The 55,504-nt window shown below is 71.0% G+C and carries 58 protein-coding genes (1 of these 58 running past the window's edge); 24 read left to right on the forward strand and 34 right to left on the reverse strand.

Features of this window, described 5'->3' with window-relative positions:
- Positions 1–87: the 3' portion of a PP2C family protein-serine/threonine phosphatase gene (locus ACFYW9_RS10570; protein ID WP_389147404.1), read on the forward strand. The gene continues 1,242 nt to the left of window position 1, outside the view; only the last 87 of its 1,329 coding nucleotides appear in the window; its start codon lies off the left edge, out of view; the stop codon is at positions 85–87.
- Positions 88–195: 108 nt separating this feature from the next.
- On the opposite strand, the gene ACFYW9_RS10575 is transcribed toward ACFYW9_RS10570, so the two are convergent.
- The 3 genes from ACFYW9_RS10575 to ACFYW9_RS10585 form a co-directional block, all read right to left on the reverse strand.
- On the reverse strand, positions 196–534 hold the full coding sequence (locus ACFYW9_RS10575; protein WP_389147621.1) for a DUF2516 family protein: 339 nt from the start codon (positions 532–534) through the stop codon (positions 196–198).
- Between the two features lie 116 nt (positions 535–650).
- A complete protein-coding gene (locus tag ACFYW9_RS10580; RefSeq protein ID WP_351860240.1) occupies positions 651–1,241 on the reverse strand; it encodes a hypothetical protein in 591 nt (196 codons plus the stop codon).
- Between the two features lie 55 nt (positions 1,242–1,296).
- Positions 1,297–1,827, reverse strand: coding sequence for a helix-turn-helix transcriptional regulator (locus ACFYW9_RS10585; RefSeq protein ID WP_351860242.1), 531 nt, complete (start codon positions 1,825–1,827; stop codon positions 1,297–1,299).
- A 198-nt stretch (positions 1,828–2,025) separates the two neighbouring features.
- Between ACFYW9_RS10585 and ACFYW9_RS10590 the strand changes: the two genes are divergently transcribed.
- Entirely contained in the window at positions 2,026–3,315 is a 1,290-nt protein-coding gene (locus ACFYW9_RS10590) for a hypothetical protein (protein WP_389147409.1), read from the forward strand.
- Between the two features lie 98 nt (positions 3,316–3,413).
- Here the strand turns inward: ACFYW9_RS10590 and ACFYW9_RS10595 are convergent, their stop codons facing one another.
- The 5 genes from ACFYW9_RS10595 to ACFYW9_RS10615 form a co-directional block, all read right to left on the reverse strand.
- Positions 3,414–5,543: a HelD family protein gene (locus ACFYW9_RS10595; RefSeq protein WP_389147412.1), complete on the reverse strand. Its 2,130-nt coding sequence runs from the start codon at positions 5,541–5,543 to the stop codon at positions 3,414–3,416.
- 161 nt (positions 5,544–5,704) lie between these two features.
- Positions 5,705–6,334 carry a TetR/AcrR family transcriptional regulator gene (locus ACFYW9_RS10600; protein WP_389147415.1) on the reverse strand — a complete coding sequence of 210 codons (630 nt, stop codon included), beginning with the start codon at positions 6,332–6,334 and terminating at the stop codon, positions 5,705–5,707.
- Between the two features lie 10 nt (positions 6,335–6,344).
- On the reverse strand, positions 6,345–7,433 hold the full coding sequence (locus ACFYW9_RS10605; protein ID WP_389147418.1) for a phosphotransferase family protein: 1,089 nt from the start codon (positions 7,431–7,433) through the stop codon (positions 6,345–6,347).
- Positions 7,434–7,712: 279 nt separating this feature from the next.
- Positions 7,713–8,450: an HAD family hydrolase gene (locus ACFYW9_RS10610; protein ID WP_389147421.1), complete on the reverse strand. Its 738-nt coding sequence runs from the start codon at positions 8,448–8,450 to the stop codon at positions 7,713–7,715.
- Positions 8,450–9,334, reverse strand: a complete 885-nt coding sequence (locus ACFYW9_RS10615) for a GntR family transcriptional regulator (protein ID WP_389147423.1) — start codon at positions 9,332–9,334, stop codon at positions 8,450–8,452. Before ACFYW9_RS10615 ends, ACFYW9_RS10610 begins: the two co-directional genes overlap by 1 nt.
- Before the next feature lie 189 nt (positions 9,335–9,523).
- Here ACFYW9_RS10615 and ACFYW9_RS10620 point away from each other — a divergent pair, with 189 nt between their 5' ends.
- A complete protein-coding gene (locus ACFYW9_RS10620) occupies positions 9,524–9,718 on the forward strand; it encodes a hypothetical protein (protein ID WP_261702068.1) in 195 nt (64 codons plus the stop codon).
- Here the strand turns inward: ACFYW9_RS10620 and ACFYW9_RS10625 are convergent.
- On the reverse strand, positions 9,708–10,541 hold the full coding sequence (locus ACFYW9_RS10625; RefSeq protein WP_351860255.1) for a GntR family transcriptional regulator: 834 nt from the start codon (positions 10,539–10,541) through the stop codon (positions 9,708–9,710). The two genes, ACFYW9_RS10620 and ACFYW9_RS10625, sit on opposite strands and share 11 nt — an antisense overlap.
- Positions 10,542–10,832: 291 nt before the next feature.
- Here ACFYW9_RS10625 and ACFYW9_RS10630 point away from each other — a divergent pair, with 291 nt between their 5' ends.
- Positions 10,833–11,018, forward strand: a complete 186-nt coding sequence (locus ACFYW9_RS10630; protein ID WP_389147427.1) for a hypothetical protein — start codon at positions 10,833–10,835, stop codon at positions 11,016–11,018.
- 178 nt (positions 11,019–11,196) lie between these two features.
- Here the strand turns inward: ACFYW9_RS10630 and ACFYW9_RS10635 are convergent, their stop codons facing one another.
- The 3 genes from ACFYW9_RS10635 to ACFYW9_RS10645 form a co-directional block, all read right to left on the reverse strand.
- A complete protein-coding gene (locus tag ACFYW9_RS10635) occupies positions 11,197–12,492 on the reverse strand; it encodes a GNAT family N-acetyltransferase (protein ID WP_389147430.1) in 1,296 nt (431 codons plus the stop codon).
- 235 nt (positions 12,493–12,727) lie between these two features.
- Positions 12,728–13,702 (reverse strand): asparaginase, encoded by a 975-nt coding sequence (locus ACFYW9_RS10640; protein ID WP_389147433.1) that lies wholly within the window; start codon positions 13,700–13,702, stop codon positions 12,728–12,730.
- A gap of 274 nt (positions 13,703–13,976) precedes the next feature.
- Positions 13,977–14,630 (reverse strand): AmfC protein, encoded by a 654-nt coding sequence (locus tag ACFYW9_RS10645; RefSeq protein ID WP_389147436.1) that lies wholly within the window; start codon positions 14,628–14,630, stop codon positions 13,977–13,979.
- Between the two features lie 194 nt (positions 14,631–14,824).
- Between ACFYW9_RS10645 and dtd the strand changes: the two genes are divergently transcribed.
- Positions 14,825–15,250 carry a D-aminoacyl-tRNA deacylase gene (dtd, locus tag ACFYW9_RS10650; RefSeq protein WP_328450948.1) on the forward strand — a complete coding sequence of 142 codons (426 nt, stop codon included), beginning with the start codon at positions 14,825–14,827 and terminating at the stop codon, positions 15,248–15,250.
- 3 nt (positions 15,251–15,253) lie between these two features.
- Here dtd and ACFYW9_RS10655 read toward each other — a convergent pair whose 3' ends face one another.
- From ACFYW9_RS10655 to ACFYW9_RS10680, 6 genes are all read right to left on the reverse strand, one after another.
- Positions 15,254–16,219, reverse strand: coding sequence for a YgfZ/GcvT domain-containing protein (locus ACFYW9_RS10655; protein ID WP_389147441.1), 966 nt, complete (start codon positions 16,217–16,219; stop codon positions 15,254–15,256).
- Between the two features lie 124 nt (positions 16,220–16,343).
- Positions 16,344–16,778 (reverse strand): transcriptional repressor, encoded by a 435-nt coding sequence (locus ACFYW9_RS10660; protein ID WP_351860266.1) that lies wholly within the window; start codon positions 16,776–16,778, stop codon positions 16,344–16,346.
- 76 nt (positions 16,779–16,854) lie between these two features.
- Positions 16,855–17,430, reverse strand: a complete 576-nt coding sequence (locus ACFYW9_RS10665) for an FABP family protein (RefSeq protein WP_389147445.1) — start codon at positions 17,428–17,430, stop codon at positions 16,855–16,857.
- A gap of 262 nt (positions 17,431–17,692) precedes the next feature.
- Positions 17,693–18,706, reverse strand: a complete 1,014-nt coding sequence (locus ACFYW9_RS10670; RefSeq protein WP_389147448.1) for a hypothetical protein — start codon at positions 18,704–18,706, stop codon at positions 17,693–17,695.
- A complete protein-coding gene (locus ACFYW9_RS10675; protein ID WP_389147451.1) occupies positions 18,703–19,656 on the reverse strand; it encodes a hypothetical protein in 954 nt (317 codons plus the stop codon). Before ACFYW9_RS10675 ends, ACFYW9_RS10670 begins: the two co-directional genes overlap by 4 nt.
- Positions 19,653–20,462 (reverse strand): hypothetical protein, encoded by an 810-nt coding sequence (locus ACFYW9_RS10680; protein WP_389147454.1) that lies wholly within the window; start codon positions 20,460–20,462, stop codon positions 19,653–19,655. Before ACFYW9_RS10680 ends, ACFYW9_RS10675 begins: the two co-directional genes overlap by 4 nt.
- A 125-nt stretch (positions 20,463–20,587) precedes the next feature.
- Between ACFYW9_RS10680 and ACFYW9_RS10685 the strand changes: the two genes are divergently transcribed.
- The gene (locus tag ACFYW9_RS10685) at positions 20,588–20,950 is read left to right on the forward strand and encodes a DsrE family protein (protein WP_326786978.1); all 363 of its coding nucleotides are present in this window, start codon (positions 20,588–20,590) and stop codon (positions 20,948–20,950) included.
- 51 nt (positions 20,951–21,001) lie between these two features.
- On the opposite strand, the gene ACFYW9_RS10690 is transcribed toward ACFYW9_RS10685, so the two are convergent.
- The 9 genes from ACFYW9_RS10690 to ACFYW9_RS10730 form a co-directional block, all read right to left on the reverse strand.
- Positions 21,002–21,397, reverse strand: coding sequence for a VOC family protein (locus ACFYW9_RS10690; RefSeq protein WP_389147458.1), 396 nt, complete (start codon positions 21,395–21,397; stop codon positions 21,002–21,004).
- Positions 21,398–21,412: 15 nt separating this feature from the next.
- A complete protein-coding gene (locus ACFYW9_RS10695) occupies positions 21,413–21,676 on the reverse strand; it encodes a DUF3099 domain-containing protein (protein ID WP_328450930.1) in 264 nt (87 codons plus the stop codon).
- Between the two features lie 220 nt (positions 21,677–21,896).
- Entirely contained in the window at positions 21,897–22,184 is a 288-nt protein-coding gene (locus tag ACFYW9_RS10700; protein WP_054232391.1) for a DUF1416 domain-containing protein, read from the reverse strand.
- Positions 22,185–22,214: 30 nt separating this feature from the next.
- On the reverse strand, positions 22,215–23,060 hold the full coding sequence (locus tag ACFYW9_RS10705; RefSeq protein ID WP_351860277.1) for a sulfurtransferase: 846 nt from the start codon (positions 23,058–23,060) through the stop codon (positions 22,215–22,217).
- 148 nt (positions 23,061–23,208) lie between these two features.
- Positions 23,209–23,289, reverse strand: coding sequence for a putative leader peptide (locus tag ACFYW9_RS10710; RefSeq protein ID WP_350310325.1), 81 nt, complete (start codon positions 23,287–23,289; stop codon positions 23,209–23,211).
- A 419-nt stretch (positions 23,290–23,708) separates the two neighbouring features.
- Positions 23,709–24,452, reverse strand: a complete 744-nt coding sequence (locus ACFYW9_RS10715) for a DUF2993 domain-containing protein (RefSeq protein WP_389147464.1) — start codon at positions 24,450–24,452, stop codon at positions 23,709–23,711.
- Positions 24,453–24,621: 169 nt separating this feature from the next.
- Positions 24,622–25,797 (reverse strand): hypothetical protein, encoded by a 1,176-nt coding sequence (locus ACFYW9_RS10720; protein WP_389147467.1) that lies wholly within the window; start codon positions 25,795–25,797, stop codon positions 24,622–24,624.
- Positions 25,798–25,805: 8 nt separating this feature from the next.
- Positions 25,806–26,060, reverse strand: coding sequence for a MoaD/ThiS family protein (locus ACFYW9_RS10725; protein ID WP_355759864.1), 255 nt, complete (start codon positions 26,058–26,060; stop codon positions 25,806–25,808).
- A gap of 88 nt (positions 26,061–26,148) precedes the next feature.
- Positions 26,149–27,027 carry an alpha/beta hydrolase family protein gene (locus tag ACFYW9_RS10730; RefSeq protein WP_389147471.1) on the reverse strand — a complete coding sequence of 293 codons (879 nt, stop codon included), beginning with the start codon at positions 27,025–27,027 and terminating at the stop codon, positions 26,149–26,151.
- Positions 27,028–27,279: 252 nt separating this feature from the next.
- Here ACFYW9_RS10730 and ACFYW9_RS10735 point away from each other — a divergent pair, with 252 nt between their 5' ends.
- Together ACFYW9_RS10735 and ACFYW9_RS10740 are read left to right on the forward strand one after the other, a co-directional pair.
- Positions 27,280–28,098, forward strand: a complete 819-nt coding sequence (locus ACFYW9_RS10735) for a response regulator transcription factor (protein WP_351860286.1) — start codon at positions 27,280–27,282, stop codon at positions 28,096–28,098.
- A 23-nt stretch (positions 28,099–28,121) separates the two neighbouring features.
- Complete coding sequence (locus ACFYW9_RS10740) at positions 28,122–29,144, forward strand: LacI family DNA-binding transcriptional regulator (RefSeq protein ID WP_328450918.1); 1,023 nt, start codon at positions 28,122–28,124, stop codon at positions 29,142–29,144.
- A 143-nt stretch (positions 29,145–29,287) separates the two neighbouring features.
- Here the strand turns inward: ACFYW9_RS10740 and ACFYW9_RS10745 are convergent, their stop codons facing one another.
- Positions 29,288–31,045, reverse strand: coding sequence for a trypsin-like serine protease (locus ACFYW9_RS10745; RefSeq protein ID WP_389147476.1), 1,758 nt, complete (start codon positions 31,043–31,045; stop codon positions 29,288–29,290).
- Positions 31,046–31,511: 466 nt separating this feature from the next.
- Here ACFYW9_RS10745 and ACFYW9_RS10750 point away from each other — a divergent pair, with 466 nt between their 5' ends.
- The 4 genes from ACFYW9_RS10750 (at position 31,512) to ACFYW9_RS10765 (ending at position 35,161) form a co-directional block, all read left to right on the forward strand.
- Complete coding sequence (locus ACFYW9_RS10750; RefSeq protein ID WP_389147479.1) at positions 31,512–32,726, forward strand: S1C family serine protease; 1,215 nt, start codon at positions 31,512–31,514, stop codon at positions 32,724–32,726.
- 14 nt (positions 32,727–32,740) lie between these two features.
- Positions 32,741–32,920 carry a hypothetical protein gene (locus tag ACFYW9_RS10755; protein ID WP_389147482.1) on the forward strand — a complete coding sequence of 60 codons (180 nt, stop codon included), beginning with the start codon at positions 32,741–32,743 and terminating at the stop codon, positions 32,918–32,920.
- Positions 32,921–32,999: 79 nt separating this feature from the next.
- On the forward strand, positions 33,000–33,731 hold the full coding sequence (locus ACFYW9_RS10760; protein WP_037622391.1) for a response regulator transcription factor: 732 nt from the start codon (positions 33,000–33,002) through the stop codon (positions 33,729–33,731).
- Positions 33,731–35,161 carry an ATP-binding protein gene (locus tag ACFYW9_RS10765; RefSeq protein WP_389147486.1) on the forward strand — a complete coding sequence of 477 codons (1,431 nt, stop codon included), beginning with the start codon at positions 33,731–33,733 and terminating at the stop codon, positions 35,159–35,161. Before ACFYW9_RS10760 ends, ACFYW9_RS10765 begins: the two co-directional genes overlap by 1 nt.
- A 124-nt stretch (positions 35,162–35,285) precedes the next feature.
- Here ACFYW9_RS10765 and ACFYW9_RS10770 read toward each other — a convergent pair whose 3' ends face one another.
- The gene (locus ACFYW9_RS10770) at positions 35,286–37,082 is read right to left on the reverse strand and encodes a bifunctional metallophosphatase/5'-nucleotidase (RefSeq protein WP_389147489.1); all 1,797 of its coding nucleotides are present in this window, start codon (positions 37,080–37,082) and stop codon (positions 35,286–35,288) included.
- Positions 37,083–37,499: 417 nt separating this feature from the next.
- Here ACFYW9_RS10770 and mshD point away from each other — a divergent pair, with 417 nt between their 5' ends.
- Positions 37,500–38,426 carry a mycothiol synthase gene (mshD, locus tag ACFYW9_RS10775; RefSeq protein WP_389147492.1) on the forward strand — a complete coding sequence of 309 codons (927 nt, stop codon included), beginning with the start codon at positions 37,500–37,502 and terminating at the stop codon, positions 38,424–38,426.
- 35 nt (positions 38,427–38,461) lie between these two features.
- On the opposite strand, the gene ACFYW9_RS10780 is transcribed toward mshD, so the two are convergent.
- From ACFYW9_RS10780 to ACFYW9_RS10800, 5 genes are read right to left on the reverse strand one after another with little or no spacing between them, the layout of a single operon-like run.
- Entirely contained in the window at positions 38,462–39,163 is a 702-nt protein-coding gene (locus ACFYW9_RS10780; RefSeq protein ID WP_389147495.1) for an ABC transporter, read from the reverse strand.
- Between the two features lie 5 nt (positions 39,164–39,168).
- Positions 39,169–40,743, reverse strand: coding sequence for an ABC transporter permease (locus tag ACFYW9_RS10785; protein WP_389147498.1), 1,575 nt, complete (start codon positions 40,741–40,743; stop codon positions 39,169–39,171).
- Complete coding sequence (locus ACFYW9_RS10790; protein WP_389147501.1) at positions 40,740–41,600, reverse strand: ABC transporter ATP-binding protein; 861 nt, start codon at positions 41,598–41,600, stop codon at positions 40,740–40,742. The genes ACFYW9_RS10785 and ACFYW9_RS10790 overlap by 4 nt, the downstream gene beginning before the upstream one ends.
- Positions 41,597–42,508, reverse strand: a complete 912-nt coding sequence (locus ACFYW9_RS10795; RefSeq protein WP_389147504.1) for a zf-HC2 domain-containing protein — start codon at positions 42,506–42,508, stop codon at positions 41,597–41,599. Before ACFYW9_RS10795 ends, ACFYW9_RS10790 begins: the two co-directional genes overlap by 4 nt.
- Positions 42,505–43,047: an RNA polymerase sigma factor gene (locus ACFYW9_RS10800; RefSeq protein ID WP_326786961.1), complete on the reverse strand. Its 543-nt coding sequence runs from the start codon at positions 43,045–43,047 to the stop codon at positions 42,505–42,507. The genes ACFYW9_RS10795 and ACFYW9_RS10800 overlap by 4 nt, the downstream gene beginning before the upstream one ends.
- A gap of 280 nt (positions 43,048–43,327) precedes the next feature.
- On the opposite strand from ACFYW9_RS10800, the gene ACFYW9_RS10805 reads away from it, so the two are divergent.
- The 11 genes from ACFYW9_RS10805 to pstB all read left to right on the forward strand — a co-directional run bounded on the left by ACFYW9_RS10805 (position 43,328) and on the right by pstB (position 55,202).
- A complete protein-coding gene (locus ACFYW9_RS10805; protein WP_389147624.1) occupies positions 43,328–43,714 on the forward strand; it encodes a GntR family transcriptional regulator in 387 nt (128 codons plus the stop codon).
- Positions 43,711–44,634: an ABC transporter ATP-binding protein gene (locus tag ACFYW9_RS10810; protein ID WP_389147508.1), complete on the forward strand. Its 924-nt coding sequence runs from the start codon at positions 43,711–43,713 to the stop codon at positions 44,632–44,634. Before ACFYW9_RS10805 ends, ACFYW9_RS10810 begins: the two co-directional genes overlap by 4 nt.
- Complete coding sequence (locus tag ACFYW9_RS10815) at positions 44,631–45,581, forward strand: hypothetical protein (protein ID WP_389147511.1); 951 nt, start codon at positions 44,631–44,633, stop codon at positions 45,579–45,581. Before ACFYW9_RS10810 ends, ACFYW9_RS10815 begins: the two co-directional genes overlap by 4 nt.
- A complete protein-coding gene (locus ACFYW9_RS10820) occupies positions 45,578–46,588 on the forward strand; it encodes a hypothetical protein (protein WP_389147514.1) in 1,011 nt (336 codons plus the stop codon). The genes ACFYW9_RS10815 and ACFYW9_RS10820 overlap by 4 nt, the downstream gene beginning before the upstream one ends.
- A gap of 316 nt (positions 46,589–46,904) precedes the next feature.
- The gene (locus ACFYW9_RS10825) at positions 46,905–49,136 is read left to right on the forward strand and encodes an RNA degradosome polyphosphate kinase (protein ID WP_369482923.1); all 2,232 of its coding nucleotides are present in this window, start codon (positions 46,905–46,907) and stop codon (positions 49,134–49,136) included.
- Positions 49,117–50,175, forward strand: coding sequence for a CHAD domain-containing protein (locus tag ACFYW9_RS10830; protein WP_389147517.1), 1,059 nt, complete (start codon positions 49,117–49,119; stop codon positions 50,173–50,175). Before ACFYW9_RS10825 ends, ACFYW9_RS10830 begins: the two co-directional genes overlap by 20 nt.
- A gap of 10 nt (positions 50,176–50,185) precedes the next feature.
- Positions 50,186–50,599, forward strand: coding sequence for an NUDIX hydrolase (locus ACFYW9_RS10835; protein WP_389147520.1), 414 nt, complete (start codon positions 50,186–50,188; stop codon positions 50,597–50,599).
- A gap of 485 nt (positions 50,600–51,084) precedes the next feature.
- Entirely contained in the window at positions 51,085–52,215 is a 1,131-nt protein-coding gene (gene pstS / locus ACFYW9_RS10840) for a phosphate ABC transporter substrate-binding protein PstS (protein ID WP_389147523.1), read from the forward strand.
- A gap of 100 nt (positions 52,216–52,315) precedes the next feature.
- Positions 52,316–53,323: a phosphate ABC transporter permease subunit PstC gene (pstC, locus tag ACFYW9_RS10845; protein ID WP_351860322.1), complete on the forward strand. Its 1,008-nt coding sequence runs from the start codon at positions 52,316–52,318 to the stop codon at positions 53,321–53,323.
- The gene (pstA, locus tag ACFYW9_RS10850; RefSeq protein WP_351860324.1) at positions 53,320–54,378 is read left to right on the forward strand and encodes a phosphate ABC transporter permease PstA; all 1,059 of its coding nucleotides are present in this window, start codon (positions 53,320–53,322) and stop codon (positions 54,376–54,378) included. The genes pstC and pstA overlap by 4 nt, the downstream gene beginning before the upstream one ends.
- Positions 54,379–54,425: 47 nt before the next feature.
- Complete coding sequence (pstB, locus tag ACFYW9_RS10855; RefSeq protein ID WP_389147528.1) at positions 54,426–55,202, forward strand: phosphate ABC transporter ATP-binding protein PstB; 777 nt, start codon at positions 54,426–54,428, stop codon at positions 55,200–55,202.
- Positions 55,203–55,504: the final 302 nt, after the last annotated feature.

The raw sequence follows: 55,504 nt of genomic DNA on the forward strand, positions 1-55,504 counted from the left end.
CGCGCCGCGGTGAACGAGGCGCGCGAACTCAACGGCGGAGAGCTGGCGGACGACGTGGCGGTACTGCTGCTGGACCGGACTCCTTAGCCACGGGACTCCCGTGGCCCGGGTGGCCACGGGGTGTTCCGTGGCCGGGGTCCGGCCATGCCCGGCGCCCCGCCGGGCGGGGGTCTACCTGCTCCGCCGGGCGAGGGTCTACCTGCCGCCGTTGTACGGGCCGTACGGGCCGTCACTGCTGCTGCCGCCTCGGCGGCCGCCGCCTCCGCCGGAGACCTGGCGCAGCGCGGGGCGGACGTCGACGAAGAAGACGATCGTGGCGACCAGGCCCGCGAGCTGGAGGAAGAGCATCGGCACCAGCAGGTTCACCGCCACGGTGACGCCGAGGATGATCAGCCAGAACATCTTGTTCTGCTTGTCGGCGGCGCGGTAGGCGTCCTCGCGGGCGATCGCGGCCAGCACCAGCGCCGCCACGGCGAGCACGAGCATGGCTGTGAAGATCAGCCACATCAGACCGCCGAATGCCGTCATCAGCACAATGTCCACCGCCCGGTTCGAGTCGTCTCTACGGCCACCGTACCCGGAGAACGGGCCGGGAACTCGGAGAGTGCCCGGCCCGTCCGCGCACGGCGGAATCGTGGTGCTTCGCTCGCCTACTTCGCGGGCGGAGCGGTCTTCTTGGCGACCGGCTTGCGCACCGGGGTCTTCTTCGCCGGGCTCTTCTTGGAGGGGGCGTCCTCGGCGGCGGCGACCGCCGGCTTCTCCTCCTCCTTGACCTCGACCGGCTCGGCCTTCGGCTCGACGGCGATGGCGAAGTCCTCGATCTCCTCGGCGGCCTCGCCGCGCCAGGTCCGCACGGTCTGCTCGCCGTGCTCGGCGACCTTCTCGTACGTCTCCCGCGCCTTGACGGCGTACTCGGCGGCGACGCCGACACCGCGCAGGGCGAAGTCCTGGGCGGACTCGCCGAGCTTCTTCAGGTCGGTGTCGAGGGTGCCGAGGAACTCCGTCACCTTGGCCTGAAGGGTCTCCTGCGCCTCCTTGGCGCGGGCGGTGGCCTTCTCCTGGACGGCGTTGGGGTCGATGTTCTTCACGGTGTCGATGCGGCCCGGGGCCTCGGCGCGGATCTGCTCCACGATGCCGGGGACCTTCTTCGCCTGCTGAACGGCCAGGTCGGCGGTGCCGGCGAGGAAGTAGAGCGGGGTCGGGTCCGTGGCGGCCTTGCGGATGTCGTCGGTGATGGCCATGACGATGGTCCTCCCGTAATCGCTTTCAGCTGAGGGTTGTGTGATCCGCATGCGGTCAACTCGCGGTCTGCTGCGGACCGGCATCGCTGCCGTCGGCCGTGCGGGGGCCGCGGACGGCGGTGTCCTGTGGAGGCTGGGCGTCCGGTATGTCCTGAGTCTCGGGCGCGTCGGTGCCGCGCCCCGCGCCGGTGCCCGGCGCCTCGGCGTCGTGACCGGTCTCGTCCGCCGGTGCGATCTCGAACCCGTTCTCCTTGCGGAAGGACTCGTAGATCTGGAGCAGCACCTGCTTCTGCCGCTCGTTCAGCGTGGGATCGGCGAGGATGACGGCACGCGTCTCCACCTCGTCACGGTCCCGCTCGGCGTCGAGGATGCCGGCCCGCACGTACAGCGTCTCGGCGGAGATCCGCAGGGCCTTGGCGACCTGCTGGAGCACCTCCGCGCTCGGCTTGCGCAGCCCGCGCTCGATCTGACTCAGATACGGATTGGACACCCCGGCGGCGTCGGCGAGCTGCCGCAGCGACAGCTGCGCGCTGCGCCGCTGCTCCCGCAGGTACTCACCGAGATTGCCGACGTTGAGCGATGCCATGCCCCCACCTTGCCCCATCGTCGCTAACTTTTGCAAGCACCTGCTTGCAAAAGTGTGTCACGCCACGAAGGGCGTGGCCCCTCGGCCGATCATGACGGCGCCAGTACAACCGTTCGACCTCTGCGCGTGTCTGATGTCCGGTACTTGCAACCCGCAATTCACCGTGCATATCCGCCACTTCAATCCAGAGGTAACCGAATGCTCCGCTCCGGGCACAGCCTCCGCACACTTCGCAGGGCCGTCGGCGTCGTCGGCGCCGGCGCGCTGATCACGTTGGGCAGCGCTCCCTCCGCCGTGGCCGACGGCCCCGGGACCGGGCTGGTGCTGAGCGCCGCGTCGGTCGACGGAGTGAAGCCGGGAACCACCTTCGAGGCGCCGGTCACCTTCGGCACCACGGGCACCAAGGCGCTGGACAAGGTCTACGTGTGGTTCTACGTCACCGAGGGGCTGGACTTCGCCGACGTGCCCTCGAACTGCGTGCGGTGGGACATCGGCGAGTACGACGAGTTGGCGCCCAGAACCCTGCTGACCTGCGAGTTCGACCAGACCGTCGAGCCCGATGTCGTCTATGCCCCCGACAAGCTGCCCATCAAGGCCCTCGACAGGGCGCTGTACGACCAACTCGACGTCGTCGTCTGGGACTACGAATACCCCGGCGGCGATGAATACGCCCACAGGCCCGTGCGCGGAACCGCTCCCGCGTCGAAGCTGGTGGAGCGGCCCGGCGCCGTTCTGCCCGGCGGCGGCTCGGAGGGCTCCGCCAGGGCCCGGGTGCGGGTGAACACGGTGAACACGGCCGACTTCCAGGTGTCGGGCGCGGAGCTGAAGGGCCGGGTCGGGGACACGGTCGACGTCACGGTGAAGGTCACCAACGCCGGTCCCGCGTGGGTGCTGGAGCAGCCCGGCCCCAAGCTGTCCACCCGGTTGCTGATCAAGGTGCCCGCGGGCACGACCGTGGTCAAGAAGCCGGGCCTCTGCGAGAAGTCGGCAGCCGGAACCTACTCCTGCGACAGCGGCCAGCCGGACTGGATGGAGCCGGGAGACGTGAGCATCCGCTCCTTCAAGCTGAGGATCGACAAGGCGGTGGCGGGAGCCAAGGGCTCGGTGACCCTCAGTTCCGACGCCCGCCCGTACGACGTGAACAAGGCGAACGACAAGGCCGACATCCTGCTCCACGTCGAGGGCGGCGGTTCGACGGGCGGCAGCGGCTCGGCGGGCGGTTCGGGTTCCACCGGCGGCAGCGGCTCGGCGGGCGGTTCGGGTTCCACCGGCGGAGGCGGGACCACGGGGGGATCCGGGTCCACGGGCGGATCCGGGAGCACGGGCGGATCCGGGAGCACGGGCGGTGGAGCGAACACCACCACCGGCGGTGACCTCGCCGCCACCGGTTCCGGCCCGGCGCTGCCCCTCGCGGGTGCCGCGGCCGCGGCCGTCGCCGCCGGTGCGGGCGCGGTCCTGATCGTCCGTCGGCGCGCGGCCCGGCGGTAATCCGTCCGGCGCGCGCCCGAGGGCGTCGCGCCCGGAACCGTTCGAGCGGGACACCGGCCGCGGCTGTCCCGCTCGATCCGTGGGCGCGGCGGCACCCGTCACCAGGGCAGCGGGCGCGCGTGGATCACGTCCAGGCGCGACACCGCCCGGGTCAGCACCACGTAGAGCCGGTGCAGACCCCGCGTCTCGGCCTCCGCCATCGCCGCCGGTTCCACGGCCACGACGTGGTCGTACTCCAGCCCCTTGGCCAGACTCGCGGGCAGCACCGCGATCCGCGCGCCCGGTTCATCCGCTCCGGCGGCGCGGATCCCCGCGGCGCCGAGCGCCTCCCGCACCTCGGTGACGTCGGCGTCCGCGGTGATGACCCCGATGGACCCCTCGTGCGCGAGCGCCTCCCGTACGGCCGCGACGGTCTCGGCCGCCGGGTCGGCGGTCGGCCGGATCCTCAACGCGCCGTCCCCGCGCAGGGACCGGGCCGGCGGGACACCCACATCCAGGCGTTCCAGCACCCGGTTGGCGAGTTCGACGATGACCCCGGGCACCCGGAACCCGACCGTCAGGGGGACGACGGCGGCGTCCGGTTTACCCAGATGGGCCAGGAGTTCGCCCCACTCCCGCGCCGCCCAGGGAGTCGTGCCCTGCGCGAGGTCCCCGAGCACGGTCAGCGACCCGAAGGAGGCCCGCCGCGCGATGGCCCGGCATTCCATCGGCGACAGGTCCTGCGCCTCGTCGATCACCAAGTGGCCGTATCCCTGGGGGTGTTCGATCAGCCCTGCGATCTCGTCGAGCAGGACCAGATCGGCGGCCGACCACCGCGCCGACTTCCACGACCGCGGCGGCCGCGCCCACAGGACCGCCTTCCGCTCCTCGGCGTCGAGGATCCCCTCGGCGACCCGCTCCAGCGCCCCGGCGTCGGTGAGGAGCCGGGCGAGCAGTTCCTCGGGACGCACCCGGGGCCACACCGCGTCGACGTACGCGCCGACCGGCCGGGCCCTGGAGATCCGCTGCGCCCAGGCGTTCGTCTGCGGCCCGGCCCGCAGCTCGGCCCGTTCCCGCACATACCGCACGACCCGTGTCCGCACCCGCTCCCGCCCGACGGCGTACGGCGGTTCCTCGGCCCGTACGCCGTCCACGATGCGGCGCAGTACGGCGACGGGGACCCGCCAGCGGTACGTGCCGTCCGGCACGGCGAGGTCCTCGGCCGGGACGCCGATGCTCCCGTACAACGCCCGGCGCAGCACCCGTGCCATCCGGGCGTCGTGCTTGACGGCCGCGGCTCGTTCGCCGTCCTCGCCCGTCACCGGACGGCCGGCGATCTCCTCGCCGATCGTCGACTGGCGCACGCCGGTCTCCCCGAGCGCGGGAAGGACCTCCGCGATGTACGACAGGAAGGTGCGGTTGGGGCCGAGGATCAGCAGGCCGCCGCGGCGGACGCGCTGCGGATGGGTGTAGAGGAGGTAGGCGGCCCGGTGCAGGCCGACGGCGGTCTTGCCGGTGCCCGGGGCGCCCTGCACGCAGACCGAGGCCGGCAGGTCGGCCCGTACGAGATCGTCCTGTTCGGGCTGGATGGTGGCGGCGATGTCCCGCATGGGGCCGACGCGGGGGCGCTCGATCTCCTCGGCGAGGATCGAACTGCCTTGACCGGTCCCGCTCGGCACAGCCCAACCCTCCCCGGCTCCGGTCGGCTCGGGCGGGACCGGTCCCGGCGAGGGCCGCGCCGTCCCGACGGGTTCGTCCTCGAGACCGGTGAGGTCGGCGGAGTCGCCGCGGCTGCCGGGGGCCCAGCCGAAGCGCCGGCGGACGGCGACGCCCTGGGGATCGCGGGCACCCGCCTGGTAGAAGGCGCGCGAGACGGGGGCCCGCCAGTCGACGACGAGGGGCGGGGCGGCGGGGTGTTCCCTGATCCGCAGCCGCCCGATGTGATAGCTCTGCCCGGCGTGGTCGCCGGCCGCCGTCACCGAGTCCTGGAAGTCCAGCCGGCCGAAGAACAGGGGCCCCTGGGGCAGTTCCCGCATCTCCTTGGCCTGGCTGCGCAGCTGATACCCGAGCACCTCGGCGTCGGCCCCGGACGCGGAGACGTCCTCGCCGGTGACGACCTGCTCCTCGGCGCCGTCGACCATCGCGGCGAGGGCGGCGCGACAGGTGTCGTGAAAGGCGCGTTCACGGGAGAGGGAGCGGGCGAGCGGCAGGTCCGGGGCAGGCCGTCGGGCGGGGTCGGGTGGCGTCATTCCATCCAGGGTACCGGAATAACTTAACCGAGTAACATTCTTTACCCAGTCGCACCTCGGATGCCTCTACGGACCCCTGGCCGCCCCCCGCCGGGCACGAACCCCGGAATCCCCGGGCACGAACCCCGGGATCCCCGGGCACGAACCCCGGGACCCCGGGGTCAGGCGAGCCCGGGGAACCCGGCCGCGAGCCGCGCGAAGGCACGCTCGGCCGCCGCCACCGCGTCCGGCCGTACGGCGGCCACCCGCTCCCCCTCCGCGATCCGCCGCAGGTTCTCCTCGGCGAGGATGCGGCGCACGGCCGTGATCTGTCCGGCGGCGAGCCGTGCGTCGAGCCCGGTGCCCAGCGGCTCCGCGAGGGCTTCGGCGAGCGCGGCCTCGGACCGCTCCAGGTACCCGTACATCCGCGCCACCAGCGACGGCGTCCCGTAGAGCAACCGGTGGAAGGCGAGGACGCCGGGATGCTCGTTGAGCCCGGTGACGGGGTCCTCCCTGCGCAGACCGTCCAGGAAGTGCTCGCGGAGGGAGTCGATCGCGGGCCGTCCGGCCGCCCGGCCCTCCTCGACGACCCGCGCGGCCTCGGTCTCGTGGTCCGCGAACCGGTGCAGGACCAGGTCCTCCTTGGACGCGAAGTACCGGAAGAGCGTCGGCTTGGAGATCTCGGAGGCGGCCGCGACCTCGGCGACGGACACGGCGTCGAACCCCTTCTCCAGGAAGAGGCCGATGGCGGTGTCGGAGACGGACTGGTACATCCGCCGCTTCTTGCGTTCGCGCAGTCCGGTGTCACTCATGGTCACGAGCCTACGCACCACCGGGGACCGCGGCCCCGGCCATGGCTCCCGCGCTCTTCGCCCGCTCTTCGTACCAACGGCCCAACGCGGCCGTGACGCTCTCCGGGGCCGGGACCTCGATCCCCAGCGGCACCGTCGCGGCGCTCAGCACCTGCTGGATCCTGCCGCCCGCCCGGGCGAGGAGACTCGCGTCGACCGTCCGCCCCTCCTCCTCCAGCGACAGGGCCGTCCGGATGACGTCGGTGAAGACGGACTGGGCCCTCTTGAAGGCGAGGAGCTTGGGAAGGTCCTCCTCCCAGCCGTCCGAACCGCGGGGGGTGACGACCTTGCGCCACTGCTCGATCATCCGGTCTTCCTGGTCCCGCGGGTAGCGCATCAGGTAGAGGTGGGTGGCCAGGTCGTAGAGCGGGTCTCCGAACATCGCCAGTTCCCAGTCGATCGTCCAGAGCCGGCCCGCTCCGTCGACCACGAAATTCTCGCGGTGGAGATCGGCGTGCAGCAGATGGAAAGGGCGGCGGGTCAGTCCCGACACATGCCCGCGGAGTTTTCCGAAGGAGGCGCCGTCCAGTCCGAGGTCGTAGAACAGGCCTTTGAAGTCGGGCATATTCCGCTGGTACACCTCCTCTTCCGTGAACAGGATCAACCGCTCCAAAAAGCCGTCACTGTCTCCCTCGGCAGCCCGGTAAACAGGTGTGCACGTCCGTTCCACGGTCAGGGAATCGGGCCTTACCCGGGCCAACTGCCCGAAGAGGGAAACGATTTGCCCGAGGAGGGACGACGGGATACCGCCGCCGGATCCGTACAGGGTCCCCAGCGTCTCGCCCTCGATGAACCGCTGGAGACCGGCGAACCGCTGAAGACCGGCGGAGCCCGCCTGGATCAGGTCGGGGACGCCCTCGATGCGCCCCTGCAATGCGCGGAGCAGTTCCTCCTCGGACGCGAAACAGCGCCGGTCGAACCACAGCAGCCCGGGACGCGGCTCCCGGCATTTCCAGCGGCCCGGTTCGGCTTCTCCCGGCAGGACCGGCAGCGGAACGACATACGTCTCGTGGTGGTAGCCATGGAGTGGTCCCTCGACCACTCCCGCGTCGCCACTCACCTCAACGGCTCGCCGCCGAGCCAGGGAAGCCGATTCGGGTGACATTGACCGTTCTCTCAACACAACCGCGACCGAAGAGAAAAGAGGGGAGAACGGTACTCCGTCGCCACTCGTGAATGGGCATAATTCCAGAAGACCTGCTCCTCAGCGCGCTGGTCCGCTATGCGAAGGGCCGCCTTCCCGCTGTCGTGACGCGGGCGCTGAGCAGCGGCTACGGCTCGCGCGGGCCGCCGCGCGGGTGTCGCACGGTTCACCCCGTCGGGGCACGGCCCGCGCCCTTCACAGCTGACCCCGCAGGGTTTGCAGCACCGTTTCCAGCGACGCCACCACATGCTCGGCTCCGGCGTCCCGGAGCAGTTTCTCCTTGTCGGGGTGACGCGCGTAGCCGAGGAACGGAACCCCGGCGCTCCGGGCGGCGTGCAGATCCGAGGGGGCGTCACCGATCATGAGCGCCTTCGACGGATCCGCGCCGAGGGCGTTCAGGGCCCGGTTGAGGCAGTTCGGGTCCGGCTTGAGGTGGTCGAGGTTCCGGGTGCGGCCGTAGACGTGGGGCGCGAAGCATTCGGACAGACCGCGGCCCTCCAGATAACGGGAGGCCGTGCGGGGCGAGTTGTTGGTGGCGATCGCCAGCCGGGCGCCGACGGCCCGCCAGGTCCGTATCACCGCGTCGGCGTACTCGGTGGGCCAGGCCTTGGCCACCGCCTTGAGCTCCTGCTGGGTGAATCGTTCCTCCAGCTCGGCCACCAGGTCGCTGCGCGGACGCCGCCGGTTGACCGCGTGCAGGACCGCCAGCGGATCGGCGTGCTCACGCTCCTCCGGGCTCAGCAGCCTGCGCATCCCCTGCTGTTCGAGCCACTCGACCAGATCCCTGGCCACCTTCTCGGCGGCGTGCCCCGCGTACAGGCGGCATACCGGCCCGTCGAAGTCGAAGAGCACGAAGCGCGCGCCGGTGATCGTGTCCCGCAGGTTCTCCGTCTGTGTCGCCACCGCATCAGTCTGCGTCGTATCAGAAGTCACTACGAGAGTCTGAGGTCCTTGGTGATGGTTTCCCAGAGGGCGTTGAACCACTTCTGGGACTCGTCCACGAACGCGGTGTCCCGGCCGCCGGCCCGCTTCTCGAAGGAGAAGAGCAGGGACTCGGTGCCGAGGGCGTCGTACATGTCCAGTTTCTCGTCGTCCGAGATCTCCTCCTCCCGCCTGGTGATCGTGTAGTACGCCATCAGCGCCTCCGACCCGTTGAGCAGGTACAGCTTCACCGGCGGGGTGAAGGGCAGGGCCCGGAAGGCCACATGGACCTCGATGCCGTGGGAGGAGCGCAGGGACTGGAGGTTGTGGCGCAGGACGTGGCCCTGGGCGTTGCGCTGGTCCAGCCAGCGCTTGTGGACCGGGTCCTCGTCGCCCCGGTCGTCGACGGAGACGGGGAACGCCAGGTTGATCTCCCGGCTGGGCAGCAGGATCCGTACGTCGATGCGCTCCGGGCGGATCCTTCCGTCGTGGATCTGGCGGACCGGCTCGGCGAGCGCCACCATCAGCGTCTCCGCGGTGAGGCAGGCCGCGTCGATCCGCACATGGGGGACGGAGAACGCCTCGGTGATACGCGGGGCGAGGCCCACCATGGTCGGCTGGGGTCCGTTCCGGGTGGGAGCGACTTCCGCGATCCGCGGCGGACTGCCCTTGCTGACGTTGCTCAGCAGGCCGCCTTCCTGGAGCTCGCGCAGGGCCAGCCGGACGGTGCCGCGCTCGACGCCGAACTCGTCGGCCAGTTCCGCCTGGGTGGGCAGACGGTCGCCCGCCTTCAGCTCGCCGGTGCGGATGCGCTCCCGCAGGACGTCGGCGATCTCCTGGGGCGAAAGCCTTCTGCTGCTGTCACTCGCCACAACGTTCTCCTGAGTCACGACCAAACGGTACAACTCTCTCCCATCTTTGGGGAGTTACTCGAAAGTTGTTTATCGACACTTACCAAGTGGGGACAACCTAACCAGAGTTGGCTGCCAACTCGGCCAAGATGGCGGAAGCTTTGCCTCCCTCTCGCCCATCCGTGGCACAGAGCACCCCGAGCAGGTCACCGAAGAGAAGCAGGAGGAACCACCATGCCCGCCATCGCCCTCCTCTCCGCCGTCTTCGTCGTCGGCTTCGAGCAACTCGTCCAATGGCGGTACGGCCCGACGGGCATCGTCGGACTGCTGCTGCTCACCATCGGGATCAAGGCGAAGAACCCCACGTGCAGCACCATCGGGGCCGTCGTCCTGGCCCTGCTGATGGCGGGACCGGCCGTCAGTTCGTGATCAGTAATTCCGAACTGATCGTCTCCCACAGCGCGTTGAACCAGAGGTGGGACTGTTCCACGAACGTGGTGTCCCGCAGTCCCACCCCCTGCCCGAAGGGGAACAGCATCGACTGCGTGCCTTCGGCGTCGTACATCTCCAGGTATTCGTGGTCGATCTCCTCGCCCCGCCGGGCGAGCGTGTAGTACGCGAAGAGCGCTTCGGACTCGTTGAGCAGGTACAGCTTCACGGGCGGGGTGAAGGGCAGCGCGCGGAAGGAGACCCGCACGTCGATGGCGTGCGTGGCGCGCAGCGCCATCAGGTTGTGCCGCAGCACCTGCACCTGGGCGTTGCGCTGGGCCAGCCAGCGGCGCCGCGGACGGTCGTCCGTCATGTCGTCGACCGGCGCGGGGAACGCGAGGTCGATGTCCCGGCTGGGAAGCAGCACCCGGACGTCGACCTTGGCCGGTTTTATGCGTCCCGCGTGAATCTCGCGCAACGGCTCGCCCATGGCGAGGGTGAGCGACACGGCGGTCAGACACAGCGCGTCGATCTCCACGTGCGGGACCTCGAAGGCCGCCGTGATCCGCGGGGCGAGCGCCACCACGGTGGACTGCGGCTTGTCCTGCGGCCCGGTCAGAGCCCGCTCGGGATGGTCCGCGACCGTCGCCGGGCTCCCCTTGGACACGTTGACGAGCAGGTGCTCCGACTGAAGGATGCGCAGCGCCTGGCGCACCGCGCCGCGTTCGACGCCGAACTCGTCGGCCAGTCTGGCCTGGGTCGGCATGCGCTGGCCGGCCCGCAGCTGACCGGACCTGATCCGGCTGCGCAGCTCGTCGGCCACCTCTCGGTGTGACCTCGGCGGCCGTGGTGACCTGTTCCGTCCGTTGACGACGGCATGCTTCGGCTCCACAACCAGAACACTACAACTTCCCGCCATCTTTTGGCAGTTGCCGGACAGGTGGTTATGAGTCGTCCCAACACGGAGATAACCAAGAGTGAGTTGGTCGCCAACTTGTTCAACATGGTCAAACTTCCGGAGGGTTGGCCGCCGAAGTTCCGCCTGGATGCCGGGCGGTCGGGGCGGACGGTCCTCAGCGGGGGTCCGCCTCCCCGTCCCGAAGGAGGGACCGTCATGCCGCTCATCGCCCTCGCCGTCGCCGCCCTGGCCATCGGATTCGAGCAACTCATCCAGTGGGAGTACGGACCGATGGGCATCATCGCGTTCGTCGCGCTGTCCGTCGGGCTCAAGGCCCGGAACGCCACCATCAGCGGCATCGGGGCCGTGATCCTCGTGATGCTGCTCGCCCAGTCCGGCTGAGCGGACGCCACGTCCGCCGGTCCGGCCGACCACACTCCCCTCCGGAGGGGAGCCGGGAGCATGGTCGGTCCGCACCACCGCGTCACCCCGCACCACCACAACTGAATCGCTACGGATCTGCAGTACCGGCAGTCGACACCCGCATGGAAAGGAGAACGTCCCTACAGGCAGCCGCAGTTCAGAAGATGTCCGGGCACCACGGTCGCCTGGACGTCCGCAGCAGGGCGTCGGCCAGACGGGCGGCGCCCTCTTGCCGTTCCCGGACCCGGCCCAGCGCCGCCAGCCGCACCGCGGACTCGTCCCCGAGCCACAGCGTCGCCAGATCGGCGATGGAGAGCGACAGGTCCGCCTCCTCGGTGGTCGGCGCGCAGGCCGCCGTACCGTCCGACGCGGCCCGGAGCCGATAGCGGCCTCCGTCCGGCCCGCTCTCGTCCGTCACGTCGAGCACGAGCGTCCCGGCGGTCCCGTACGTCCGCGCCTCCAGAGCCCGTACGACATCCAGGATCCGCACCCAGAGCCAGTCCGACTGGCTGGTGACACGGGCGGCACGCGGGTCCGGCAGGAACAGCGGCAGCAGGTCGTCGGGGGCGCGCCGGCCGGACTTGACCCGGGTGATCCAGTCGATCGAGCAGAGGTAGCCCCACAGGGCGCGCTCGGCCGCCGGCGTCACCGCGAGCAGCCAGTTCACCTCCGCCGTGTTGTGGGGCTGGTTGGAGTCGCCCCACTCGTCGTCCGAGGTGTAGGAGACGAGGCCCTCGATCTCGCCCGACGCCGAGCGGTACGCGGCGTAGAACGGCTCCTTCCAGGGGAAGCCGCCGAACCTCAGCAGGCCGGTGTTCATCTGCCACCAGCGGGCGTCGCGGCTGATCGCGCCCGGCCGGTCGCGCCGGAACCGCTCGTGCAGTTCGGGTCCCGCCTTGCGGACGTCCTCGGCGTCCAGGAGGTCGACACGGCCGCCGTCCGCCGGACCCGCCCAGCGGGGGTCGAGTCCGGTGCGCGGTACGTCGACGGTCCACTCGGTGGTGGTGGTCGCGGGGCCGAAGCCGTAGCGGCCGTAGATCGGGTACTCGGCGGCGATGAGTGTCGCGACGACGTCGCCCCGCTCCCTCGCCGCCGCCAGGTCGGCCTTCATCATGCGGGTGAGCAGTCCCCGGCGGCGGTGCGTGGGCGAGACGGTCACCCCGGAGATCGCGTCCGCGGGGACGGCGGCGCCACCGACCGCGGTGAGCTCCTGCGGGAACGACCTGAACGTCGCCACACAGCGGGAGCCGTCGAACGCGCCCTGTGTCCTCCCCAGGATGAACGCCGATCTACGGTTCTCGACGTCCTCGTCCGAGATGACCGGCTCCTGCAGGAACCCCGTCTTCACGGCGCGCAGCCAGTCGGGGAGATCAGAAGCGGTGATCGGCCGTACGCCGATCGTGTCCGCGGTGTCTGTGGCATCGATGGCGTCGCTGGCATCATGCGGGGTCATGGAGCCACGCTAGGCGGACCCCGGCCGGGGTGTCGCGCGGATTTTCACACGGCCCCTCCCGGCCGTTCCTCCCCTCCCCGCCCTGATCCCGGTCAGGGCGGAGCGCCGCACGGATCCCGGACCGGACGCATCCCGATCCCGGACCGGGAAGGCCACACGGATCCCCTGCCGGACACTCCCCGGTTCCGGGCCGGAAAGCCCTGCGGATCCGAGGTCCGGCACACCCGCCCCCGGGTCAGAAAGCCGCCCGGATCTCCCCCACCTCGCGGCCGCCACCCAGCAGGGGCGCGCTGCCGATCCTCGTCACCACCGGCCCCTCCACGCCCAGCAGTCCCAGAGCGCGGGCCAGGACGGGGCCCAGTGCCCGGCCCCCGCCGTCGTCGATCTTGAAGGCGAGGGCGCGGCCGTCGGGCAGCGCGACCGCCTGGACGGCTTCGGCGCCCATCTTGGACAGGGCGCCCGGGACCTCGCGCATCAGCCAGGTGTCGGGGCGCCGGGTGCCGGCGACGTACTCGGGGTGGGCGCGCATGGCGTCGGCCACCCGGCGTTCGGCGGAACCGGGGGCCGCGAGGACGAAGGAGCGGAAGGCGCGGGCGAGACCCGTGAGGGTGATCGCCATCAGGGGCGCCCCGCAGCCGTCCGTGCCGACCGCCGCTACGGGCTCCCCGGCGGCCTCCTCGACCACGGAGTGGATGAGCTGCTGGAGGGGGTGCCCGGGATCGAGGTAGGACTCGGTGGACCAGCCGCGCTGCGCGCACACCGCGAGCATCGCCGCGTGCTTGCCGGAGCAGTTCATGGTGACCCGGTCGCGCACGGCACCGGAGGCGAGGTAGGTCTCGGCCTCGACGGGGTCCAGCGGCAGGTCCGGCGGGCACTGGAGCTGCCCGGCGTCCAGCCCGTGCTCGACGAGCATCTTCTGGACCAGGTCACGGTGGAAGATCTCGCCGGAGTGGCTCGCGGCGGCCAGGGCCAGGCGTTCCCCGGCCAGGTCGAGGCCCGCGCGCAGGACGCCGGCCGCCTGCATGGGCTTGTTCGACGAGCGCGGGAAGACGGGTGCCGCCACGTCGCCGAGCGCCAGCTCGACCGCCCCGTCAGCGGCCAGCACCACCAGGCTGCCGCGGTGGTGCCCCTCGACGAAGCCGGAGCGCACGACCTCGGCGAGCACCGGGAGCACGTCGGACGTACCGGACCGGGGAGTCCTCTCGGACACGGGAGCCGTGCCGGGCGTACGAGCCGTGCCGGGGGTACCGGAGGCGCCCGGTGCACCGGCCTCACCCGGTACACCCGGTGTGCCGTCGGATATGGGCGGGTCTTCGGGCGTGCGGGGAGCTGCGGACATCGGCGGTGGCCTTCCGGAACAGGGACCCGCTCGGAAGGCGGGAGCCGGGTCGTGTCCCGGACCGCGCCCCCGCCCGCGTGGAGCGGAAGCGCGCCTCCTGGATTCCGGCGCGCCCCTCGGCCCCGGGATCACCGGGGCCGCCACGTCACATGAGCAGGTCGTCTACTTGTGCTTCCCCTTCACGGTACCTGCGGGCGATCTCGGCGCTGCAATCGTCGGCCGTGCGCTGGAGCTGCTGGCGCCGCCGGGAGACCTGCTGCTCGTAACGGACGAGTCGGCCGAGCCCCGCGCCCAGCTCTTCGTCCGTACGGGCCTCCAGGTCCGACAGCTCCACCTCGGCGAGCATGTCGGCGGCCAGCGCCCGGTACTCCTCGCCGTGCGGCGTGCCCACGGTCACATGGCGGGCCGAGGAGCGGTACCGGGCCGGCGCGTCCGTGAGGATCTCCGAGAGCCGCTCGACGACGGAGGGCTTCCCCCGGCCCACCGGCGAGAGGTGTCCGGAGGCCGGGGCGGGCATCCGGTGCTCCCCGCGGCGCGCGAGCTCCGCGCGCAGGATGTCGATGCGTCCCTGGAGCAGCCGCCGGACATAGCTGAGGTCGGCCTCGTCCCGCTGGGCGTCCCGGCGCAGCGTCCGCAGTTCGGGCAGCCGGAGCACGGTGATGCCGGTCGGGGCCGGATCCGCCGCCAGCGGGCCGCTGTCGGTGCGCTGCACCGGCGTCCGGGCCGTCATCGCTTCCGCCCGTGCGTTCGTACGGGTCAATGACACGGCTCCGGTCTGCCCGGTCCTCGATGTGCTCATGTACCTCTACCGTCCCCTCGACCGGCGCGGTCCGCCCAACGGCCGGACCGCAACACCCCGCATGGTGCCACCCCAGATGGCCGCTATGTGCCCGAGTGACCCGATCGGCCCCAGATGGCGGGTTGGTTACCCCGGAAAATCACGCGAAGGGCCCGCACCGCGCGACGGGACCGTGACACGGCATCATGGTCCGCATGCGTGCGGTGGTGCAGAGAGTGGACGGCGCGAGCGTCGTCGTGGACGGCGAGACGGTCGGCGAGATCAGCGGTGAGGGCCTGTGCGTCCTCGTCGGGGTCACCCACGAGGACACCAAGGAGAAGGCGGCCCAACTGGCCCGCAAACTCTGGTCCGTCCGGATGCTGGCCGACGAGCGGTCCTGCTCCGACATCGACGCGCCGCTGCTCGTCATCAGCCAGTTCACGCTGTACGGCGACGCCCGCAAGGGGCGCCGCCCCACCTGGAACGCGGCCGCCCCCGGCGATGTGGCCGAGCCCCTCGTCGAGGAGGTCGTCGCCCAGCTCCGCGCTCTGGGCGCCACGGTGGCCACGGGCCGTTTCGGCGCCCGGATGCGGGTCTCCCTGACGAACGACGGCCCGTTCACCGTCCTCCTGGAGATGTGAGCCCTACGGCTCGACGACGACCTCCTGGGCCGCCGCCGTCGAGTCCGCCATGAGCGGGGCGTCCACGGGCACGTTGCGCTTCACGAGGGCCAGCGCGATCGGGCCGAGTTCGTGGTGGCGTACGGATGTGGTGATGAAGCCGATCGTGCGGCCGTCGGGGGCCTCGTCGGCGACGCGCAGCTCGGTGCCGTGCGGGGGCAGGACGACCTCGCTGCCGTCGAGGTGCAGGAAGACCAGGCGGCGCGGGGGCTTGCCCAGGTTCTGGACGCGGGCGACCGTCTCCTGTCCGCGGTAGCAGCCCTTCTGGAGGTGCACCGCGGTACCGATCCAGCCCAGTTCGTGCGGGATGGTGCGGTGGTCGGTCTCGAAGCCGAGGCGGGGCCGGTGCTGCTCGACGCGCAGGGCCTCGTGGGCGAGGAGCCCGGCGGGCGGTCCGGCCTTCTCCGCCCAGGAGTCCAGGTCCGCGCGCGGCAGGAAGAGATCACGGCCGTACGGCGTCTCGCGGACGACGACGCCCTCGGGGGCCTCGGCGATCGAACCGGCCGGAAGCTCGACGACCGCGAAGTCGGCCGTGCGGTCGGCGACTTCGACCCGGTAGAAGAAGATCATCGACTCCAGGTAGGCGACCAGTGCCTCCTGGGCGCCGGGTTCCGTGTGCATCCACACCGTCGTGCCGTCGTCGACGAGGTACAGCGCGTGCTCGATGTGGCCGTTCGCGGAGAGGATCAGCGCCTCGGTGGCCTGGCCGGCCGGGAGGTCGGTGACGTGCTGGGTGAGCAGCAGGTGCAGCCAGGCCAGCCGGTCGTCCCCGGTGACGGTGACGACACCGCGGTGGGAGAGGTCCACGAAGCCGACGCCGTCGGCGAGCGCGCGCTGCTCACGGAACAGGTCGCCGTAGTGGGCGGCGACGCCTTCGTCCACGCCCTCGGCGGGAACGGCGCCGGGCAGGGACAGGAGGGAACTCTTCATGGACATACACACTACGACCGCGCGGTCACCGATTTTATTTCTGCCGGCTCTGTCAGCTCTGCCGGCTCTGTCAGCTCTGCCGGCTCTGTCAGCTCTGCCGGGCCTGTCAGTTCTGCTGGGCCTGTCAGTTCTGCTGGGCCTGCTGGGCCTGGCAGTCCGCGCAGCGGCCGAAAATGGCGAAGTGCTTCATCTCGGTCTCGAAGCCGAAGGATTCCCGGAGCTTCGCGGTGAACTCGGCGGCGACGGAGACATCGGCCTCGATGACGTTCGAGCAGTCGCGGCAGACGAGGTGGATGTGATGGTGCCGGTCAGCCAGGTGGTAGGTCGGCGCGCCGTGCCCCAGATGGGCATGGCTGACGAGCCCGAGCTCCTCCAGGAGCTCCAGGGTCCGGTAGACCGTGGAAATGTTGACCCCCGACGCCGTCTTCCTCACTTCGCCGAGGATGTCGTCGGGGGTCGCGTGCTCCAGGGTGTCCACTGCCTCGAGGACAAGCTGGCGCTGGGGCGTCAGCCGGTAGCCGCGCTGCCTGAGGTCGCTCTTCCAGTCGGTGCTCACCACACTGGAAGTCTAGGACCATTCCGGTGGGCACCGCCCTGGGGAACGGTACGGCGGCTCGGGACCGCGCCGCGGCCTCCTACTTGAAGAAGGCGATCCCGTCGTCCGGCATGTCGTCGGGCAGGGCCTTGGCCCAGCGCTCGACGTCCTCCGGCGTGACGACCTTCTTCAGGTGCCCGGACATGTAGGGACGCAGCTCGACCTCGGGGGTCTGCTTCTCGCCGACCCACATGAGGTCGCTGTTCACATAGCCGTACAGGCGCTTGCCGCCGCTGTAGGGACCGGAGGCGGCGGTGCGGGCCACGGCGTCGGTGACCAGGTCGATCTGCGGCTTCTTGTCGGCCAGCTCGCCGTACCAGATCTCGACGACGCCGTCGTCGCGGGTCATCACGACCTCGACCTTGCGCTCGGCGTCGACGCGCCAGAAGCCGGTCTCCGTCTCCAGCGGCCGGACCTTCTCGCCGTTCTCGTCGAGCACCCAGCTGTGCGAGCGGTACTCCAGGAAGTCCCGCCCGTCGTGCGTGAAGCTGACCTCCTGCCCGAAGTTGCACTTCTCGGAGCCGGGGAAGTCGTGGACACCGACTCCGGCCCAGTCGCCGAGCAGGAAGACAAGGGGGACCAGGTCCTTGTGGAGGTCCGACGGGATCTCGATCATGAGCTGAACAGTTCCTTGATGGGGGTCAGCGCTGGCCCTGGTACAGCTTCTTCACGGTCAGTGCCGCGAAGGCGAGCACGCCGACGCAGACCAGGACCAGCAGGGTTTCGAAGAAGATCTCCACGGGGTGCTCCTCGGTGAGCGGAACGGGTCCCCGCCCGGGCGCGGCCGGGACTGGGGAGGTACACAAAGGCCGGGCCCCAGCTTACGCGGCCGGGGCCCGGCACTCTCTTCCAGGTGGGCCCTGTCGGGTCCTTCACACTCAGCCGAGCAGTTGACTCTGGAGAACCACCGTCTGCTGGAAGGGGATCGCCCGCGCGGAGCCCTTGCGGGACTGCACCACCAGGCCGAGGGTGTCCCCGGCCGCCAGGTACGCCTGCCTGACCTGCTCGGCGCCGTACGGCTTGGTCTCCGTGTACGCGTAGCGGGCGATGCCGCCGAACTGGGCGACGTCCGCGAAAACCTCGTCGCTGTGCATGGAGGCCGCGCCCCGCAGCTCGAACCTCGGGAAGTCCCAGCTCGTGAACTCGTCCTGGTGGAGTTCGTCGACGACCGTGGCGGTGTCGAACCGGAGCAGGTAGATCCGGGTGTGCGTGCCGTCCGGGGTGGTCCAGCCGCGAGCGGCGATGTGCCGCAGGGCGTAGTCGGTCAGCAGCTGGCCGATGTGATCGCGGTCGTCCTTCGAGGCGTACGCGGCGAGGAAGTCCGCCTTCGGCAGCCAGCCGTCCGCTCCGCGCAGGTCCTTGTCGGCCTTCGCGCCCTCGGGAGCGGGCAGCAGCAGCTTGCGCAGGTCGGCGTGGTGGACGCCCGCCTTGTTCGCCTCGGCGAAGGGGGCCTGGCTGCCCGACGGCAGCGGGGGCAGCTGGATCTCGGGGTAGTCCCAGCGCCCGTCGGAGGCGGTCGCGAGGCCCGGGACGTCGGTGCGCGGCAGCTCCGTGATGCCGTACGCGGCGCCTGTGCCGACCGTCGCGAACACGACGGCGGCCGCGGTCCAGCGCAGCACGGCCCTGAGCACCCGACGGTCCTTCTTCACCGGGGGTCCTGCCTGATCCGCCTGCTCTGTCTGCCCCGCCGGTTCGGCCTGGAGCGGTTCGGCCTGGCGCGGTTCGGCCGGGGACACGGCGGCTGCCGCTTCCGACGGCGCGGGCGACGGCGCTTCCGACGACACCGGCAGAGGCGCTTGCGGAGGCGCTTGCGGAGCTGCTTCCGGTGCTGCTTCGGCGGGCACCTCGGAAGATTCCTCCGAAGCGACAGGCGTAGCAAGGTTCTCGGTCATACGGCTTCCCCCGGGTCCGTGATCCTGTCGAGCTGGGCGGACAGGAAGCGGGCGACGGCGGGGCCGTCCAGCGGCTTGACGCCGGAGACGGTCACGCTCACCAGTACGTCTCCCGTGTACGCGGAGCAGACCATCATGTCGAGCTTCTCGGAACTGTCCTTGGGCGGCAGGAAGCAGCCGGCGTTCTTGTGGCCCTCGACCTTCGGGCCCTTGCGGAAGATGCCGAGCGCGTCGAGCAGCCGGATCTGCTTCGTCGAGATGTCCCGCACGGTCCGCTGGTTCTCCATCCGGGACAGCGTGACGCTCGCGGTGAAGGACTTCTCGTAGTCGGCGCCGAAGGCGTCCGTGCTCAGGTAACTGCGCATCACCACGCCCTTGATGCGCTCCTTGTCGATCTCCTTCTCCAGCTGCCGCCGCTGGGTGCGCGGCAGGTCACGGAGCGACTCCTTGCGCAGCGCGGTGGCCTGACCGCCGCTCAGCTCCGCGTCCGTCCCGAACTCGGAGAGGTCGGGGCCGCGCGTGTAGGCATCGCCGTAGGGCAGGAGCATGCCGGCGAGCCCGGTGGCCGCCCCGGCGTTCTCGTCCTTGTCCTTCGCGGCCTTCGGGAAACGCCAGGTGGGCTTCCCGGGATCACGGTCCGCCCCGTCCACGGTCACGACGGTGTAGCCGACACCACTGAGCACCGCCGCGACCAGCAGGACGGCACCGGAGACGGCGGCGATACGGCCGAGGCACAACCGCCGCCCGGGCGCGGCGGACTCGCCGACCGGCTCCCCGGGAAGCCCGGCGAGGGGGTTCTCGGCCGGCTTCTCGGCGAGGTTGTCGGCGACGTTCCCGGCCGGATTCCCGGCCGGATTCTCCGTGGGCTTCTCAGCGATGTTCTCGGTGGGCTTCTCGCCGATGCCCGCGGCGATGTTCTCGGCGGGGTTCTCGGCTGGGTTCTCGCTCACAGTCGCCCCACCTGCCGCTTGGCCAGATCCATGATCTTGTCCTTGGGAATCGGCTTGCTGTCGTAGATCCAGACCTCCATGGCGACGTCTCCGCGCCAGGCGTGTGCCTCCGCCGAGTAGATCGGGAGGTAGCCCGGCTTCGTGTCGGGCCGGGTGTGGACGTACGCCATGCCGTCCTCGGTGCCGGGGACGGACCAGCTCTTGGTGCCGGACTCCTTCTCCGCCCAGTAGTACCCGCTCTCGGCGGCCTCGGAGGCCTTGAGGTCCTCCTCCTGGTGGTACTGCACCAGGCGGATCTCCACGGAGTAGGTGCCGCCCTGCCTCCAGGTGACGACGGCCGCGCGGCGGAACTGGTCGCCGATGAGCTGGGTGAAGGCGCCGGCCGGCTTCTTGTAGGAGTGCGCGTACTCCGTCAGGCTCATCCAGCCGTCGTTGCCCGCCCAGCCGCCCGCCTTCGCGCCCTTGGGCCGGGCGATCAGGAGCTCGCGCAGGTCGCCGTCCGTCTTCACCCGGTGGTCCTGGGCGGCGGACAGCGGTTCGGGACCGGGACCCTTGGCCCGGGCCACCACCGGCTGCGACAGCGAGGGCAGTTTCGTGGGCTCGCGGTCGGCCTGGACCAGATATCCGGCGCAGGTACCGGCGACGAGGCCGAGCACGGCGGCCGTGGCGATGAGCAGCGTCGTACGACCGCGCCGACGGGGCCCGGGCCCTGACGGAGCGTCCGGCGCCGTGCCGGGATCGGCGACCGGCACGTCGTCGGGCGCGCTCGGTCTTTCCGGTGTTTCGGGTCCTTCAGGTACTACCAAGACGTCCCCCCACAGAACATGAAGTGCGGATTCCGTATCCGCGCGCACAAGAGACCCATGGCTGATACATGAGGTTGCACGGATGTTGATCACGATTCGGATTACCTCGGACTACCATGGCGACCATGGCGAACAAGCTCGTGATCAAGGTGACGGCGGGGGCCGACGCCCCGGAGCGGTGCTCACAGGCGTTCACCGTCGCCGCGGTGGCCGTGGCCAGCGGTGTGGAGGTCTCCCTCTGGCTGACCGGCGAGTCCTCCTGGTTCGCGCTGCCGGGCCGCGCCGCCGAGTTCGAGCTGCCGCACGCGGCACCGCTGCCCGATCTGATCGACTCGATCCTGGCGGCCGGGCGCATCACCCTGTGCACCCAGTGCGCGGCCCGGCGCGGCATCACGGAGAAGGACGTCCTGGAGGGCGTACGGATCGCCGGTGCGCAGGTGTTCGTGCAGGAGGCGATGGCGGACGGGACGCAGGCGCTGGTCTACTGACCGGCGTTCCGCCGACGGGGGCGGCGCTCGTCGCCGTCGGTCCGCGCGCCGCTACTGACCCCGTCCGCGCCGACCGCGGGTGTCCACCCAGAGGCAGAAGGGGTGACCCGCCGGGTCGAACAGCACCCGTACGTCCTCCTGGGGCTGATGCTCCGCGAGCCGGGCGCCCTGCTCCACGGCACGGACGGTCTCCTCGGCCAGGTCGTCGACCTCGATGTCGAGGTGGAGCATCATCCGCTGGTCGCCGGGACCGGCGGGCCACACCGGCGGTGTGTAGAGCGGTTCGGTCTCGAAGGCGAGCGCGACCTCTCCGAACGGCGGGCCGATGAGCACCCAGTCGGGTTCCTCGGCCCGCACCTCGTACCCGAGCAGCCTCCGGTAGAAGCCGGCGAGTTCATGGGCATCGGGCGCGTCGAGCACCACGGTGGACAACCTCGTACGCGACATAGACGCCTTCCGCTCCTACTGCTGCCGCCGTTTCTTGCCGTCCAGCTCGTCCCACCACTCGTCGGACTTCGGGTCCCCGGACGGGTCGTCCCACCATCGGTCCTCGGGCCCCCGCCGGTTGGCCACCATCGCGGCCACCGGCGGAATCAGCATGGCCACCACGCACATGGCGACGGCCGCGGGGACCGACCACAGCCGTACGACTGCCCAGGCGAGGACGAACAGCACGACGCACGTCCCCATCATGGCGAAATACAGATGACGCCTGCGCGCGTACATACCACCAGCGTAGGCCCGGGCAACCCGTCCGGCGCAGTGCCGACGGGCCCCGGAGGGCGGGCACGGGCCGGAGCACGGGCCGGGGCACGGGCGAGCGGGCGGCGTGGGTGTCGCGCGGGCAAGCCGAAGGGCCGCACCCCGATCCGGTAAGCGTCCAACCCCCGGGGGCGCGGCCCTTCGGCCGTTCGGTCGACTGCCGTCATCGACGGCGGTCCTCCGTTCAGACGGCGATCGCGACCTCGGCGAGGCCGCCCGTCTGGGCGACGACCGTGCGGTCGGCGGTGCCACCGGGGACCAGCGCGCGGACGGTCCAGGTGCCCTCGGCCGCGTAGAAGCGGAACTGGCCCGTCGCGGAGGTGGGGACCTCCGCCGTGAACTCGCCGGTCGAGTCCAGCAGACGGACGTAACCCGTCACCGGCTCGCCGTCGCGGGTCACCTGACCCTGGATCGTGGTCTCACCGGGCTTGATCGTCGAGGCGTCGGGGCCGCCGGCCTTCGCTCCACACATATTTCGATTCCGTCCTTCAGGCCTTGGGGGTTACTTGTTGGCGCCGAGCTCGATCGGCACGCCGACGAGGGAGCCGTACTCGGTCCAGGAGCCGTCGTAGTTCTTGACGTTCTGCACACCGAGGAGCTCGTGCAGCACGAACCAGGTGAGCGCGGAACGCTCACCGATGCGGCAGTAGGCGATCGTGTCCTTGGCGAGGTCGACCTGCTCGGCGGCGTAGAGCTCCTTGAGCTCGTCGTCCGACTTGAAGGTGCCGTCGTCGTTGGCGTTCTTCGACCACGGGATGTTGCGGGCGCTCGGGACGTGGCCCGGACGCTGCGACTGCTCCTGCGGCAGGTGCGCCGGGGCGAGCAGCTTGCCGCTGAACTCGTCGGGCGACCGGACGTCGACCAGGTTCTGCGAGCCGATCGCGGCGACGACGTCGTCACGGAAGGCGCGGATGGCGGTGTTCTGGGCCTTGGCCTTGTACGCGGTGGCGGCGCGGTCGGGAACCTGCGAGCCGTCGACCAGGTCGCGGGAGTCGAGCTCCCACTTCTTGCGGCCGCCGTCGAGCAGCTTCACGTTCTCGTGGCCGTAGAGCTTGAAGTACCAGTAGGCGTAGGACGCGAACCAGTTGTTGTTGCCGCCGTAGAGGACGACCAGCGTGTCGTTGCCGATGCCCTTCGACGAGAGGAGCTTCTCGAAGCCCTCCTGGTCGATGAAGTCACGGCGGACCGGGTCCTGGAGGTCCTTGGTCCAGTCGATCCGGATGGCGTTCTTGATGTGGTTCTTCTCGTACGCCGAGGTGTCCTCGTCGACCTCGACGACCGCCACGTTCGGGTCGTCCAGGTGGTCCTGGACCCAATCGGCGTCTACCAGGACGTCGCTGCGGCTCATGCTCGTTCTCCTCCGGGGCAGTTGCGGCGGGGTGGTGCGATGGAGAGGCTGCGCGGTGCTGCATGCCGGTGAGGGCTGCGCGGCGCAATCGTGGCCCGGACAAGAGAGGTCCAGGGGCCCGGCTCGCGGAAGACGGAAACGCTTCCGCTCAGAAGGTGCGACAGAGCATGGCGGCGACGCGGCACAGGTCTACTGCCCGCCGCTTCGTGAGGTCCGCCTGTCGCTTCATGGGTCCGATCGTAGGGACGGACAGGCGGGCATGTCACCGGTGTGTCGGATGCTGAGACGCGATCGTCCGCACTGTGAAACGGAAAGGCCGCCGGAGTCCGTCCCGCACGGATTCCGGGGCCCGTGCCGGTCTCCGTCCCGGCAGCCCATCTGCGGTACGGACGGGGCCGTCTCGCCTTTCGGACAACGCCCCCGTCGGAGGGCTTCCCGCCGGTCCGGCCCGGCCCTGACCGGCGGCACACTCACCCGTCCGACCGGCGGCACGCTCACGCCGGCCCGGGCCTGCGGAACGCTCACGTCTGCCCGGGCCGCTCGGACCGTCACGCCGCCCCGGACCGGTCGGCCGGAACCTTCGAACCGCTGTCTTAGAACCGCTGTCTTAGAACCGCTGCCTTCGAACGCTCCGGTCCGGTCGAGCTTCTACCCGACCAGCCTGACGTCCGAACCCTTCACCGAGATCTCGACGCCGTCCGGAGCCGCCTCGACCTTGTCGAGCTTGATACCGCCCGGCAGCTGCTCGATCTTCTGCTGGAAGTCGGTGATCGAGCGGATCCGGCCCTCGGCGAGCTGGACGCCCAGCTTGGGCAGGGAATCGGCGTGCACCTTCACCGTGTCGCCGGAGACGGACACGGAGCTGAGCACCGAGAGTGTCCTGGACGCCTTGGAGCCGGGGACGGTCACCTCGACGGCGACCTTGACCTTGCCGTTGCCGCCGTCGGAGAGGCCCGTGACCTGGGTCTTGATGCCGAACCCGATGTCCAGGGGCTCGGGCTTGGCGGCCTTGAGAAGCTCGGCGTACGAGATCGACGCGGTGCCCGTGGCGCTGTTCGCGGTGGCCGAGCTGTAGTCGCCGCTGAAGGCGACACCGTGCATCTCGGCGTCGAGGTCGTCGATGCGGATCGTGCCCGCGGAGGAGCCCGTGCCGCCCGTCGACGCCTCGTAGTCCTTGATGCCGATCTTCACGTCGTCGAGTTCGCCGCCGACGACCTGGGTCAGGAAGGGGAAGCCCTCGATGGACACGTCGGGGGTGGCGGTGAGGCCTTCCGTGCTCTTGATCCGGTCCGCCGCCTCGTCCTCCGCGAACCCGACGGCCACCCGGTCGGCGAGCACGAACAGTCCGCCGAGAACGACTAACAGAATCAGGGATATTCGCAGTGCGCGCATGCTCGTTGTTCCCCCACATGGGACGGCCCCGTCTGGACGGCCGAGTGGCCACCGAACGCGAGCCTAACCCCGAAGGGCCCCCGAATCGGGGGCCCTTCGAAGTGGTTGTCGATCACCTGTGACGAATTCGAGCGGCCGCACGACCGCAACCGGCCGCACGACCGGGCGATCAGCCCAGCGCGCGGCCGAGCAGGTAGACCGCCGGAGCGGTGGCGGCCAGCGGCAGCGCCACACCCGCGGTGAAGTGGACGAAGCGGGACGGGTAGTCGTAGCTCGCCACCCGGTGCCCGATCAGCGCGCAGACGCCCGCGCAAGCGCCCAGGAAGGCGCCCTGCGCGCCCAGGTCCGTCATCCCCCCGACCCCGATGCCGGCACCGGCCGCGGCCAGCAGCGCGACGCCCACGGAGACCGCCGTGGGCAGCGGCAGCGCCCGGGCCAGGATCGCCGCGGCGACCGCGGCCGCGCCCACCGTGACGGCGTCCGGCTCGGCCGCCAGATGACCGGCCGCGATGATCGACAGCGCCGCGGAGACGACGGTCGCCATCAGGCCGTACATCCGGGTGTCCGGGTCGGCGTGGCTGCGGAGCTGGAGCACGAGGGTCAGCAGGACCCACACGCCGAGGGTGCCGAGGATCGCGGCGGGCGCGTTCTCCCGGCCGGCCACGAGCAGCGCCACGTCGGCGGTCACCGCGCCCAGGAACGCCAGCGCGATGCCCTGCCGGGCGGGCCACATCCCGTTCAGCCGGAACCAGCCGGCCGCGGTGACGGCCTGGAGCAGGACGAGCGGCACGACGAGCGCGTACTCCCCGATCGCCGCCGTCCCCGAGAGCAGCAGCGCGAGCAGCGCCGTCAGCGCGGCCGGCTGGATGCCCGGCTCGATGACCGGCGACCGTCCCTCGGCGCGGGCGCGCTGCGCGTCGGTGATCCGGCTCTGCCCGGTGACCGTCGCGGGCCCGTAGGCGACGCCGGCCTCGCTCACGCTCTCGGGCGGGGTCCCGCCGTCACGGAGCGTCCCGCCGGGGCGGGACGGGTCCGCCGGGCCGTCGGCGGCCGGAGCGTGGCCCGGGTTCCACGGCTGCGCCGGGGCCTCGGGCGGCAGGGTCGCCCCCGCGGCGCCGCCGTACCCCTGGGACTCGCCGTAGGTCTGGTAGCCCTGCGGGGGCAGGTACGAGGCGTCGGCCTCCTGGACCGGTGCCTGCGCCTGCGTCTCCCAGGTCCGCCCCTCCCACTGCTGGGTGTGCTGCGGCCAGTCGGCGTGCTGCTGGGGCTCCTGGGACGGGTGTCCCTGCGGTTGCTGATACGGGTCGTATCCCTCGCGGCGACCCTCGTACGGCTGGTTGCTCATCGTCTCGTTCACCCTCCTGCGAACGGCGGGAGCACCTCGACCGTGCCGCCCTCGGCCAGCCGTACCGTCTCATGCCCGCGGGTCCCCACGGGATCACCGTCGATCAGGAACGAGCATCGCCGCAGGACGTGGACGAATTCGCCGGGGTGCCGTTCGCGGGCCGCGTCGAGCGCCTCGGCGAGCGTGCCGGCGTCGTACGGCTCGTCGCCGACGCCTGCCGCGGCCTTGGCGGCGGCCCAGTAACGCACCGTGCCCTTTGCCATCTCGTTCCTCAATCAGCGATCTGGTGTGCTCGTGTGTATGGAGTCCGCGCACCTGTGCGCGTGGACCCCGCCAGGCTAGTTCCTGTCGTCAAATTCCCGCATGGGCGGCGCCCCAGCCCGCGATACGGCCGAGCAGGCCGTCGGCGGCGGCGTTCTCCGCGTGCCCCATGCCGTGCTCCAGCCACAGTTCGGCGTGCCCGCCGGAGGCGTCGGCCAGCATGCGCGGGTGGTCGACCGGGAAGTAGCCGTCCCGGTCGCCGTGGACGAGGAGGAGCGGGGTCGGCGCGATGTGCGGGACGCACTCGACCGGGGACGCCGGCACCGGGTTCCAGTCCTGGTGGTGGATACGGGTCCGCAGACCGACCCGGCCCACGATCCGGCCCGCCGGACGGGTCACCAGCCAGTGCACCCGCCGCATGGGGGCCGTACCCCGGTAGTACCAGCGGGCCGGCGCGCTCACCGAAACCACCGCGTCCGTACGCGCCTCCGTGCGCCCCTCGTGCTCCAGGCCGGGCCCCGGCTCACCACCCGCGGATTTCCCGCCGTAGAGCGCCGCGTGCCGCAGCACCACCGAGCCGCCCATCGAGAAGCCGACCGTCACGATCCGGGTGTGCCCGAGTTCACGCGCCCAGGCGACCGCCGCCGCCAGATCGTGGACCTCACGGTCACCGACCGTGGAACGGCCGCCCGATCCGCCGTGACCACGGAAGGAGAAGGTGACCACCGCCCCCTCGCGGGCGAGGACGCCGGCCGCGCGGCGGACGTGCGGACGGTCCAGACCGCCCGTGAATCCGTGTGCGACGATGAACGCAAGGTCACCGGAAGACTCCGCTCCGGGGTCGTACGCCGCATCGATCGTCACGCCGTCGACCGTGCGCAGAAACGTCCGCGAAGGGACGCGCGGCGTCGTCTCAAGGCGTGGACTCTTGAAAGATCGCGTCACTTGACCTGCCGGACCTGAGCTCATGTGGGCTATTCTGCTGGGCATGAGGACTCGGGCAGAGTAGCCCCCGGGTCCTTTTGTGCTTTCGGAAGCGTTGTATACGAAGCGGGAAACCGCAGGTGTACGGGCCGCGAAGGCGCGGCGGATCCCGGAGACGCGGGAGCCGCATGTACAGGGCAGTGCCGCAAACGTCCTCGCAGGGACCGAGGAGGAACCAGACGTTATGGGCGAGCGAACCGTGCACGAAGGCAGGACGACCCGAGTGGGTGAGGCTCGATGAGCTCTCTCCTGCTCCTGACCAACGCCCTTCAGCCGTCGACGGAGGTGCTTCCCGCTCTCGGCCTGCTGCTGCACAACGTGCGCGTGGCGCCGGCCGAAGGCCCGGCCCTCGTCGACACCCCCGGTGCCGACGTCATCCTGATCGACGGACGACGTGACCTTCCCCAGGTCCGCAGCCTGTGCCAGTTGCTGCGTTCCACGGGACCCGGCTGTCCGCTCGTCCTCGTCGTGACCGAGGGCGGCCTCGCGGCCGTCACGGCCGACTGGGGCATCGACGACGTCCTCCTCGACACGGCGGGCCCCGCCGAGGTCGAGGCGCGCCTGCGGCTCGCGATGGGCCGCCAGCAGATCGTCAACGACGACTCCCCGATGGAGATCCGCAACGGCGACCTCTCCGTGGACGAGGCGACCTACAGCGCCAAGCTCAAGGGCCGGGTCCTCGACCTGACCTTCAAGGAGTTCGAGCTCCTGAAGTACCTCGCGCAGCACCCGGGCCGCGTCTTCACCCGCGCCCAGCTCCTCCAGGAGGTCTGGGGCTACGACTACTTCGGCGGTACGCGGACGGTCGACGTCCACGTGCGGCGGCTGCGCGCGAAGCTCGGACCCGAGCACGAGTCGCTGATCGGAACCGTCCGGAACGTCGGTTACCGATTCGTTACCCCGGAGAAGGTGGAGCGCGCCGCGGACGGGGCGAAGGCCAAAGCGGCCCAGCCAAAGCCGGAGGATGCGGACGAGACGGCGCACACGGACGACGCCGCCCCGGCGCGGGCAGCGGTGGAGCCCCAGGAAGCCGCCGTACGCCCTGCCCAGAGGTAGGTCCATCCGCGTAGACTCCGCGCGTGGCCAAGGTGACTAGGGATGATGTGGCGCGACTGGCGGGTACGTCCACCGCCGTCGTCAGCTATGTCATCAACAACGGACCCCGGCCGGTCGCCCCGGCCACGCGCGAGCGTGTTCTCGCCGCGATCAAGGAGCTGGGGTACCGGCCCGACCGGGTCGCCCAGGCCATGGCCTCGCGGAAGACCGAGCTCATAGGACTGATCGTGCCGGACGCGCGCCAGCCCTTCTTCGGGGAGATGGCGCACGCCGTCGAACAGGCCGCCGCCGAGCGCGGGAAGATGGTCCTGGTCGGCAACTCCGACTACATCGCCGAGCGCGAGGTGCACTATCTGCGCGCCTTCCTCGGCATGCGGGTCTCCGGACTGATCCTCGTCAGCCACGCGCTGAACGACCACGCGGCCGCCGAGATCGACGCGTGGGACGCCCGCGTGGTGCTCCTGCACGAGCGCCCCGAGGCGATCGACGACGTCGCCGTCGTCACCGACGACATAGGGGGCGCCCAGCTCGCCACCCGGCACCTCCTGGAGCACGGGTACGAGTACGTGGCCTGTCTCGGCGGTACGGCCGAGACCCCCGCCGTCGGCGACCCCGTCTCCGACCACGTCGAGGGCTGGCGACGTGCCATGCAGGAGGCCGGCAAGCCGACCGAGGGACGCCTCTTCGAGGCTCCGTACAACCGGTACGACGCCTACAAGGTCGGCCTCGAACTGCTCGCCGGACCGCACCGGCCGCCGGCCATCTTCTGCTCCACGGACGACCAGGCGATCGGTGTCCTGCGCGCCGCGCGCGAGCTGCGCATCGACGTGCCGGGGCAGCTCGCGGTCGCCGGGTTCGACGACGTCAAGGAGGCGGCCCTGACCGATCCTCCTCTGACAACGATCGCATCGGACCGGCCGGCGATGGCCCGCGCGGCCGTGGACCTCGTACTGGACGACGGGCTGCGGGTGCCCGGCTCCCGCCGCGAGCGGTTGAAGCTGTTCCCCTCGCGCCTGGTGGTACGCCAGTCCTGCGGCTGCGAGTAGGCCCCTCCGGGGGCGGCCCGCCGCCCCCGCGCACCGCAGGTGCGGACCCCACGGACGGACACCACACACGGACGACAGCGGAGATCCCCGCGCCCCTGAGGGGACGCGGGGATCTCCGTGTGCCGTGACAGGTCCGGCGGGACCTAGAACAGCAGGTTGTACTGGTTGAAGCCGGTGCCGAGGCTCTTGCGGGTGCCGAAGAGGCTGCTGGAGGCCTTGTTGGTGCCCGGGTAGAGCCACAGCGTGCCGCCCGAGTCGCGGGCGAGGACGTCCGCGATGCCGTCACCGGTCACGTCGCCGTTGGCCACGTACGAGGTGAAGTTCCAGCCCGTACGGGCCTGGATGCGCGCCGAGAACGGGGTCTTCTCGACCTGCGTGCCCCGGTAGAGGTACAGGACGCCCGAGCTGTTGCGGACCAGCAGGTCGGCGCGGCCGTCGCCGGACAGGTCGCCGTGACCGAAGATCTTGACGTTCTTCCACGCCCTGTCGACGATCTTGACGCGGCCGTAGAACTGGCCGGTGCCCTTGCCCGGGTAGAGGTAGACCGAACCGTCGGCGTCCACCGCGACCAGGTCGGGGCGGGAGTCACCGGTCAGGTCGCCGGGGACGGCGTACGACTTGTAGCCGCCCCACACCGAACTGATCTGCATCCACTCGAAATCGCCCGAGCTGTGGTTCATGTAGCTGCGGTAGAGCTTGCCGTCGCCCTTGTCCCGCATGATCAGGTCCTGGTAGAAGTCCCGGTCCAGATCGGCCTGGAGGACCCAGCTCGCGTTCTGCCAGCCGTTGCCCTGGTAGGCGCGGGGGGCGAGGGAGGTGCCCTTGCTGTCCTGCTCGAACAGACCGCCGGAGGGCGTGCGCTCCAGCAGGTCGGCGCGGCCGTCGAACGTCAGGTCCGCGTCGTCGATGCGGGGCTGGGCCGCCCAGGTGTACGAGGACACCTTGGTGAACACCGGGTAGGCGCCCTCGGCGGTGCAGCCGGAGACACCCCACGAGACGATGCCGATGATCTTTCCGCCGAACATCACCGGGCCGCCGGAGTCACCGTTGCACGGGCTCTTGGTGCCCTCGTCGGTGCCGGTCGCCGGGGTGCCCGCGCAGAACATGGAGCCCTCGATGAAGTCGTCCTCGCCGAGGACCGCTTTCATCGCGGTGTTGCAGGTCGAGTCCGACACCAGCGGCAGGGTGACCTTGCGCAGGTTCGCCGACAGGTCGGCGTCCGCTGCGCCCGAGGTCAGACCCCAGCCGTAGACGGTGGCGGAGTTGCCGGCCCTGTACGAGGCGCTGTCGCCGGCGGCCGCCAGCTTCGCCCACTGGTTCTCCAGCGGGCGGTCCAGGGTGAGGACGGCGACGTCGTTCTGGAGGGTCGAGCCGTCGAAGTGCGGGTGGTTCCACTGGCGGTAGACGCCCGCGACGGTGCCGTTGGTGTCGTCCAGCAGACCGGTGGCACCGGCGACGACCGCGCCGTTGTCCGCCCAGTCCAGACCGGCGACACAGTGGGCGGCGGTGAGGACCTTGTTCGGGGCGACGAGGGTGCCGCCGCAGAAGTAGCCGGTCCCCGCCGTGCTGTCGTAGTAGGAGAGCTGGACCATCCACGGTGCGGAGGAGATCGTCGTCTCGCTGCCGCCGATGATGAACGGCGTCTTCTTGGGCGCCGTTCCGGGGGGCGCCTGGGTCTTGGCGGCCTCGACGACGCGGTGGCGCAGCTCCTTGTCGGAGGCGGTCGGCGCGGGCGCCGCGGTGGACTGGGCGACGCTCGCGTCGGGCAGTCCGGCCGGGTCACCGGCCGCGGAGGCGGGCTGTGCCGCGAGGGCGCCGGCGCAGGTCAGCGCCAGCGCGAGAGCGGCCGTCGGCAACGCCGTGGCGGGGCGTCTCCAGCGGTCGCGCAGGGCAGGTATCACTCAGGACTCCTGGTGTGGGTGCGTGTGTCTTCTCGTCAGAGGCCCGAGAAGGGCGTACGACGCACCGGCCCGACCGTCGACGGCAATCGCTTGCATCGACATCGGGCGTAACCGCGGAGCCCCCCTCCGGCCCCGGAATCGTAGGCCTCACCGATCTCTGGGCACACGGTCTTCACAGCGGTCGGAAGAGTGTTCGCCCCCGGCGTTCCGGGACATCACCCGAACGCAACCCGCCGTTCGCCGGGGAGCGGCGGGACCACACACGGTGCACGGCCGCATACGCGGCGAAGCGCGGCACAAACCCCGCGGAGGCACACGGCGAGGGGTCACAGGCAGCCCTGACCGTGCCCACAGAGGTCTCACGGGAGGCTCACGGAAAGCGCCTTTATATAGGGCATACGAGGTTCTGTCGGGCTTCTCAGGGGCCACTCAGGGAGCTCTCATGATCGGGGGACAGTCTTTTTTCATGACCGAGAGCTTCCGCCGTAGCGGCGAGTACCCCCAGGGCGACCACCACGGGTCCGCGTACCCGGAGCAGCAGTCGCACCCCTCCTCCCCCGTGAACCCCGAGTGGCCGCCACCCCCGGCGTACGACCCGGCCGCGCCCGTCCACGTCGAGCCGGGTACGACCGTGTGGCCGGGCTCCGGTCACGGCGGCAGCGGCGGGCACGGCGGCCACGCCCCGTACGCCGGCCACCCCGAGCCCGACCCCGCCGGCACCACCGCCGCGTTCGCCACGGTGGGCGCCGGCCACCCCGAGCCCCCCGCGAACGCGACCGCCCGGCGGCGCGCCAAGGGCCCGTTCGCCCTGCTCGCCGCGGTGGCGATCGTCGCGGCGGCGATCGGCGGCGGTACCGCGTACGCCTTCCAGGAGCTGACCGGCAACGACACCGCCGCCACCTCCAGCACCACCAGCGCCAACGTGGTGCCCACCAGCCAGCGCGGCACGGTCTCCGGCGTCGCCAAGGCGGTCAGCCCGAGCATCGTCGAGATCAGCGCGACCTCGAACGCGGGCTCGTCCACCGGCTCGGGCGTGATCATCACGACCGGCGGCGAGATCATCACCAACAACCACGTCGTCTCGGGCGCCTCCGCGATCAAGGTGCGGCTGAACAACGGCAAGTCGTACGCCGCGAGCGTGGTCGGCACCGACAGCAAGAAGGACCTCGCGCTGATCAAGCTGGACAACGCGCCGTACGGTCTGAAGCCCGCGTCGCTCGGTAACTCCGACGGCGTCCAGGTCGGCGACCAGGTCGTCGCGATCGGCTCCCCCGAGGGCCTGACCGGCACCGTCACCAGCGGCATCGTCTCCGCCCTCGACCGGGACGTGACCGTCTCCACCGACGAGAGCCAGGGTCAGCAGCAACAGCAGGACGGCAGCGGCAACGGCCAGTGGCCGTTCGAGTTCGGCGGCCGGCAGTTCAACGGCGACACCGGCTCCTCCACCACGACGTACAAGGCCCTGCAGACCGACGCCTCGCTCAACCCGGGCAACTCCGGCGGCGCCCTCATCGACATGAACGGCAACATCGTCGGCATCAACTCCGCGATGTACTCGGCCGCTTCGGACTCCTCGTCGTCCTCGTCGAGCGCGGGCAGCGTCGGCCTCGGCTTCGCCATCCCGATCAACACCGTCAAGTCCGACCTGGCCACGCTGCGGGCCGGCGGTTCCGACAGCTGACCCCGGAGGTCGCCATGATGATCAAGAGCGTCCAGCACACCGCGCCGGCCGCCGGCCCGGCCGGACTCGGCGTCGCCCTGGCGGTCGCCCGCGAACTGCACCCGCCCGTCCGGCGCGCCCCCGAACTGGCCCCCGCCGTGTCCCGTCCCGCCCAGCGCCGCTCGTCCGGCCGCCGCCGTACCGTACGAAGCTGATCCATTCCGGGACAGCCAGGAACGTGCGAGGCTGAAAACACCGGATCACACCCCACCCCACCCGAGGAACCCGACGCCCATGAGCTCCGCCGAAGGCGACCGTGACACCCAGCGCATCCTGATCGTCGACGACGAGCCGGCCGTGCGCGACGCACTCAAGCGCAGCCTCGCCTTCGAGGGGTACGACACCGAGGTCGCCGTCGACGGCGCGGACGCCCTGGAGAAGGCGACGGCCTACCAGCCCGACCTGGTCGTCCTCGACATCCAGATGCCCCGCATGGACGGCCTCACCGCGGCCCGCCGGATGCGTGGCGCGGGCACCACCACGCCCATCCTCATGCTGACGGCCCGGGACACGGTCGGCGACCGGGTCACCGGGCTGGACGCCGGAGCGGACGACTATCTCGTCAAGCCCTTCGAGCTCGACGAACTCTTCGCCCGCATCCGGGCGTTGCTGCGGCGCAGCTCGTACGCGGCGTCCGCGGGCGCGGTGGTCGAGGACGACGCGCTGACCTTCGGCGACCTGCGCATGGACCTGTCGACGCGCGAGGTCACCCGTGCGGGGCGCCCGGTGGAGCTGACCCGCACCGAGTTCACCCTGCTGGAGATGTTCCTGGCCCACCCGCGCCAGGTCCTCACCCGCGAACAGATCCTGAAGGCCGTCTGGGGCTTCGACTTCGAGCCGTCGTCGAACTCCCTCGACGTCTACGTCATGTACCTGCGCCGCAAGACGGAGGCGGGCGGCGAGCCGCGCCTGGTCCACACGGTGCGGGGCGTGGGGTACGTACTACGGTCCGGCGGCGCGGAGTGATGCGACGCTTCAGGTCGCTGCCCCTGCGCTCACGCCTGGCCCTCCTGGTGGCGGCGGCGGTGGCGTTCGGCGTGGCGACGGTTTCGGTCACCTGCTGGTTCATCGTGCAGGGGAAGCTCTACGAGCAGGTCGACAACGATCTGCAGAGGGGCATGAGAGGCCCGCCGGGTGCGATCCTCAACGCCCTCAACTACTGCTCCGTGACCCCGGACAGCACTGATTCCCCCTTCCGGAACAACTACGTCCAGGTGGTCAAGGAGAACGGGACCGCCTGCCCCGTCGACAACTCCGTGGGCAAGGTCAAGGTGACCCAGTCCGACAGGACGGCCATCAAGAACGGCGAATTCAACAAGTCCTACTTCCGTGACGGCACCGACGAAGACGGCAACGCGGTGCGTGTGATGCTTCGGCCGCTGAACACCACCACCGCCGATGGGCAGCCCGGACCCAACGTGGGTCTCGTGATCGCCACCTCTCTGAAGAGCACCCAGTCCACCCTGAACGACCTCGCCCTGGTCCTGCTTCTCGTCTCCGGACTCGGAGTGGTGGGCGCCGGGGCCGCCGGGCTCTGGGTCGCGCGGGCCGGGCTTCGGCCGGTCGACGAACTCACCGAGGCCGTGGAACACGTCGCCCGCACCGAGGACCTCACCATCCGCATCCCCGTCGACGAGGAGAGCGACGACGAGATCGCCCGGCTCTCCCGTTCCTTCAACTCGATGACCGCCTCCCTCGCGACCTCGCGCGAGGTGCAGCGGCAGCTCATCGCCGACGCCGGACACGAACTGCGGACGCCGCTCACCTCCCTGCGCACGAACATCGAACTCCTCACCCGCAGCGAGGAGATCGGCCGCCCGATCCCCCCGGCGGACCGCAAGGCACTGCTCACCTCGGTGACCGCGCAGATGACCGAGCTGGCGGCGCTGATCGGCGACCTTCAGACACTGTCGCGATCGGACGCGGGACACCCGGCCGACCGGGTGGAGGTCGTGGCACTCCAGGACACCGTGGAAGCGGCCCTGCGCAGGGCCCGGCTGCGCGGCCCGGAGCTGACGATCACGGCCGGCCTTCAGCCCTGGTACGTCCGGGCGGAGCCCTCCGCGCTGGAGCGGGCGATCGTGAACATCCTCGACAACGCGGTGAAGTTCAGCCCCGCGGGCGGAACGATCGACGTCCGGCTGGAGGGCGGCGAACTGACCGTGCGCGACCACGGCCCCGGCATCCCCGGCGAGGAACTCCCCCACGTCTTCGACCGGTTCTGGCGTTCCCCGGACGCGCGGGCCCTCCCCGGCTCGGGCCTCGGCCTGTCCATCGTGGCCCGCACGGTCCAGCAGTGCGGGGGCGAGGTGACGCTGAGTCCCGCGGAGGGCGGCGGCACGATCGCGGCCGTACGGCTTCCGGGGGCCCCGACGGCCCCGCCCGACACGCCCTGACCCGCTCTCCGGCGCGAGCGAGCCCCCACCCGGCAGCGGGTGGGGGCTCGCTCGTCGACGGCCGGTGTCCGGACCGGGCCGCTCCGGCCCGGCGGACGAGCGCGGGACCGGTCGGCGGTTCCGGCTACTTGACGATCGTGATCCGGTCCGCCGCGGGGACCGGGTACGGCGCCGCAGCCGAGGAGTTGGCCGTCAGGTAGGTGCCCAGGGCTGCCAGGTCGTCGCCGCCGACACGGACGTTGCCGCCCTTGCCGAGCTCGGCGAAGCCGTCGCCGCCGCCCGCGAGGAAGGAGTTCATCGCGACGCGGTAGGTGGCGGCCGGGTCGATCGCGGTGCCGTCGAGCTTGACCGAGTCGGCGACGACCCGCGCCGCGCCGGTCTTGGTCAGGTCGAGGGTGTAGGTGAGGCCCTTGGAGATCTGGAGGATCTTCGGGGAGGCCTCGTTGGAGCCGCTGACCTGCTGCTGGAGCGCGGTGATCACCTGGGCACCGGTGAGGTCGACCAGGTTGACGGTGTTGGCGAACGGCTGGACCGTGTAGGCCTCCCCGTAGGTCACCACGCCGTCTCCCTCACCGCCGCTCGCGGTGTAGGTGAGGCCGGCGCGGATGCCGCCCGGGTTCATCACCGCGAGGTCGGCCTCGGGGTCGACGGACTTGGCGTACGCGAGCTGCGCGTCGGCGATCAGGTCGCCGGCCTGCGACTCGGTGCCGGTGTTGCCGATGTCGCCCGCGATGTAGCCGAGGGGACGGGAGGCGACCGGCGCGGCGAGCGTCTTCCACTTGGTGACCAGCGTCGTCATGTCGGCGGCCTTCGCGACATCACGGGTGACCACGTGGTTCGCGGACTTCACCGCCGTACGGGCGATGTCACCGGTCCAGCGGTCGTACGTCAGCGTGGTGTCCGTGTACAGCCGGCCGAAGGAGGAGGCCGAGGTGACCATGCGGGGCCGCCCCGCCGGGTCGGGGACGGTGCACGCGTACGCCTGGTGGGTGTGGCCGGTGACCAGCGCGTCCACGGCCGGCGTGACGTTCTTGGCGATGTCGACGATCGGCCCGGAGATGCCGTCCCCGGCGCCGGGGCTGTCGCAGTCGTAGTTGTACGCCGTCGACGCGGGCGCACCGCCCTCGTGGATCAGCGCGACGATCGACTTCACGCCCTGGCGCTGGAGCTCCTTGGCGTACTTGTTGATCGTCTCGACCTCGTCGCCGAACTTCAGGCCCTTGACGCCCTCGGCGGACACGATGTTCGGCGTGCCCTCCAGCGTGACGCCGATGAAGCCGACCTTGACGCCGTTCTTCTTCCACACCCAGTAGGGCTTGAGGATCGGCTTCCCGCTCTTCTCGTCGGTCACGTTCGCCGCGAGGTAGGGGAAGTCGGCGCCGGTGAACTTCTTGCCGCCGTAGCAGCCGTCCGTCGGGTGGCAGCCGCCCTTCTGGAGCCGGGCCAGCTCCTTGGCGCCCTCGTCGAACTCGTGGTTGCCGACCGAAGTGACGTCGAGGTCGAGGCCGTTGAGCGCCTCGATCGTCGGCTCGTCGTGGAAGAGACCGGAGATCAGCGGGGAGGCGCCGACCATGTCGCCGGCGGCCGCCGTGATCGAGTACTTGTTGCCCTTGCGGGCGTCGCGCAGATGCGTGGCCAGGTACTCGACACCACCCGCGTCGACGGTCTTCGTCGTGCCGTCCGCCTGAAGTTCCGTGACCCGGCCCGAGGAACCGGTCGGCGGCTCCAGATTGCCGTGCAGGTCGTTGAAGGACAGCAGCTGGACGTCCTGGTAGCGGCCGTTGCCGTGGTGGTGCGACGGTGTCGGCTCGTCCTGGTGCGCACTCGCCGGGATCGCGGCGGCCAGCGCCCCGACGGTGGCGAGACCGGCGGCGGCCGCGAGGAGTCGATGCGTGCGTCTGTACCGGATCGTGGGCGGCATGGTTCCCCCTGGAGAACGGTGAAAAGACAGAAACGGTGTGCCGTGCGTGAGCCGAGCGAGTGGTGCGGGTGGTGCGGGTGGCGCCTGCCACGGGTGCTGTGGGCACCGTGTGCCGGCTGATGAACAGCCGTCGCTTTGCATGCACTTTAGGATCAACGCGCGTAGCGCGAAAGATGGTTCAGGGTTACAGGCTGGTTGCCATCACCACACCGAAAGCCGACAACCGCGTCACCGCAGCTCGTCGGGGGCACGCCCTCGCCCCTCTACCTCGGCCTCCTGCCGCGATCCGCTGAGGCCCGCTCCGGCCTCCCCGGCCGAGACGTACTCCGCCCTCCCCGGCTCGTCCCTCCCGCCACGATCCGTGTCCGCGTCGCCCAACTCCTCGTCCCCCCATCGCCGAGCCGTACCCTCGTATCCATGACCAGCGACGACGCGGCACCCTTCGCCCTCTCCCGCTCCATCGAGACCTACTCCGTGCTCTCCCCGGACCAGGCCGAGGACGTGCTCGAGCTGCTCGCGCAGGCCGCTCGGGCCGATGGACAGCAGGCCGTGTCCGAGCAGGGCCGCCTCCAGCTGAAGGGCGGGAGCCGCGAGGGCGTCCGGCATCTGCTGCTGACCGTCGGCGACGAACTGGTCGGCTACGCACAGCTGGAGGACACCGACCCGGTCGAGGCCCCGGCCGCCGAACTGGTCGTCCACCCGGCGCACCGGGGGCACGGTCACGGGCGGGCGCTCGGCTCGGCGATGCTCAACGAGTCCGGGAAGCGGCTGCGGGTGTGGGCGCACGGCGGTCACTCCGCCGCCCGGCATCTCGCACAGGTCCTGGGCCTCACCCTCTTCCGCGAACTGCGCCAGATGCGGCGCCCGTTGGAGAACCTCGACCTGCCCGAGCCGAAGCTGCCGGAGGGAGTGACCGTCCGGACCTTCGTACCGGGCCAGGACGACGCCGCCTGGCTCGCCGTGAACGCCGCCGCCTTCGCCCACCACCCCGAGCAGGGCTCCCTCACCCAGCGCGACCTGGACGACCGGACCGCCGAGCCGTGGTTCGACCCGGCCGGCTTCTTCCTCGCTTTCCGGGGCGAGGAACTCGTCGGCTTCCACTGGACCAAGGTGCACGCCGAGGAGGGGCTGGGCGAGGTGTACGTCCTCGGCGTACGCCCCGGCGCCCAGGGCGGCGGCCTCGGCAAGGCCCTGACCACGATCGGTCTGCGCCACCTCGCCGCGCAGACCCTGCCCACCGCGATGCTCTACGTCGACGCCGACAACAAGGCGGCGGTCTCCGTCTACGAGCGTCTCGGCTTCGTCACCCACGAGACGGACCTCATGTACCGCACGGAGTCCTGAGCCCGCGGCGCGCGAGCGCCCTCCGGAGGCCGAAGTCAGCGGCGGGCGAGGACGGTTGTCCGGCGTCGCCGCAGGGGTTCGCCCAGGAAGCGGGCCCCCGCCAGCACGACCACGACCAGGACGGCCGCCCATCGTCGGTGCGCGTCGTCCCAGTGCGGGTCGGACGGGCCGACGAAGAGCTCCCAGCGCGCGGGAAGCAGTACCGCGGCGGCGAAGAAGGCGCCCACCAGTCCGGCGGATATCGCGATCCCCGGTTCGGTGGCCCCCGAGTGCCGCACGGCGACGAGACCGGAGGTCAGCGCGAGGGTCATGACAGCGGCCGCTTCCAGGGTGATCGCGCCCATCGGGGGCCGTCCCTCGGCGGGTATGAGGAACAGCGCGGCCGTCCAGCACACCGCCGTGAACGGTACGACGAGCACCAGCCGCAGCCCCGTCCGCACCGGGCGTCTGGTCGGCACCGTGGCCGTGGTGTGCCGGGCCGGGTCGTCGAACAGGAACGCCAGTCCCAGGCCGAAGGCGAGGGCGGCGGCCCGCAGCAGGTTGAGGCACAGCCACAGGTCCGGTTCCTCGGAGACCGTCCGGGAGGATCCGGCCAGCATCAGCCCGAGGACGGCGCCTGTCATCACGGCCCACCGGGGCAGACCACGCCACACCGGGCGGACCAGGGCGCGGGCCACGACGTGCGTGGGTGGGGGCCCGGCGGGTTTCGTGAGGCTGTCGGCGGAAGCGTCTGTCATCGTCTTCACTCCTCCCCGCACGAGCCACTCCCCGAGTCCGCCGCAGTCCCCTTGCCTCCGGCCGGTACGTCGAGCAGTTCGGCGACCCGCGACGTGGTCGTCTTCGCGGATGTCAGTTCCGACCAGTGCGCCTTCACCTTCGCGGCGACGCTGTAGTGCGGCTTCTGGAGCAGTTCGCGCACGACGGTGGTCTGCCGAGCGGACATGGGGAGGGAGGTCGTGGGGGCCAGCGCGACCGCGGAGCCCTCGATGCTGTCGTCGAGCCGGACATCGCGGAGGGACTTCATCGGGTCCGGCTGTGTGCTCAGAGCCAGCCACATCGTGGTCACCACACGGGCGTCGCACATGTTGTCGGCGGTGTCCTCGGTGCCCGCGACCAGGACCGAGGCGACACCGACCGCGAACTCGGGAAGGCGGTTGCCGCCCCAGCTCGTGCCGACGGTGACATGTCCGGGCGTGGTGGAGGGTGAAATCGCGGCATCGCTCTGAAGGCCGTAGCGGGCGTCGATCCTCTGGCGCACGGTCAGCCGCTCGCCTCCGGCCGAGCCGCCCGCGCGGGACTGGATGCGGTCGACGGCCTCGGCCCAGTCGGCGGTGCGGCCGGTCCACTCCGGGAAGGCGCAGTACGTGGACCGTCCGTACCGCACACAGGTCTGCTCCTTCTGCGGGCTGACGGACGCCTTGGTGCGGGCAGCGATCAGCGAGGCGGGCTCGTCGGGGGACTGCCCGGCCACGCCGACGGCCGTCGCGGCGAGGGCGAGAACGGTCACCGACGTGACCAGCCTCGTCCGGCCACCGCTCACCAGTACGGCGAGGCAGAGCAGCAGGACCGTGAGGCCCGTCAGATAGAGCGCGTGCCAGGCGGCCGGGCGGCCCAGCAGTTCGGAGGGGAAGGGGTCGGCGCCCTCTTCCACGACGACCGGTCCGAGCCAGCTCACCCAGTGCTTTCCCTGGGTGGCCGCGGAGACCAGGGTGGTGAGGACGAATCCGCCGATCACGAAGGGCGGGGCGACGAACCCGACCGGTATCACCCGGGCGAGCAGGACACCGAGGACACCGGCCAGAAGGACCAGCAGCGGGCCCACGACCAGTTCGGCGGGCGAGCCGTGGCCGACGGCGCCCGGCTTCAGCGCCGCCCAGGTGAACTGGAAGCCGACGACGAGCGCCGTGATCGCACCGAGGGGCAGGACGGACAGCGCGTGCGCCACCGTACGCCGCCAGGGCTCCATGGGCAGGATGTCGAAGTGCTGGTCGGTGGACTGCCGGCGGGACCGCAGCACGGCGCGGTTGACGCAGCTGAACACGGCGACGGCCAGCAGCAGGGGTGTCGGCTGGGTGGCCCTGTCGGTGTCCTGGAGGACCGGGAAGTCGTCCATGCCGTCGCCCCCGATGAACAACCTCCAGCCGGCATAGCCGACATACAGCACGAGGAAGAGGAGGACCGGGATCTGGAGCAGCAGCTCGCGTGCTTCGAAGCGGGCGAGTGCCAGGACCGCGGCCGACCGGGACTCCCGGCCCCGGGCAGGCGGCTCCACCCCCGTGGGAGCCGCCTGCGTGATCGTGTCCGTGGGGGCGCTCATGCCGCCACCTCCGCGGCCTTGGCGTCGAGCGTGAGCAAGTAGCCGTCTTCCAGGGTCGGTTCGAGGAGGTCGGCGCCCTCGGGCGGATCGCCGACATTGCGGAAGGCGCCCGTGCCCGTACGCCATCCGGCTCGGGCGGACGGATCGCGTTCCGTGCTGCTCCACACCCGGCCGGCCGCTCGCCCGGTCAGCTCCGCGGGGGTGCCCTCGAAGCGGACGCGGCCGGCGTCCATGACGATCACGCGGTGGCAGAGCATCGCGACGTCCTCGGTCTGGTGGGTGGAGAGCAGGACGGTTCGTCCCTCTCCCGCCTGTGCGATCAGTTCCCGGAAGCGCATGCGCTGTTCGGGGTCGAGGCCGACCGTCGGTTCGTCGAGGACGAGGAAACCGGGGTCGCCGATCAGGGCGGCGGCCAGTGCGACCCGTTGGCGCATGCCGCCGGACAGCCGCTTGATGCGCTTGCCCCGCACGTCGGACAGGCCGACGCGGTCCAGGACGCGGCGCACCTCGCGGTGCCGGGCGGTCCGGTCGGTCATCTCCTTGAGGATCGCCACGTAGTCGACGAACTCGAAGGCGGAGAAGTCCTGGTGGAAGCCGGGGGTCTGCGGGAGGTAGCCCAGCGCGCGCCGCACGTGCAGGCGTCCGGCGGTGGTGCCCGGGTCATGGCCGAGGACCGTGAAGGCGCCCCGGTCGGCGGGCACGGCGGTGGCGAGGACCCGCAACAGGGTGGTCTTTCCCGCGCCGTTGGGCCCGAGGAGTCCGGTGACTCCTTCTCCGAGGCGCAGGGAGACGTCGTCGAGCGCGAGCGTGCCGCCGAAGCGGAGTGTCAGCCCGGAGGCGGAGACGGTGGGGATCATGCTGCGTTCCTGTCGGTGAAGTCGGTGAACGGGAGGCGCGACGCGTCGAACCGGTCCCGCGCGAGATAGAGGAGTACGGCGGCCAGTGCCGCGACGGCTCCGGAGACGCCTTGCCCGGCCGCGGTGAACGGGGCGAGCGTGGTGTCGGACTCCGAGGTCGCCCGGGCCACGGCCAGCAGGCCGACCCAGCCGCCGCCGACCAGTGAGGGGGCGAGGACGGGACCGAGCCGGGAGGTGAGCGCGAGTCCGGTCGCGGTGAGGGCGAGGGCGGGCAGCAGCCAGGCCAGGGCGTGCAGTCCGTAGGAGGGGAGGGCGAGGGTGGCGAGGCCGCTGAACCCCAGGCACACGGTCAGGACCGCGACCGTGCGGATCATCAGCAGCCGGAAGCCGTGCAGGGGCGAGACCACGGCCATCTCGTACGTCGGGTCGATCCCCGGGCCGTAGGACACCGCGACCCCGGCGAGCGGGAGCAGCGGCGCGAGGGCCAGGAAGAGCGTGGGCGTGGCCCCGGCCCGCACCGCGTGTGCCGCGACCACGGTCATGACCAGGAGGGCGCCGATCGCGCCCAGCCAGGAGCGGCGCAGGGCGGGGGAGGCGGTCAGCAGCCGTGCCGTGTGGTCGGCGACGCCGAGCCGGACGAGCAGCCACTCGGCGGGGCCCGGCCGCGGGGCGTCGAGTTCGGCGTCGAGCCGCTCCCACCCGGCGTCCAGGGCGACCGGGTCGCTGATCGCGGCCAGTGTCTCCCGGCACCGCGCGCACGCGGCGAGGTGGGTGTCGGCGGACCACAGGAGGGGTGCCGTCAACTCGCCCTGGACGTAGGCCCGAAGGTCTTCCTCCGGCACGTGCCAGGTCGTACGGCCGTGACCGTTCATCTCGTCGCCATCGCTTCCGTGACGGTCGTCGCTCATGCCAACGCCTCCCGCAACTGCTTGCGCGCACGCAGTGCCCGCGTCTTGACCGTGCCCGGCGGAATACCGAGCAGGACGGCCGCTTCCCTGGTGGTGAGTCCGTCGATCACCGTGGCCTGGAGCACCGCCCGGAGTTCGGGCGAGAGTCTGGTCAGCGCGCCCGCCAGGTCCCCGTGTTCGACGCCTGCCAGCACGCGCTCCTCCGCCGAGGCCTCGTCGCGGTGCCTGAGCCGGGCCAGCGCGTTGCGGAGCCGGCCGCGCGCGCCGTCGCCGCGCATCGTGTCGACGAGGCGCCGTGAGCCGATGCGCCACAGCCAGCCGGCCGGGTCGCCCTCCTCGCGGTAGCGGGCGGTGCCGCGCCAGACCGCGAGGAAGGTCTCCTGGACGACGTCGTCGACGATCCCGGCGTCGGCGCACCGGCCGCGCAGCCGCGCGGTCAGCCATGGCGCGTACCGCCGGTACAGCTCTTCGAAGGCGCGACGGTCCCCGTCCGCCGCGATGGCCCGCAGCAGCTCTCCGTCGCTTCTCGTTTCCCTCACATCCCCTCATCGGACGAGCCCCGCCGATCGGTTCACACATCGGCCGGGAATTTCCGAACGCGTCGCACACCCGCCGGACAGCCTGATCCGCCGCAGGATCCGTCACGGGACCGACCAGCGGATTCACCCCCGGATTCACCACCGGACCCACCGCAGGATCCACCGCCCGCAGCACCGGGGCGGTACCGGAGCAACACCGTCCGCTCGTCCGGGACTTGACCTCGACCCCCATCTTGCACCACCCTTTCACTACTCAATTAGTGAAAGGGTGGTTGTCCGAGTGGTCGCGTACCGCATCGACCGGCGCAGCGGCGTCGCCACCTACGTCCAGATCGTCCAGCAGACGAAGCAGGCGCTGCGCCTCGGTCTCCTCGAACCGGGCGACAAGCTCCCCACGGCCCGCGAGGTCGTGGAAGCCACCGCCATCAACCCGAACACCGTCCTGAAGGCGTACCGCGAACTGGAGCGCGAGGGACTGGTCGAGGCCAGGCGCGGTCTCGGCACGTTCGTCCGCAGGACCCTCGGCGCCGCCCCGGCGGACTCGCCCCTGCGCGAGGAGCTCGACGCCTGGGCCCGAAGCGCCCGCGCCGCGGGCCTCGACCACGAGGACGTGGCGGCGCTGTTCGCCTCCGTACTGGACGCACATTTCCCGAAGGGGGACCAGTGAGCTCCACCAGCACCACCCGATCCACCGTCGCCGTAGAGGCGCACGGCCTCACCGTGCGCCACGGCCGGCGCTCCGCCGCGGCCCTGGACGACTGCTCCTTCCGCCTCCCGGCCGGACGGGTCAGCGCCCTCGTCGGCCCCAACGGCGCGGGCAAGTCGACGCTGCTGGCGACCGTGGCCGGGCTGCTGCGCCCCGCCGCCGGCACCCTCACCGTGCTCGGCGCCGGCCCGGCCGAGGCCCGCGAGGCCATCGCCTACCTGGCCCAGGACAAGCCCCTGCACCCCCAGCTCACGATCGCCGAGACCCTGCGCCTGGGCGCCGAGCTCAACCCGGCCCGCTGGGACGCCGCACACGCCGCCGCGATCGTGGAGCAGGGCTCGCTGGACCCCGGCACCAAGGTCCGGAAGCTGTCCGGCGGCCAGCGGACCCGCGTGGCACTGGCCCTCGCGCTGGGCAAGCGGCCCGACCTGATGCTGCTGGACGAACCGATGGCCGACCTGGACCCGCTGGCCCGCCACGAACTGCTGGGCACCCTGATGGCGGACGCCGCCGAACGCGGGACCACGGTGCTGATGTCCTCGCACATCGTCACCGAACTGGCCGACGCCTGCGACCACCTGCTGCTCCTGGGCGGCGGACGCGTCCGGCTCGGCGGCGGCCTGGACGACCTGCTCCTCGCGCACACCCTCGTCACCGGCCGCGGCACCCCCGCCGACCTCGCCCCGCACCTCGTCGTCGAGTCCCGCGCCGCCGGCCGCGGTCTCACGGCCCTGATACGCAACGACGGACCGGTGGACGAGCGCTGGGAGGCCGAACGCCCCTCCGTGGAGGAGCTGGTCCTCGCCCATCTGCGCTCCCCACAAGCCCCCGCGCTGCTCACCCCCGGCACGACCGTGTCCCCCGCGGCGGTGACCCGATGAGCGCCACCACCACGACGGCTCCCCCGCGCCGCGCGCTGCCCGCCCCGCGCGGCCTGGTCTGGACGGTCCTGCGGCTGCACCGCACCGCGCTGTGGATCTGGACCGGCTACGTCGCGCTCACCGCCGGACTGCTGCTGTGGCTGTACGGCCCCGGCGCCGGCCACACGCAGCACCTGCTCGACACGTTCGGATACGCGGGCGTGCAGCAGGACGCCTGGACCGTCGGGGTCACGGGCACCCTCTCGGGCACCTACAACGAGCTCTTCCGGGACCCGGCCTCCCTGCTGAGCGTCGCCTCGTTCGCCGTCGCCGTCTTCGCGGCCGGCTCGCTGACCGCCCGCGAACTGGAGAGCGGCACCGCACGGCTGGCCTGGACCCAGTCCGTCACCCCGGCCCGCTGGCTCGCCGCCAAACTGGCGGTGCCCGCGCTGCTCGTCACCGTGGGCACGGGCCTGCTGGTCGTGCTGTACAGGATGCTGTGGTCGGCCCACGGCAATCTCCTGCTGGCCGGCATCGGACCGCGCGCCCTGTACTTCTCCCTCGGCCCGGCCACCGTCGCCGCCCCGCTCCTCGGCCTGGCCATCGGCGCCTTCGCCGGTCTCGCGCTGCGCCGCACCCTGCCCGCCCTCGCGGTCGCCGGTCTCGCGCAGTACGCGGTCATCATGTTCCGCGCCAACTCCTGGCCTTTCCAGGGCAGTTACCAGCAGCCCGAACTGTCCGTGCGGAGCCGGGCGATCACCTCCACGGGCGCGGAGATCCCCGACCCGGGCTGCTACGACAGCCGCGCCTGCCTGGCCCGGCACGACGTCGTCCGCTTCACCCGCGAGTACCTCCCCTCCCCCGACTACTGGCCCCGCCAGCTCCTGGAGACCGGCGTCATGCTGGCCGCCGCCGCGATCCTGGTCGCCGCCGCCTTCGCCGTCCTGAGGAGGAGGTCGACCTCATGAGCACCCTGACCACCCCACACCGCCCGTCCGGCGCGGCCCCGCACCGCCCCTACCGCCCGTCCGGCCTGACCTGGACCGTGCTGCGCCTGCACCGCACGGCCCTGTACGTCTGGGGCGCGGCCCTGCTCGCCGCCGTGGCGGCCCTGATCTGGCTGCTCGCCGCCGGTCCCGACGCCCGCGCGATCGTCGGCGGCTGCGACGCGTCGGAACCGTTCCCGATCGACTGCGGAACCGCCCACTGGACCACGACGGCCAGGATCCACGCCTCCGGCCTCGCCCTGGTCTCCGCCTGCGTCACGTTTCAGATCTACGCGGTCGCGGTCTGGGCGGGCGCCGCGCTGACCGGCCGCGAGCTGGAGAGCGGCACGGCGCGGCTGGCGTGGACCCAGTCCGTCACCCCGGCGCGCTGGCTCGCCACCAGGCTCGCCGTCCCCGCGGTCCTGCTGACGGCGGGCACCACCCTGGCGGTCCTGCTCCTCAACTGGACCCGCCGCGCCGGGAGAGGGGACCTGTCCGGCGGCTGGTTCACCATGAACGTCTTCATCTCCTCCGGACCGGTGGCCGTCGGGTACGCCCTCGCGGGCCTCGCCCTCGGGGCGCTCGCGGGCCTGGTCCTGCGCAGGGCCCTGCCCGCCGCCGCGGCCGCCCTCGCCGCGGCGTACGTCCTGCACGAGGTGCTGGACGGGTTCCGGATGAGCCTGTGGCCCGCCGAGACGGTCACCGGACGGGCCGCGCTCCAGCTCCCGCACGGCACCCTGGTCCTCGAGCACGGTGCCGTCACCGGTGCCGGGGAGCGTCTGAGCAACAACATGGCCTGTGTCGGAACCGACAGCGCCGCCGCCCTCGAGAGGTGTGTGGAGCGGACGGGGCTGACCGATTTCTGGACGACCTATCAGCCCGAGTCCCATTTCTGGCCCCTCCAGCTCGTGGAGAGCGGCCTGCTGCTGGCCGTCACGGGGCTCGCGGCCGCCGCGGCCTTCGCCCTGCTGCGCCGACAGCATTCGTAACCGGGGGTAGCACTGGCGGACACGCACGCGGCGCGGGCGGGGGTGTACACGGCTCCCGGACATGCAGACGTCCGGGAGCCTCCCCCAGATATCCCGCACGTCATGTCGTCGTAACCATCGATTCAGGTGACCTTGCGACGCTCAAGAAATGCAGCCCGCCGTGCCCGAGCCTTCTCCCCCGCCGGAGAACGAGTCCTCACCGCCCACGGGGAGTCAGCGTACGCCAGCCAAGCGGAACGGGATCTTCCGCATCAGCGCGCTGGTACCCGCCCTCTCCGACGCGCCGGTCTCGCCTCCGGCACGGAAGAATGGGTCCATGAACCAGCGAAGCGCCCAGGCACCCGTGCAGCACCCGCAGCCCTCCGTCGGCTCCATCGCCGCCCACCGCCCGCACACCGTGGCGGCGAACGTGTCCGACCTGGAGCCCGATCTCGACGCCGACCTCGACGAGTACGAGGACCTGGAGCAGGACGGGATCATGCTGCCGCAAGGCCGCTTCCTGGACCGCGAGCGCAGCTGGCTCGCGTTCAACGAGCGCGTTCTGGAACTCGCGGAGGACCCGAACACGCCCCTTCTGGAGCGCGCCAACTTCCTGGCGATCTTCGCCAGCAACCTGGACGAGTTCTTCATGGTCCGGGTGGCCGGCCTCAAGCGCCGCATCGCCACCGGTGTCGCCACCAAGTCCGCGTCGGGCCTCCAGCCCCGCGAGGTCCTGGAGATGATCTGGGCCCGCTCCCGCGAACTCATGGCCCGGCACGCCGCCTGCTACCAGGAGGACGTCGCCCCCGCGCTCGCGGAGGAGGGCGTCCACCTGGTCCGCTGGAGCGAGCTGACCGAGAAGGAGCAGGCACGCCTGTTCACTCTCTTCCGCCACCAGATCTTCCCGGTCCTGACCCCGCTGGCGGTCGACCCCGCGCACCCCTTCCCGTACATCTCGGGACTGTCCCTGAACCTCGCCGTCGTCGTACGGAACCCGGTCAGCGGCCACCGCCACTTCGCGCGCGTCAAGGTCCCGCCACTGCTCTCCCGCTTCCTGGAGGCCTCCCCGAACCGCTACGTCCCCATCGAGGACGTGATCGCGGCCCACCTGGAGGAGCTCTTCCCCGGCATGGAGGTGCTGGAGCACCACACCTTCCGGCTCACCCGCAACGAGGACCTGGAGGTCGAGGAGGACGACGCCGAGAACCTTCTCCAAGCCCTGGAGAAGGAGCTCATGCGGCGCCGCTTCGGCCCGCCGGTGCGCCTGGAGGTCGAGGAGTCCATCGACCGCTACGTCCTCGACCTGCTCGTACGCGAACTGAAGATCTCCGAGGCCGAGGTGTACCCGCTGCCGGGTCCCCTGGACCTCACCGGCCTCTTCGGCATCGGCTCCCTCGACCGGCCCGAGCTGAAGTACCCCAAGTTCATCGCGGGCACCCACCGCGATCTCGCGGAGGTCGAGTCGGCGTCCCCGCCCGACATCTTCGCCGCGCTGCGTGAGCGCGACGTCCTGCTGCACCACCCGTACGACTCCTTCTCCACCTCCGTGCAGGCGTTCCTGGAGCAGGCCGCGGCCGACCCGGACGTGCTCGCCATCAAGCAGACGCTCTACCGGACCTCCGGCGACTCGCCGATCGTGGACGCGCTGATAGACGCCGCCGAGTCCGGCAAGCAGGTCCTCGTCCTGGTCGAGATCAAGGCCCGCTTCGACGAGCAGGCCAACATCAAGTGGGCCAGGAAGCTCGAGGAGTCCGGCTGCCACGTCGTGTACGGCCTCGTCGGTCTGAAGACCCACTGCAAGCTGTCGCTCGTGGTCCGGCAGGAGGGCGAGACCCTGCGCCGCTACTCCCACGTCGGCACCGGCAACTACCACCCGAAGACCGCCCGGCTGTACGAGGACCTCGGACTGCTCACCGCCGATCCCCAGGTCGGCGCGGACCTCTCCGACCTCTTCAACCGGCTCTCGGGCTACTCGCGCCGCGAGACCTACCGCCGTCTGCTCGTCGCGCCCAAGTCGCTGCGCGACGGGCTGATCGCCCGGATCAACAAGGAAGTGCAGCACCACAAGGCCGGGCGCCCCGCCTTCGTCCGCATCAAGGTCAACTCGATGGTGGACGAGGCACTCATCGACTCGCTGTACCGCGCTTCCCAGGCCGGCGTGCCGGTCGACGTGTGGGTGCGCGGGATATGCGCCGTCCGCCCCGGCGTCGCGGACCTGTCCGAGAACATACGGGTCCGCTCCGTCCTCGGCCGCTTCCTGGAGCACTCCCGGGTCTTCACCTTCGGCAACGGAGGCGAACCCGAGGTGTGGATCGGCAGCGCCGACATGATGCACCGCAACCTCGACCGGCGGATCGAGGCCCTGGTCAGGGTCACCGACCCGGCTCACCGCGCAGCCCTCAACCGGCTGCTGGAGACCGGCATGTCCGACACCACGGCCTCCTGGCACCTCGGCCCCGACGGCGAGTGGATCCGCCACGCGACCGACGCGGAGGGTCAGCCCCTGCGGAACGTCCAGGAGATGCTCATAGACGCCCGGAGGCGCCGGCGTGGCACAGCAGCACCTTGATCCCCCCACAGGCTCCGTGACCGGGGCGGCCCCCCCAGGCGAGGGAGACATCCCGATCGGTGACGCCCTGGCGATCTACCTGCGGGCCCAGGCCACGGAATTCCTCCGCTCGCTGCGCCAGCACCGGGAGACCGGTGGCGCGGCGAGCGGAGGAGGGGAGTCCGGCGACGCGGCGCGCTCCCTGCGCCACTCCGCCCGCCGTATCAGCGGCAGCCTGCACACCTTCCGGCCGCTCCTCGACGCGGACTGGTCGGAGGGGATGCGCCCCGAACTGGCCTGGCTCTCGGGCACCCTGGCGCGCGAACACGCCTATGCCGCGCGCCTGGAGCGGCTGATCGGCGCGCTGAACCGGCTGTCCGGCACGGCCGCCCTGCCCGGCCAGACCGGGCGGGCCCCGGCCGCGGCCCCCAAGACCGGCCGTCTCACCGTCGGGGCCGCGAAAGCGGGCGCGCTCCTGGACCGCCAGCTCACGCTCGCCCGTACCCGCGCCCACTCGGCGGCCCTCCAGGCGCTCGGTTCCTCCCGTTTCCACGCCGTCGCCGACAACGTCGCCGTACTGGCCAGCGAGGTTCCGCTGGCCCCGGCCGCGGACACCACCGATCTGCGTCCGCTGGCCGCCGCGGCCCAGGACCGGCTGGCCGACGCCGTCAGCGCGCTGCCGCTGGTCGTCGCGGGCCGCCCCTACAACGCCGAAGCCCTGGTGCACGGGCTCTCCGCCGACACCGCCCCCCAGCCGCAGGACGCGCCCTGGCACCAGGTCCGGCTGCTGCTGCGGCTGCACCGCTACGCCGGTGAGGTGCTGCACGGAGGGGAATGCCCCGTCGACGCGCGCCTGCTCGGCGCGGGCAAGGCGCTCAACCGGCACCGGGACGCGGCGGAGGCGGCGTCCGCCGCGGCGTCGGCGGCCCGCACCCCGCGCATCGCGCCGGCGACGGCGTACGCGCTCGGTGTGCTGCACGCCGACCAGCGGCACGAGGTGGAGGCGGCCCGGTTCGCCTTCCAGCAGGCCTGGCAGAAGGAAGCCGTACGCATCCCCTGAGGGAGGCCCCATGGACGACGACACCATTCACGCGGCGGGCTGCGTCCTGTGGCGCCGCTCCCCGGTCGACTCCGCGCTGGAGATCTGCCTCGTCCACCGGCCCAAGTACGACGACTGGTCGCACCCGAAGGGCAAGCTGAAGCGCGGCGAGGAGTTCCTGAACGGCGCGCTGCGCGAGGTCGAGGAGGAGACGGGCTACGACGCCGTCCCCGGCGCCGTGCTTCCCACGCTCCGCTACGTCGTCGGCGAACGCCCCAAGGAGGTCCGTTACTGGGCCGCCGAGGCGGCCGCCGGCCGCTTCGTCCCGAACGACGAGGTCGACCGCGTGCTCTGGCTCTCCCCCACCGCCGCACGCCACCGCCTCACCCAGCCGCGCGACCGTGATCTGGTGGACGCGCTGCTGAACGCGCTGCGTCCGGCCTGACGTGTTCCCCTGTATATGAGCGCCGCTCCTGGCGTCCGGCACATGAGGGCGCCGCTCCCGGCATCCGGCGCGGCGCCTCGGCACGCGCGGAAACCGGCCTGGGAGCCGACGACGGACACTCACCGTAGTGAGCGGGCCCTTCGCTGTGGCTCATGAGGAAATCGGGGCGAACGAGCTATGACGGGAACATGGGCACTGTCCGTCACGTCCGCACCCGTTCGATTACCTGGAGTTTCCCTTCCGGCCCCCTCAGCCGGGACATGGCCGTGTCCTCGACGTGAGCGTTCCGTGACCTCACCGCACCGCCGTCAGGGGTTCACCCTGCGTTCACTTACGGCCTTCGGCGCCTTCACTTGATCTGCTTAATTTCGGCCTTACGCGGTGCGAAGGACGCCTCAGGGCGAACCCTTCACCTCGCTACGGAACGCAGTTCACAGACATCGCACGCCGCCACCTGACGGCGGCTCCTGGAAGGAACTCCCGAAGTGAAGCTTCAGCGCATGAACCGGCGGGCCCTCACCCTCGGTGCTCTCGCCGTCTCCGGCGCCCTGGCCCTCACGGCGTGCGGTTCTGACGACACCGGCAACACCAGCGGTGGCGGCAGCTCGGCCTCGGCCAGCAACAACAGCGCCATCAAGTGTGACGACGCCAAGGGCCAGATCCAGGCCTCCGGCTCCTCCGCGCAGAAGAACGCGATCGACGCCTGGGTGACGACCTTCAAGGCCGCCTGCAAGGACGTGCAGATCAACTACAACCCGACGGGTTCGGGCGCCGGCGTCACCACGTTCATCCAGGGCCAGACCGCGTTCGCCGGTTCGGACTCGCCCCTCAAGCCCGAAGAGGCCACGGCCGCCAAGAAGACCTGTGGCGGCAACGCCGCGGTCGACCTGCCCATGGTCGGCGGCCCCATCGCGATCGGCTACAACCTCGACGGTGTCGACGACCTCGTCCTGGACGCCTCCACGATCGCCAAGATCTTCGACGGCAAGATCAAGACGTGGGACGACGCGGCCATCCAGAAGCTGAACCCCGACGCGAAGCTCCCCGGCACCAAGATCCAGGCGTTCCACCGCTCGGACGAGTCCGGCACCACGGACAACTTCACCAAGTACCTGAAGGCCGTCGCCCCGTCCGACTGGAACTACTCCGGCGGCAAGGCGTGGCAGGCGAAGGGCGGCCAGTCCGCGCAGGGCTCCGCCGGCCTCGCCCAGCAGGTCAACCAGACCCCCGGCGCGATCTCGTACTTCGAGCTCTCCTACGCCACCGGTGACATCAAGTCCGTCGCCCTCAAGACGGACGCCGCCGCCCCGGCCAAGGCCACCGTCGAGAACGCCACCAAGGCCATCTCCTCCGCCAAGGTCGTCGGCACCGGCAACGACCTGGCCCTGGAGATGAACTACAAGCCGACCGCCGACGGCGCCTACCCGCTCACGCTGGTCACCTACGAGATCCTCTGCGAGAAGGGCAACAAGGCCGACACCCTCGCCGCCACCAAGGCCTTCCTCACCTACATCGCGAGCGAGGACGGCCAGAAGCAGCTGACCGCCGCCCAGTACGCCCCGATCCCCGCCGAGATCATCACCAAGGTTCGTTCCACCATCTCGAACCTGAGCTGACCCGAGTGTGCGGCCCGCCTCGCCGAGGCGGGCCGCACCGTCCGGTGCACCGCCGCCTGGAGCCGCCACTCGACCCGGCTCCGCAGACCGGAGACTCACGATGGACATATCGACACAGAGCACTGAAGCACCTCCCCCCACCCCGCGACCTTCGGGCGCCTCGCGCAAGCGTGCCGCCCGCGGTGCCACCCGCCCCGGAGACCGCGTCTTCCTCGCGCTCTCCCGCGGCTCCGGCATCCTCCTCCTGGTGATCATGGCCGCCATCGCGGTCTTCCTCACCTATCGCGCCACCCTCGCGCTCAGCAAGAACGAGGGCAACTTCCTCACCACCTTCGAGTGGAACACCGGCCTCGTACCGCCGGTCTTCGGCATCGCGGTGCTGGCCTTCGGCACGGTGGTCTCCGCGATCATCGCCATGGCCCTCGCGGTCCCGATCGCGGTCGGCATCGCCCTGTTCATCACGCACTACGCGCCGCGCAAGCTCGGCGGACCCATCGCGTACGTGATCGACCTGCTCGCCGCCGTCCCCTCGATCGTGTACGGCCTCTGGGGCGCCATCATCCTCGTGCCGCACATGATCGGACTGTTCGGCTGGCTCGACACCTACTTCGGCTGGACCGGCATCTTCACCTGGCAGGACGGAGCGCCCCGCTCCATGCTCACCGTCGGCATCCTGCTCGCGATCATGATCCTCCCGATCATCACGAACGTGAGCCGTGAGGTCTTCCGCCAGGCACCGCAGATGCACCAGGAAGCCGCACTGGCCCTCGGCGCCACGCGCTGGGAGGTCATCCGCATGTCGGTGCTGCCCTTCGGCCGCTCCGGCGTGATCTCCGCCTCGATGCTCGGCCTCGGCCGCGCGCTCGGCGAGACGATGGCCGTCGCCACCGTGCTCTCCCCGAGCTTCGACATCCAGGCCAGCCTGCTCGACCCCGGCGGCGGCACGTTCGCGCAGAACATCGCGGCCAAGTTCAACGAGGCCAACACGTTCGGCCAGGACGCCCTGATCGCCTCGGGTCTCGTCCTGTTCGTGATCACCCTGCTGGTCAACGGTGCGGCACGCCTGATCATCAACCGCCGCAAGGAGTACTCGGGGGCCAACGCATGAGCAACGCACCCGTCACCCGCAAGCACGCCAGCACGCTGCGCGGCGGCAGCCTCCCCAAGTGGTCCCCGTGGGCCATCGCGGCGGGATCCGTCGCGGTCGGAGCGGGCATCGGTCTCGCCGCCGGCCTGGACAGCAAGGTCCAGTGGGGCCTGATCTCCGCGATCCTCTTCGTCCTCGGTACGTTTTTCGCCGCCACACGCGTCGAGGGCCGCCGTCAGGCCAAGGACCGCGTGGCCACCAACATGGTGTGGGTCTGCTTCATCGTCGCCCTCATCCCGCTGGTCTCCCTGATCTGGGAGACCGTCAAGCGCGGTGTGGCGGTCTTCGACACCTACTTCCTGAGCCACTCCATGGGTGTGGTCCCCGACGCCCAGCCCGGTGGTGGCATCTACCACGCGATCATCGGCACCCTGGAGCAGGTGGGCATCGCCTCGCTCATCGCCGTGCCGATCGGTGTGCTCACCGCGATCTACCTCGTCGAGTACGGCCGCGGCAGTCTCGCCAAGGCCGTCACCTTCTTCGTCGACGTCATGACGGGTATCCCGTCGATCGTCGCCGGTCTGTTCATCCTCAGCTTCTGGATCCTGATCCTGGACATGGGCTACTCCGGCTTCGCCGGCGCGATGGCCCTGTCGATCCTGATGATGCCCGTGGTGGTCCGCTCCACCGAGGAGATGCTCAAGCTCGTCCCGAACGAGCTGCGCGAGGCCTCCCTCGCCCTCGGCATCCCGAAGTGGCGCACCATCATCAAGGTGGTCCTGCCGACGTCCATCGGCGGCATCATCACGGGCGTGATGCTCGCCGTCGCGCGTATCACCGGTGAGACCGCTCCGGTGCTGCTGTTGGTGTGGGGCACCGGCTACATCAACAACAACCCGTTCGACGGTCCGCAGGCCTCCCTTCCGCTGTACATCTTCCAGCAGTACGGAGCGGGAAACCCGGCGTCCACCGACAGGGCCTGGGCTGCCGCACTGGCGCTCATCCTGTTCGTCATGATCCTCAACATGGGAGCCCGCGCCATCGCGCGCTGGAAGGCACCCAAGACGGGCCGCTGACGCGGCCGATCAGCGACCCGATCCTTTCGAAAGAAGCAGTGACTGACATGGCCAAGCGAATCGACGTAAGCGGTCTGACCGCCTACTACAGCGCCCACAAGGCGATCGAAGACATCTCCATGACGGTCGAGCCCCGCTCCGTGACGGCCTTCATCGGCCCGTCCGGCTGCGGCAAGTCGACCTTCCTGCGCACCCTGAACCGCATGCACGAGGTCACCCCCGGTGGCCGCGTCGAGGGCAAGGTGCTCCTGGACGACGAGGACCTGTACGGCAGCGGCATAGACCCGGTCGCCGTGCGCCGCACCATCGGCATGGTCTTCCAGCGCCCCAACCCGTTCCCCACCATGTCGATCTTCGACAACGTGGCGGCGGGCCTGAAGCTGAACGGCAGCTACAAGAAGTCCGAGCTCGGCGACATCGTGGAGCGCTCCCTCAAGGGCGCGAACCTCTGGAACGAGGTCAAGGACCGGCTGAACAAGCCCGGGTCCGGCCTGTCCGGCGGTCAGCAGCAGCGTCTGTGCATCGCGCGGGCGATCGCGGTGGAGCCCCAGGTCCTCCTCATGGACGAGCCCTGCTCGGCCCTGGACCCGATCTCCACCCTCGCCATCGAGGACCTGATCGGTGAGCTGAAGGAGCGCTTCACGATCGTCATCGTGACGCACAACATGCAGCAGGCCGCGCGCGTCTCCGACCGCACCGCCTTCTTCAACCTCTCCGCGGTGGGCCAGCCCGGCCGCCTGATCGAGATCGACGACACGGAGCGCATCTTCTCCAACCCGTCCGTCCAGGCCACGGAGGACTACATCTCCGGTCGCTTCGGCTGACCGGACCGCCTCCTGGAACCCCTCGCGGTGCTGCATGGCGGTGCCACCGCGAGGACGAGAAGGGCCCGCCCCTGGCTTCCAGGGGCGGGCCCGTTCGTTTTCCCCTCCGGGCCCGTTCGTTTTCCCGTGCCGAGCCCGGCTTCGGACACCCGGCCGCCGGTCTTCAGCCCGTCCGGCGTTCGAGGACGAGGCCGTTCAGGCCGATGCGGGGGTCCGGGGGCGGCAGTCCCCGGGTACAGCAGTCCCCCCGGGTACGGGACAGGCAGGGGCGGAGGGGTCGGAGTCCCCGAAGCCGGACCAGG

Source organism: Streptomyces sp. NPDC002698 (genome assembly GCF_042888945.1).
GTDB lineage: Bacteria > Actinomycetota > Actinomycetes > Streptomycetales > Streptomycetaceae > Streptomyces.

Coding starts and splice junctions, on each gene's coding strand:
- ACFYW9_RS10580 (WP_351860240.1), bottom strand. CDS start 1,241: ATGGCCATCACCGACGACATCCGCAAGGCCGCCACGGACCCGACCCCG.
- ACFYW9_RS10585 (WP_351860242.1), bottom strand. CDS start 1,827: ATGGCATCGCTCAACGTCGGCAATCTCGGTGAGTACCTGCGGGAGCAG.
- ACFYW9_RS10590 (WP_389147409.1), top strand. CDS start 2,026: ATGCTCCGCTCCGGGCACAGCCTCCGCACACTTCGCAGGGCCGTCGGC.
- ACFYW9_RS10595 (WP_389147412.1), bottom strand. CDS start 5,543: ATGACGCCACCCGACCCCGCCCGACGGCCTGCCCCGGACCTGCCGCTC.
- ACFYW9_RS10600 (WP_389147415.1), bottom strand. CDS start 6,334: ATGAGTGACACCGGACTGCGCGAACGCAAGAAGCGGCGGATGTACCAG.
- ACFYW9_RS10620 (WP_261702068.1), top strand. CDS start 9,524: ATGCCCGCCATCGCCCTCCTCTCCGCCGTCTTCGTCGTCGGCTTCGAG.
- ACFYW9_RS10630 (WP_389147427.1), top strand. CDS start 10,833: ATGCCGCTCATCGCCCTCGCCGTCGCCGCCCTGGCCATCGGATTCGAG.
- ACFYW9_RS10635 (WP_389147430.1), bottom strand. CDS start 12,492: ATGACCCCGCATGATGCCAGCGACGCCATCGATGCCACAGACACCGCG.
- ACFYW9_RS10645 (WP_389147436.1), bottom strand. CDS start 14,630: ATGAGCACATCGAGGACCGGGCAGACCGGAGCCGTGTCATTGACCCGT.
- dtd (WP_328450948.1), top strand. CDS start 14,825: ATGCGTGCGGTGGTGCAGAGAGTGGACGGCGCGAGCGTCGTCGTGGAC.
- ACFYW9_RS10655 (WP_389147441.1), bottom strand. CDS start 16,219: ATGAAGAGTTCCCTCCTGTCCCTGCCCGGCGCCGTTCCCGCCGAGGGC.
- ACFYW9_RS10665 (WP_389147445.1), bottom strand. CDS start 17,430: ATGATCGAGATCCCGTCGGACCTCCACAAGGACCTGGTCCCCCTTGTC.
- ACFYW9_RS10670 (WP_389147448.1), bottom strand. CDS start 18,706: ATGACCGAGAACCTTGCTACGCCTGTCGCTTCGGAGGAATCTTCCGAG.
- ACFYW9_RS10685 (WP_326786978.1), top strand. CDS start 20,588: ATGGCGAACAAGCTCGTGATCAAGGTGACGGCGGGGGCCGACGCCCCG.
- ACFYW9_RS10690 (WP_389147458.1), bottom strand. CDS start 21,397: ATGTCGCGTACGAGGTTGTCCACCGTGGTGCTCGACGCGCCCGATGCC.
- ACFYW9_RS10695 (WP_328450930.1), bottom strand. CDS start 21,676: ATGTACGCGCGCAGGCGTCATCTGTATTTCGCCATGATGGGGACGTGC.
- ACFYW9_RS10700 (WP_054232391.1), bottom strand. CDS start 22,184: ATGTGTGGAGCGAAGGCCGGCGGCCCCGACGCCTCGACGATCAAGCCC.
- ACFYW9_RS10705 (WP_351860277.1), bottom strand. CDS start 23,060: ATGAGCCGCAGCGACGTCCTGGTAGACGCCGATTGGGTCCAGGACCAC.
- ACFYW9_RS10710 (WP_350310325.1), bottom strand. CDS start 23,289: ATGAAGCGACAGGCGGACCTCACGAAGCGGCGGGCAGTAGACCTGTGC.
- ACFYW9_RS10715 (WP_389147464.1), bottom strand. CDS start 24,452: ATGCGCGCACTGCGAATATCCCTGATTCTGTTAGTCGTTCTCGGCGGA.
- ACFYW9_RS10720 (WP_389147467.1), bottom strand. CDS start 25,797: ATGAGCAACCAGCCGTACGAGGGTCGCCGCGAGGGATACGACCCGTAT.
- ACFYW9_RS10725 (WP_355759864.1), bottom strand. CDS start 26,060: ATGGCAAAGGGCACGGTGCGTTACTGGGCCGCCGCCAAGGCCGCGGCA.
- ACFYW9_RS10730 (WP_389147471.1), bottom strand. CDS start 27,027: ATGAGCTCAGGTCCGGCAGGTCAAGTGACGCGATCTTTCAAGAGTCCA.
- ACFYW9_RS10735 (WP_351860286.1), top strand. CDS start 27,280: ATGAGCTCTCTCCTGCTCCTGACCAACGCCCTTCAGCCGTCGACGGAG.
- ACFYW9_RS10750 (WP_389147479.1), top strand. CDS start 31,512: ATGACCGAGAGCTTCCGCCGTAGCGGCGAGTACCCCCAGGGCGACCAC.
- ACFYW9_RS10755 (WP_389147482.1), top strand. CDS start 32,741: ATGATGATCAAGAGCGTCCAGCACACCGCGCCGGCCGCCGGCCCGGCC.
- ACFYW9_RS10760 (WP_037622391.1), top strand. CDS start 33,000: ATGAGCTCCGCCGAAGGCGACCGTGACACCCAGCGCATCCTGATCGTC.
- ACFYW9_RS10765 (WP_389147486.1), top strand. CDS start 33,731: ATGCGACGCTTCAGGTCGCTGCCCCTGCGCTCACGCCTGGCCCTCCTG.
- ACFYW9_RS10770 (WP_389147489.1), bottom strand. CDS start 37,082: ATGCCGCCCACGATCCGGTACAGACGCACGCATCGACTCCTCGCGGCC.
- mshD (WP_389147492.1), top strand. CDS start 37,500: ATGACCAGCGACGACGCGGCACCCTTCGCCCTCTCCCGCTCCATCGAG.
- ACFYW9_RS10780 (WP_389147495.1), bottom strand. CDS start 39,163: ATGACAGACGCTTCCGCCGACAGCCTCACGAAACCCGCCGGGCCCCCA.
- ACFYW9_RS10785 (WP_389147498.1), bottom strand. CDS start 40,743: ATGAGCGCCCCCACGGACACGATCACGCAGGCGGCTCCCACGGGGGTG.
- ACFYW9_RS10790 (WP_389147501.1), bottom strand. CDS start 41,600: ATGATCCCCACCGTCTCCGCCTCCGGGCTGACACTCCGCTTCGGCGGC.
- ACFYW9_RS10795 (WP_389147504.1), bottom strand. CDS start 42,508: ATGAGCGACGACCGTCACGGAAGCGATGGCGACGAGATGAACGGTCAC.
- ACFYW9_RS10815 (WP_389147511.1), top strand. CDS start 44,631: ATGAGCGCCACCACCACGACGGCTCCCCCGCGCCGCGCGCTGCCCGCC.
- ACFYW9_RS10820 (WP_389147514.1), top strand. CDS start 45,578: ATGAGCACCCTGACCACCCCACACCGCCCGTCCGGCGCGGCCCCGCAC.
- ACFYW9_RS10825 (WP_369482923.1), top strand. CDS start 46,905: ATGAACCAGCGAAGCGCCCAGGCACCCGTGCAGCACCCGCAGCCCTCC.
- ACFYW9_RS10835 (WP_389147520.1), top strand. CDS start 50,186: ATGGACGACGACACCATTCACGCGGCGGGCTGCGTCCTGTGGCGCCGC.
- pstC (WP_351860322.1), top strand. CDS start 52,316: ATGGACATATCGACACAGAGCACTGAAGCACCTCCCCCCACCCCGCGA.
- pstA (WP_351860324.1), top strand. CDS start 53,320: ATGAGCAACGCACCCGTCACCCGCAAGCACGCCAGCACGCTGCGCGGC.
- pstB (WP_389147528.1), top strand. CDS start 54,426: ATGGCCAAGCGAATCGACGTAAGCGGTCTGACCGCCTACTACAGCGCC.